Source organism: Pseudotabrizicola sp. (assembly GCF_030656345.1).
Lineage (GTDB): Bacteria > Pseudomonadota > Alphaproteobacteria > Rhodobacterales > Rhodobacteraceae > Pseudotabrizicola.
The window spans coordinates 110,627-165,586 of record NZ_JAUSNR010000019.1; the positions used below are offsets into that span (position 1 = coordinate 110,627).

Consider the following 54,960-nt stretch of genomic DNA (forward strand, 5'->3'; position numbering starts at 1 on the left):
CAGCCGGTAAAGAAAATCATCGTTGTGCCGGGGCGTATCATAAATGTCGTTGCCTGACCGCAGATTTGTGCTTTTTGCGCCACTGGCCCTGATGGCCTGTGGTTTTGCACCTGCCTATGGGCCGGGCGGCGTGGCACAGGGTCTGCAAGGGCGTATCCGGGTGGCGGACCCCAATGACAAACTGGGGTTCGATCTGGTCGAACGGCTGGAAGAACAGCTTGGCCGGCCCGAGGCCCCGCGTTTTGACCTGAATTACACCATCGTGACCGGGGCCGAGACGCTGGGGATCACCCCCGAAAACGCGATCACCCGCTATCACCTGACCGGGCATATCGACTGGACGCTGACCAGCCGCGAGTCCGGCCAGCGCGCCACCGGCGGGCGGGTGCAGGGCTTTACCGCCTATTCCGCCACCGGCAGCACCGTGGCGGGGCTGACGGCAGAACAGGATGCGGGGTTTCGCCTGATGCGGATGCTGGCCGATCAGATCGTCACCCGGCTGATCGCCACATCGGGCACCTGGGCATGATCCTGAAGGGGATCGAGGCCAGCCGCTTTTTCGCCAAGCCCGACCCGACCAAAGCCGGCGTGCTGATCGCCGGGGCCGACCCGATGCGCGTCGCGCTGAAACGGCAAGAGCTGATTGCCGCCCTGATCGGCCCCGAAGGCGAAGGCGAGATGCGGCTGACCCGCATTCAGGCGTCTGAGTTGCGCAAGGATGGTGCCGCGCTTCTGGATGCGGTCAAGGCTGTGGGCTTCTTTCCCGGCCCGCGCGTGGCCTTTGCCGAGGATGCCACTGACACGCTGGCCCCGACCATCGCGGCGGCTCTGAAGGACTGGAAGCCGGGGGATGCGACGATCGTGGTCACGGCGGGCAATCTGACCGCCAAATCGGCGCTGAAGATGCTGTTTGAAAAGCACCCCAACGCATTTTGCGCCATCCTGTATGACGACCCGCCCAGCCGTGAAGAGATTGAGGATGCGCTGAAAAAGGCGGGGCTGACCAGCATCGACCGTGAGGCGATGGCCGATCTGACCACGCTCGCCCGCGCGCTGGACCCGGGCGATTTCCGGCAGACGCTGGAAAAGATCGCGCTGTACAAGCATGGCGACCCCACCGCCCTGACCCCCGCCGATGTGGCCGCGATGGCCCCGGCAACGCTGGAGGCCGAGGTGGATGATCTGCTGCACGCGGTGGCCGATGGCCGCGCGCCTGCCATCGGCCTGTTGATGCGGCGGTTAGAGGGGCAGGGCGTGCTGCCGGTCACCATCTGCATTCAGGCGCTGCGGCATTTCCGGGCGCTGCACATCGCGGCGTCAGACCCGTCGGGCATCGCGAACGGCTTGCAAAAGGCGCGGGTGTTTGGCCCGAGGCGTGACCTGATGCAGCGGCAGGCGCAGGCACTTGGCATGCGCACGCTGGAAAAGGCAGTGTCTGATCTGCTGGAAACCGACCTGACCCTGCGATCAGCCTCACGCGCGCCCGGAATGGCGCTGATGGAGCGGGCGCTCATCCGGTTGGCGATGGCGCGGCGCTAGGGTAAAGGCTACCCTCACCACGGATGCAAGCTGCAGGATTATCGCGATGTCCGATTTCGAAACCGTGCTGGCCCCGCTTGCGCGCATCACCCGCAAGCACAAGACCATCGAGGCCTATGTCTATTGGCACAAGGATGCCGCATGGTCAGAGGCTGCGGGCGAAAGTCTGGATACTGAAGAGATCGTGTTCTACGCCGAGGGCCTGTTGATGGAGGGCTTTGGTCTGGCCTGGGACCATCTGGCCGATCCGGAGCTTGGCGATCATATCCGGCTGTGCTTCTGGCAAGGCGCGCAGCCAGTCTTGCCCGCCCTGCCCCACGGGTCTACCCGGCTGGCGGGCGGAGACAGCAGCGGACACCCGGTTTAACGCCTTCCGCTATGCTCAGACCAACGCCGCATGGTGCCCGGCCCAGCGGCCGGTCGCCCAGCAGCCGGTCAGCAGATAGCCGCCGGTCGGAGCTTCCCAATCCAGCATCTCGCCACAGGCAAAAACCCCCGGCAGGGCGCGCAACTCCAGCCCGTCCGTCAGACTGTCGCGGGTGATCCCCCCAGCGCTGGAAATCGCCTCATCGATCGGGCGCGGTCCGGTCAGCGGGATCGGCAATGCGGTCAGGGCGCGGTCCAGCGGCATCTGGCGGCCAAACTCCATGAGCAACGCGGCAGCGGCAGGGGACAGCCCCAGTTTGCGCAGCCGGTTGGCCAGACTGTCATTCGGCTTCAGCCGCGCGATGCGCGAGGTCAGCGCCAGAGGGGCCAGATCGGGCAGCAGGTTGACGCTCAGCGCCGCCCCCTCGCGCAGCCGACGGCTCAGGGCATAAATCGCACTGCCTTCAACCCCGCGCGCCGACAGCACGAATTCACCCCGCACCGATTGCGGGCCGGCGGTGACCAGCGCGGGCTTGATCGGCTGGCCGAAATGCGGGGTCATATGGGGGGACCAGTCCACGCCAAAGCCCATATTGGCCGGGCGGAACGGGGCCACCGCGACACCCTGCGCCACCAGCCACGGAACCCATGCCGCATCAGACCCCAGCCGCGCCCAACTGGCCCCGCCCAGCGCCAGAACGGTGACCCGGGGGCGCAAAAGCTGTGGCCCGTCGGCGGTGGCAAAGCGCAGCGCATCGCCTTCGCAGCCCTGCCAGTGCCACCGCGTCCGCAGATCCACACCCTGCCCCGCCAGCCGCAGCAGCCAGCCGCGTAGCAGGGGTGAGGCTTTCATCGCGCGGGGAAACACCCGGCCCGAACTTCCGGTAAACACATCCTGCCCCAGATCGCGGCACCATTGCGCCACCTGTTCCGGGCCGAAATTGCTCAGCATCGGGTTCAGCCAATCGCTGTCAAAGGCGGCGGAAAACGCGAAGGGCGGTTCATCCTTGGTCACATTCAACCCGGATTTTCCGGCCATCAGGAATTTGCGGGCCGGGGTTGGCTTGGCCTCGGTCACCACAACGCGGCGACCGGCACGCGCCAGTTCCTCTGCTGCCATCAGCCCGGCCGGGCCGGCCCCGATGACCAGCGCATCAATCATTCAGGCAGCCTTCGGGCGACTGAACCGCCCGGATCTCTCTTTGCGCTATAAACGCAGCCTGCGTTTTCATGCCCTGCCCCTGAAACTCTTGCTTTTCTTTGGCGCCGAACAGACCCCTTGGCAAGTTCCCTCCGAACACTGCAAAGGCCGGTCGGCCGCCACAATCTCCTGGTCATTTTCTGTCTAAAAGCATTCCGGGTTGCTCAGTGGTTGCGCCATTGGTCCGAGAAACCAATGAGTTGGGGGCAGAGCCCCGGGCGGTTTCGCAAGACCAGCGCTGAAGAATAAAAGGCCCCGCCATGCAAACATGGCGGGGCAAGGGACACCGCAGGCGGGCTGCGGTGCTGGCGTAAACGGAATATTTTGGGGGTAGGGCGGGGTTCACCCCGCCACTGGCGTGATCACGATCAGTTCGGGCGCGCGTGATCAGCTTCCATCTCGGCGCGGATCTGCTGGCGCAATATGTCGATGGGGATCATCTTGCCATCGCGTTTGAAGTGCCAGTAGGTCCAGCCATTGCAGCTTGGCGCGCGTTCATAGGCGGCCCCGACCTGATGGATGGACCCTTTGACATCATTGCCCACCAGCGTGCCATCAGCGCGAACCTTGGCCATATAACGGTTGCCCAGCGAATACAGCTCTTCACCCGGGCGCAGCATGCCGCGTTCGACCACCTGACCGAAGGGCACGCGGGGTTCCGACCGTTTCGATCCGGTGATCTCCAGCGCCGAGGCGTCGAATTTGCGCACGCGGGCAAGGCGGGCCTCGGCCACTGTGCGGTAGGCCTCTTCACGCTCGATCCCGATGAAATCGCGGCCCAGCATCTTGGCCACGGCCCCGGTGGTGCCGGTGCCGAAGAACGGGTCCAGCACCACATCGCCGGGGTTGGTGGTGCCGATCAGGATGCGGTGCAGCAGGCTTTCGGGCTTTTGCGTCGGATGGGCCTTGTCGCCATTGGCATCTTTCAGGCGTTCATGCCCCGTACAGATCGGCAGCACCCAGTCTGACCGCATCTGAATGCCATCGTTCAGCGCTTTGAGCGCCTCATAGTTGAAAGTGTATTTCGCGTTCTCATCGCGCGAGGCCCAGATCAGGGTTTCATGCGCGTTGGTCAGGCGTTTGCCCTTGAAATTCGGCATCGGGTTCGATTTGCGCCAAACCACATCATTCAGCAGCCAGTAGCCCTGATTTTGCAGTTCGGCCCCAAGGCGGAACACGTTGTGATAGCTGCCGATCACCCAGATCGCGCCGTTGGGTTTCAGCAAGCGCTTGGTGGCCTTCAGCCAGGCCTTGGTGAACTCATCATAGACGGCGAAGCTGCTGAACTGGTCCCAGTGGTCGTCAACCGCATCGACCTTGGAATTGTCGGGGCGGTGCAGGTCACCTTTAAGCTGCAGGTTATAGGGGGGGTCGGCGAAGATCAGGTCTACCGATCCCGCTGGCAGGCTGTTCATCACGTCGATGCAGTCGCCTGCAAGGATCTGGTTCAGGGGCAGATCTGCCCCTGTTGTTTTGGTCTTTGACGTCATCTTCTGCCTCTGTCCCCGGCGTCATTTGGCGCGCCGTATCTGTGGATAAGAATGAGTCAGAGATGATTCGCCGTCAAATTCTTTATTAAATCAAGGGGTTACGAATTTCTCTTGATACAAGATATTGTGGACAGGTTTGAACGAACGTCTATGAACGGGGGTCACCCCAAGATTTAGCAGCGCTGCCAGATGCGCTTTTGTCGGATAACCTGCGTTCACGTCCCAGCCATAACCGGGGTATTGTTGCGCCAAATCCACCATGAGCCGGTCACGCGTCACTTTCGCGCAGATCGACGCGGCGGCGATCGACAGCGATTTACCATCGCCCTTCACAATCGCCAGCCCCCGGCACGACAGATTGCGCGGGATCAGGTTGCCGTCGATCAGGGCAAAATCGGCACCAAGTGCGGCCACGGCCCGTTCCATCGCCAGATGACTGGCCCGAAGGATGTTCAGCGTGTCGATCTCTTCCACCGTCGCATGGGCGACGGCGATCAGGGCGACCTGCTGCAACTCGGCAAAAAGGTATTCGCGCCGGGCGGCGGTCAGGGTCTTGGAATCGGCAAGACCGGGCGGGATGCGGGTCGGGTCCAGCAGAACGGCGGCGGCAGTCACCGGGCCGCACAGCGGGCCGCGGCCCACTTCGTCAACGCCCACGACAAAAGCCGCCCCTTGCGACCGGGCGGCCTCTTCATGGGTAAAATCCGGGGCGGGGTGTGTCATGCCCCCGCATAGCGCGGCGCGCCGCTGGAAAAAAGGGGTGGAAGCTGCTCACCCTTCCACCCCGGGGCGGATGCGGCTCCGGTGCAGCGGACCGGGCCATATCCGCCAACGCAAGATCAGTAAGAGTGACGCGGACGGCCATAGCCGTTGTCAAACCCACGCCCGTGGTCGCGGCCAAAACCGCGATCTCCGCGGCTGGGTCCCCGGCCATGATCAACGCTGAAGCCGGCATTGCGCAGGCAGTCCTGAGCATAGACCCGGTCAGGCCGACCGAAGACCCGCGCCTGATAGGCGCATTGGCGCGGCAGGCGGTAATCAAAGCCCTCGCGGCGCAGGCAGCGTTCGGGGTAGACGGTGACATCGCGGCGCGTGCCAGAAATCCGCAAGGCACAGACTGCCGGCACACGCGGGCTGCGCACCTCTACCAGTGGTTGGGCCGGGTTCGGGGTTATACGGCCCTTGTCGACGGAAGGCGCGGCGACGAGCGTTGCTACAACAGCCTTACCCAGGGCGTCACCCTGACGGGCGGCGCGGGCGGGCAGGGCGCTGGCGACCAGCAGGGCCAGCACGGTGGCGGCGGTTAGCAGCGCAGCGAAGACCCGCCGCAGGGGCTGTGGTGTCGGGCGCGGCATATAGGATGACATGGTGGCAGGTGATAGGGCGGAAGATGCGGCGAACATGAAAAGCCTCCTGTCTGTAAAGCGTGCACTCTGCCCGGTGCGACCATCGCACCAGATCGGGTACCCGGACGGTGCCGCGCGCCGCGTCAGACAGGCAATATCGGCGGGCTGCTATGCGATAACATCCGCCATCAGCCCTTATTGACCGTGGTTGATATTGAATATCGCAGGTAAGACGCGCAACTGTGCAGGGAGCAGAAGGCCAGAGCCCCCGTGCAGGAGACAGCTATGACATCCCGTTCCATGATCTTCGCGGCCAGCCTTGCCCTGGCGTTTGCCGGGCCTGCGTCGGCGGAATGCTACGCAGATTACAAGGCCAAGCAGGATAACCCCTTGCGCCTGCACTATGGTGTGGCGCAAGTCAGCGACGGCAATTGTTCGCCGGGCGCGGCACAAGGCGAGTTGAAGCCCCGGCTTGCATCGGCGGGCTGGACGTTGTTGAACGTGTTGGCAACATTCGGCCCCGAGGGCCTTGGCGAAAGGCAAGCGAGTGCAGGAGAGTTCTACCTCCGTTACTGAGAGTCTCAAAGCGGGCAACCGGGTTGTCAGCTTTGGCATCGCAGGCATTGTGCTGATCCTGTTCGGGGCGGCGCTGTTCTTGTTCCTCAGCCTGCCGGATGCCAACGCGTTCAACGCGCGGGTCGAACGGTTGTTTGTCGATAACGACAATCTGACCACCAATGCCGAGATCAAACTGCTGGAGATTCTGGCGCAAAGCGGCACCTCGTTTTCCGAGGTGCTGCAAAGCTACCGCATGGTGATCTTCGTGCTGCTGGTGTTCTCCACCGCGCTTCTGGTGGCGGCGCTGGTGTTTCTGGTGATGATCATTGCCCTGAACCGCCGGATTTCCGCGATCCAGCGGTCGGGCATTCAGGTGGCCAGCCTGATGATCAGCCGCGAAGGCCGGGCGGTCTATATCAACGATATGGAATTCGCCCTGACCGAGGCCGCGCTGGAAACCCTGTCGGTGCTGGCCGAGGCGCGGATGGATGATGAAGTGCTGACCGGGGCGCAGATCGAATCGGTGATCTCGGGCCGCAATGAGGTGGATTGCGACGAAGCCGCCGGGGCCACACGGGTGAAACGCCTGCGCGACACCTTGGGCAATCAGCTGGTCAGCGAGCTTCTGGTCAAGACCATCGCCCGGCGCGGCTATGTTCTGGCAGTGGGCAAAGACGTGATCCGCATGGTCTGACTGTCACCCTCCCGTCACAGGGCTTGCATAGAGGGGTGGGGGGTTCTACATAGCGCCCCTCTTGTCCTTTAGGCCGCCCTGAGGGGGATGCGATGATCCAGACGCCATTTTACCTGATCGACCGCAGCAAACTTGCGCGCAACATGGCCATCATGGACGATTTGCGCGCGGCGTCGGGGGCGAAAACCCTGCTGGCGCTGAAGTGTTTTGCCACCTGGGGGGTGTTTGGCCAGATGCGGCAGCATATGGACGGCACCACATCGTCAAGCCTGTACGAGCTGAAGCTGGGCCGGGAACGGTTCGGCAAAGAGACACATGCCTATTCGGTGGCCTGGGCCGACCATGAAATTGCCGAAGCGGTGGGCTATGCCGACAAGATCATCTTCAATTCCATCGGTCAGCTGGAACGGTTCGACAACCAGTCGGCCAGCATCAACCGTGGCCTGCGCCTGAACCCGCGCTTTTCCACCAGCGGGTTCGATCTGGCTGACCCGGCCCGCCCGTTCAGCCGTCTGGGCGAATGGGATGCCAGCCGGATCGAGCGGGTAATGGATCGGATTTCCGGCTTCATGATCCATTACAATTGCGAGAATGACGATTTCGATCTGTTCGACAGCCAGCTGACCCGGATCGAGGATGAATTCGGCACGCTGCTGTCACGTCTGAAATGGGTGAGCCTTGGCGGCGGCATCCATTTCACCGGGGATGGCTATCCGGTGGCCAAACTCGCCGCACGTCTGAAAGCATTTTCTGAACGCTTCGGCGTGCAGGTTTACCTTGAGCCGGGCGAGGCTGCGATCACCGGGGCCGCCAGCCTAGAGGTGACGGTGCTGGACGTGCTGAACAACGGCAAGGATCTGGCGGTCGTCGATTCCTCGGTCGAGGCGCATATGCTTGACCTGCTGATCTACCGCATTTCCGGGAAGATCGAGACGGATGGCGATCACCCGGTCCAAATCTGCGGCAAATCCTGCCTTGCCGGCGATGTGTTCGGGGAATTCAACTTCCCTGCGCCCCTGCAGGTCGGCGACCGGCTGAGCATTGCCGACGCGGCAGGCTATACGATGGTCAAGAAAAACTGGTTCAACGGGGTGAAGATGCCGGGCATCGTCATCAAGGAACTGGACGGCTCGATGACCGTCGCACGTGAGTTCGGCTATGCCGATTTTGAAGGCAACCTTGGGTAATCAAGGTTGCGGCCTTCCCTCTGTCCTTAAAGGAGACGGTTCGAAGTGAAACGGAATGTTCTGATCATCGGCGCGGGCGGTGTGGCCCAGGTGGTGGCGCACAAGGCCGCGCAGCATAATGATCGCCTTGGCGATCTACATATCGCCAGCCGCACTGTGGCCAAGGCCGAAGCGATTATTGAGACTGTGCATGCCAAGGGCGCGATGAAGGTGCCGGGTATGTTTCAGGCCCATGCGCTGGATGCGATGGATACTGCGGCGGTCGTTGCGCTGATCAAGGGCACGGGCTGTCAGATCGTGATCAACGTCGGCTCCCCCTTCGTGAACATGACGGTGCTGGATGCCTGCATTCAGGCCGGTGTGGCCTATATGGACACCGCGATCCACGAAGACCCCGCGCAGATCTGTGAAGCGCCGCCGTGGTATGGCAATTACGAATGGAAACGGCGCGAGGCTTGCAAAGCAGCGGGCGTGACCGCCATTCTGGGCGTCGGGTTCGATCCCGGCGTGGTGAATGCCTATGCCCGTGTGGCCGAAGGGTTGATGGATACGATCGAGTCCATCGACATCGTGGATATCAACGCCGGGTCGCATGGCAAATGGTTTTCCACCAACTTCGACCCGGAAATCAACTTCCGTGAATTCACCGGCACGGTGTATTCCTGGCAGAACGGGGCATGGCAGACAAACACCATGTTCGAGGTTGGCCGGACCTTCGACATGCCGGTGGTGGGCGAACAAAAGGCCTATCTGACCGGCCATGATGAGGTGCATTCGCTGTCGGCGCGCTACCGCCAAGCCGATGTGCGGTTCTGGATGGGCTTTGGCGACCATTACATCAACGTCTTTACCGTGCTGAAAAACCTTGGCCTGCTGTCGGAACAGCCAGTGACCACCGCCGAAGGGCTGGAGGTTATTCCGCTCAAGGTGGTCAAGGCCGTGCTGCCCGACCCGGCCAGCCTTGCGCCCGACTATACCGGCAAGACCTGCATCGGTGACTTTGTGAAGGGCACCAAGGATGGCAAGCCGGTCGAAGTGCTGATCTACAACGTGGCCGACCACAAGGATGCCTATAACGAGGTCGGGTCTCAGGGCATCAGCTACACCGCTGGCGTACCCCCCGTGGCTGCCGCACTGCTGATTGCCGATGGCACATGGGATGTGGGCGGCATGGCGAATGTCGAAGACATGGACCCTGCCCCGTTCATCACGCTGCTGAACCAGATCGGCCTGCCGACGCGGATCAAGGATGCCTCTGGCGACCGTCTGCTGGAACTCTGACCCATAACCCGCCGGAAACGGCGGGTTTTTTCTTGGGTGCACCCGGGACAAGAATCAAAAAACCCGGGCCAGGGCCCGGGTTTTTGGAATCGTGGTGAGCCGGACAGGATTCGAACCTGTGACCCGCTGATTAAAAGTCAGCTGCTCTACCAACTGAGCTACCGGCCCACGACTGGGGCGCTGATTACGGTCAGAGGCCGATGGGGTCAAGGGCAAAAGATGCAGGCCTCTGGCAAATGTGCCGGATCGGGCGTATATGCCCGCGGATGGACCAAGTGACCCAGCCAAACGGCCTGCCCTTCATGAAAATGCACGGTGCCGGCAATGACTTCGTGGTGATCGACTCGCGCGGGCGCGAGAGCGCGGTGGTAACGCCTGCGCTGGCGCGGGCGCTGGGGGATCGCAACCGGGGCGTGGGCTTTGATCAGCTGGCCGAGATCAGGGACGGCACCGCTGATGCCGCGTTTACGCTGGACTTCTGGAACGGCGACGGCACCCGCGCCGAAGCTTGCGGCAATGCCACGCGCTGCGTGTCAGATTACGTGATGCGTGGGTTGGGGCAGGATGCGGTGTCGCTGATCACTGCACGCGGCGGGTTGTCTGCCGTGCGGCTGGCCGATGGCCGGGTATCGGTGAACATGGGGGTGCCGCAGCTGGACTGGCAATCGGTGCCGCTGGCGCATGAGGTTGATCTGCTGCACCTGCCCCTGCCCGGCGATCCGGTGGCGGTGGGGATGGGCAACCCGCATTGCGTGTTGTTTGTCGAAGACGCCGAAGCGGTGGATCTGACGGGCCTCGGGCCGCGCTATGAACATGACCCGATCTTTCCCCAGCGCAGCAATGTCGAATTTGCCAGCCTCATCGCCCCCGACCATCTGCGCATGCGGGTGTGGGAGCGGGGGACCGGCATCACGCTGGCCTGCGGGTCGGGGGCCTGTGCTACCGCCGTTGCGGCGCATCTGCGCGGCCTGACCGGGCGGCGCGTTGTGCTGGACCTTGATGGCGGCGTGCTGGAGGTGGACTGGCGGAGCGATGGCGTCTGGATGACCGGCCCGGTGGCGCATGTGTTTGACGGCTGGCTGACGCCCGCCTTTCTGGCGGCCCATCGATGACCGCGCCGATCTTCGCCACACTGGGCTGCCGCCTGAACGCCTACGAGTCCGAGGCGATGAAGGAACTGGCCGAAGCGGCTGGCTTGCAGGGCGCGGTGATCGTCAACACTTGCGCAGTCACCGCCGAGGCTGTGCGCAAGGCCAAGCAGGAAATCCGCCGCCTGTCGCGCGAAAATCCGGGCGCTGCGGTGATCGTCACCGGCTGCGCCGCGCAGACCGAACCCGAAACCTTTGCCGCGATGGCCGAGGTGACGCGGGTGATCGGCAACACCGAAAAGATGCAGGCCGAAACGTGGCAAGGCATCGCTGGCCCCGATTTCATCGGCCAGACCGAACGGGTGCAGGTCGATGACATCATGTCGGTACGCGAAACCGCAGGCCACCTGATCGACGGCTTTGGCCGCCACCGCGCCTATGTTCAGGTGCAGAACGGCTGTGACCATCGCTGCACCTTCTGCATCATCCCCTACGGCCGCGGCAATTCGCGGTCGGTGCCTGCGGGCGTGGTGATCGAGCAGATCAAGCGGCTTGTGGACAAGGGCTTTAACGAGGTGGTGCTGACCGGGGTCGACCTTACGTCATGGGGCGCGGATCTGCCGGGCGAACCGCGTCTGGGCGATCTGGTGATGCGCATCCTGCGGCTGGTGCCGGATCTGCCGCGTCTGCGCATCTCGTCGATTGATTCGATCGAGGCGGATGACAATCTGATGCTGGCCATCGCCACTGAACCCCGTCTGATGCCGCATCTGCACCTGTCCTTGCAGGCGGGCGATGACATGATCCTGAAACGGATGAAGCGCCGCCATCTGCGCGACGATGCGATCCGGTTTTGCGAAGACGCGCGCCGGTTGCGGCCCGACATGGTCTTCGGGGCCGATATCATCGCAGGCTTCCCGACCGAGACGGAAACCATGTTCGAAAACAGCCTGAAGCTGGTGGATGACTGCGGGCTGACGTTCCTGCACGTCTTTCCGTTCAGCCCGCGCAAGGGCACGCCCGCCGCCCGGATGCCGCAACTGAAAGGGCCGGATATCAAGGCCCGCGCCGCACAACTGCGCGTAAAAGGCGCGGCGGCGCTGTTGCGGCATCTGTCGGCGCAGACGGGCAGCACTCACCGCGTGCTGATGGAAAGCCCCAGCATGGGCCGGACAGAGCAGTTTACCGAGGTTGACGTTTCATCTGACCAACCCGAAGGGCAGATCATCACGGCACGGATCGAGGGCTTTGGCACCTCCCGCCTGACCGCACGGGCGGCTGTAAGCTGAGGCGCGCCCAGTTTCGCAAGCAAGCGGGGTGTCGGCTTTGGTTGCGCAGAGACCTTTGCCTTTAGTGAAAATCCCGACTGGGGAACAGCTTTCTGGCCTGTTCGCGCGGGTGGCGGGCGCTGGATTGGCTGCGGCCCATGACGGGGCGTTTCGTCTCATCCGCCCGCCCGTCGTTGGACGGGATCATCACGGGGCGGCCAAGGGTTGCCAGCAGCGGCGAGACATCTTCGACATGTTCGGCAATCAGGTGGATCACCGGGCCGTCGCGTTCGATCCGCCCACGTACCTGCACAAGTCGCCCCGCGATCACCGCCTTACGAAAAGTCTCGTAGACCTTTTTCCAGACCACGATATTGGCGGTGCCGGTCTCATCCTCCAGCGTCAGGAAGATCACGCCGGAGGCGGTGCCGGGGCGTTGGCGGGTGATGACAAGGCCGGTGACGGTGACACGGCCTTTGGCCTGCGCCAAACGATCATTGGGCAGGCTTTCCGGCAGACGCGGGCGCAAGAGTTCCATCGGGTGGGCGCGTAAGGAAAGGCGCAGCGACAGGTAATCCTCGATCACCTCTTGGCCCAGGGTCATGCGCGGCAGGGTGACTGTCGGTTCCACGCCCCCTTCACCATCCGGCCCAAACAGCGGCAAGGGCGTGGGCGCGCGCAACGCCTTGGCGGCCCAAAGCGCATCATGGCGGGTCAGGCCGAGGGCGGCGAAGGCATCTCCTTCGGCCAGCCGTTCCAGCGTATCGGGTTGCACACCCGCCCGGCGCCACAGGCTTTCGACATCGGGATAACCGTTGCCACGGGCGGCGACGATCCAGTTCGCATCTTCTTCTCGCAGGCCCTTGATCTGGCGAAACCCCAACCGCAGAGCCAATGCGCCATCGGCGCGGTGTTCCAGCGTGCAATCCCACTCTGAGTGATTGACCGAGACCTGTCGCACTTCGACCCCGCAGTCGCGCGCATCGCGCACCAGCTGGGCGGGGGCGTAAAAGCCCATCGGCTGGCTATTCAAGAGCGCGCAGGTAAACACCGCCTGATGATGGCACTTGAGCCAGGCGGAGATATAGACCAGCCGAGCAAAGCTGGCTGCATGGCTTTCCGGGAAACCGTAGCTGCCAAAACCTTCGATCTGCGCGAAACAGCGCGCGGCGAAATCTGCGTCATAGCCGCGTTCCAGCATGCCGGAGACAAAGCGGTCGCGGAAGGAGCCGATTGTGCCCATGCGTTTGAAGGTGGCGAGGCTCCGGCGCAGGCGGTCGGCCTCGGACGGGGTGAACCCCGCCGCCACGACAGCGATCTGCATCGCCTGTTCCTGAAACAGCGGCACGCCGTAGGTGCGGCCCAGCACCTCCATCATCGCAGGGCCAAGGTCTTCGACAGGTTCCAGCCCCATGCGGCGACGGATGAACGGGTTCACCATGCCGCCCTGAATCGGGCCAGGGCGGACGATGGCAACCTCGCAGACCAGATCGTAAGACTGCCGGGGCTGCATCTTGGGCAGGAAGTTCATCTGCGCCCGGCTTTCGACCTGAAACACCCCGATGGCATCGGCGCGGCACAGCATGTCATAGACCTGTTCACGCTGAACACTGTCGGGGCTGGTGCGGGGTTCTTGTCCGTGATCGGGCTTCAGGGTGGCCAGATCCATCCTGATCGCGCGATGATCCTCCAGCAGTTTGAAAGACTTGCGGATGCAGGTCAGCATGCCGAGCGCCAGAATATCGACCTTCAGCAGCCCCAGCGCATCGATGTCATCCTTGTCCCATTCGATGATGGTGCGGTCCTCCATCGCGGCATTCTCAATCGGGCAAAGTTCATCGAGGCGGCCATGGGTGATGACAAAGCCGCCGACATGCTGCGACAGGTGGCGCGGGAAGCCGATGATCTCGGCAATCAGCTGGGTGGTCAGCATCATGCGCCGGTCGGTCGGGTCCAGCCCCGCATCGCGCATCCGGTCCTGACCGGGGGCGGAGGAGGACCAGCCCCAGATCTGGCCGGACAGGCGGGCAACCACATCCTGGCTCAGGCCCATGACCTTGCCGACCTCGCGGATGGCGGCGCGTGAGCGGAAATGGATCACCGTGGCGGTCAGACCGGCGCGTTCACGGCCATAGCGCTCATAGATCCACTGGATCACCTCTTCGCGGCGTTCGTGTTCGAAATCCACGTCGATATCCGGCGGCTCGCCGCGTTCCTTCGAGATGAACCGTTCAAAGATCAGGGTGATGGATTCAGGCGGCACCTCGGTGATGCCCAGAAGATAACACACCACCGAATTGGCCGCCGATCCGCGCCCCTGGCAGAGGATGCCGCGCGAGCGGGCGAAGGCCACGATGTCATGCACGGTCAGGAAATAGGGCGCATACTCCACGTCGCGGATCAGGGCGAGTTCCTTGTCGACGCGGGCGATGATCTTGGGTGAGGCCCCGTCGGGATAGCGCCAGATCAACCCGTTTCGGGTCAACCGCTCCAGCCTTGCCTGTGCGGGTTCGCCATCCTGCGCCTCATCAGGATACTGATACCGCAGTTCATCCAGCCGGAACGCACAGGCATTGGCAATCTCGACGGTGCGGCGGATCGCGCCGGGATAGCGGTGAAACAACCGCGCCATCTCGGCTCCTGACTTCAGCCGGTGCTCACCGTTGGTCAGGCGGTGCTGGCCGATGGTGTCGATGGTGCAGCCAATGCGCAGGCAGGTCAGCACATCGGCCAGCGGGCGGCGCGCGGCGCGGTGCATCAGCACATTGCCGACCGCCACCATGGGCAGCGCTGTGCCTTGGGCGAGGCTGGCCAGCCGGTCCAGCCGGGGCTGGTCGCGGCCATCATAATGCGGTGCGGCACCCAGAAAGCACTGGCCGGGAAAGGCCTTTGCAATGCGGGCCATGTCGGCACGGGTGGCGGAGACTTGGCGTGCATCCGCCTCCATCAGGTCAGGCGGCAGAGCGATCAGGATCAGACCTGCGCCCCAGTCCAGCAAATCAGCGCGTTGCAGGTGGCAGTCGCCCTTGGCCGCGCGGCGTTTGCCCAGAGACAGCAGCCGGGTCAGCCGCGACCATGCCGCGACATCGGTCGGCAGGGCCAGCCATTCGACGCTTGAGTCGGTCAACACCAGCCGCGCGCCGGGGATCAGCCGGGGCAAAGGCGTATCGGGCAGAACCGGGGCGGCGGTGACCCCGCTGAAATGCGGCACGGTCTGGCGGCTGGAGTGATCGGTCACCTGCTGCGAGCGGATGCTCGGCCCGTCCTGCGCGGCCTGATCGGTTGTTTGCGCCTCTTCGCGCTGCCGCGTCAGTTCTTTCAGCGCCGAAAACGCCCGCACGACGCCCGCCACCGAATTGCGATCGGTGATGGCGATGGCGGACAGGCCAAGCTCTGCCGCGCGCGTGACCAGCTCCTCGGGGTGCGAGGCCCCGGTCAGGAAGGTGAAATTGGAGGTGACGCAGAGTTCGGCGTAGGGCGGGGGAGAGTTGTCTCTTGAGTCCTCCGTAACAGATGGGGGGGCTTTGCCCCGCCCGTTTTTTGTTAAGCGCAGGGGGGCTTCGCCCCCCGGACCCCCCAGAGTATTTGGATCAAGATGAAAGGGCGGCATCAGGCAAATTCCCCCTGCACGCACCAATTTTGTGCCCCTGCGGGCACGGGCCAGTTTTGTACCCCCGCAGGCGCGGGCCAGTCCGGGGCTTGTGGGGTGTGGAACAGCCACAGGCGCGGTCCCTCGAGGGTCTCGATCCGCCAGTAGTCGCGCATGCCCGTGCGCCATGCCGGATCGTCGAACCACCATTCCGGGGTGATCCGTTCGGGGCCATGCGCGCGCAGGGTGGTGAATTGCATCCGCCGCCAGCGGAACTGCGCAGGCGGATGGCCCGAGGCATGGCTGACGGGTTCGGGTGGAAACAGCGTAACCGGGCGGGCGGGGCCTTGCCGGGGCGGAGCGGCCACGGGTTCCGACCATGCCCCAGCGACCAGCTGAAAACTGCGCTCGGGGATCTTGCTCTCGGCGGGCTGCATTCGGAGCACCCGGTCAAACCCGATGCGGTTGCCAAGGCGGGAGACCAGATCGGCCAGCGCATCCTCGAACCGCAGGGCGGGGCCGCTGCCGATCTGTTCGGGCGGCATCGGCTCGGTGATCGGGGCCGAAAGGCGCATCGCGTCGATGCCAAAGCCTGCGTCGACCTCATCCACACCTTTGGCGAACAGAGCCGCCATGCGCAGGGGATCACGCATGGCGCGGGCCAGACCGATCTCGACCTGCACCGTGCCATGATCGACCCGGCGCAACTCCAGCCGCAGACGGCGCGCGCCGTGGTGATGCAGCGCCAGCGTGGCACAGAGCCGGTCCAGCAGGCGCGCGAGACCTGCCATCACATCCGATTGCAGGCCGATCGGTTCCGGCAGGGTCATCCGCACCCCGAAATGCGGTGGTTCTGGTTCTGCCGCCACCGGCTCTGTCTGCAGGCCAAGCGCCTGATCCAGCCGCAGCACCAGCCCCGCCCCGAAGCGGCGGGCCAGCGGCGCGCGCGGCAGATGGGCCAGATCGGCAATCCGGGCCAGACCCACCCGCGCCAGCGCCTCAGCCGTGGCGTGGTCGATGCGCAGGGCGGACACCGGCAGGCGGCCAAGGCCCTGCCCCAGCGCGTCCTCGGCAATGATCCCGCCGCCATGGCGTGCCAGCGCATGCGCGGCCCCGCGCGTGCCCGCAATGGCGCTGCTGGCCGACAGCCCGGCACGGTCCAGCCGCGCGTGCAGATCGGCGCGCAGCTCTGCCTCGCCGCCGAACAGATGCGCGACGCCGGTAATGTCGGCCATCAGCCCATCAGTGCCATCACTGGCGACCATCGGCGCATAGCGGCTGGCCCAGCGGCGCAGGCTGGCCAGCGCCGCCACCTCGCGCGCCAGATCGGCGGGGCGGGTGGACAGATCGGGGCAGATCGCGCGGGCATCGGCCAGCGGCATGCCGCGATGCAGCCCGAGCTGGTCTGCCGCGCGGTTCAGGCAATGCAGGTGATCGGCATTGCCTGACCGATGGGTCAAGGCAAACGGCCCTTCAACAGGCCGGTTCCGCAGGCTGACGTCGCTCGCCAGCTTTGGGAAGCAGAGTGAAAGCAGCCGTCGTGCCATCCCAGTTTACAACCCAATCTCCAATTGTTCCTCTTTTGTTCTTTTTAAGACTCCATTCGTGAAGAGTCGAGTCCGCAACCGGACCAGCAACAGCTTCGCACTGCCAGCGGGTCTCGGTCGCCGGGCTTCCCGCATCCTGACGGATCAGCATCAACCCAGTGGTACGACCCGTCTCCGCCGCCAGTTGCAACCGGCGGCCTGCTGTCAGGGACAGCGGTTTTTCCGGCTCGGCGATGACCAGACTGACCGGGGCGGCGCGCAGCGCTTCCTCCATACACCACAAAAGATCAGCCTCACCCACCGGGCGCAGCAGGTACAGCCGTTCGCCCATCCCCTGCGGCAGGCCGCGCAACATTGGCACCTCTGGCACATGGCTGGGCAGGATCCAGACCAGCGGCCCCGGGTGCCGCACCGCCTGCAACAGGGCAAAGGCCCGGCGGCCCCGGCCTTCGGCCTCATGCACGCGGGCGGTGCGCAGATCGAAGGGGTCGGCGGGGGCAGGTTCAGGCCGCATCTTCGCGGCCCCCTTCGGCCACGATGCGCAGCATGCCACCGGGCAAGGGCCGTTGCAGGGTCAGCGCTTGGGCCGCAGGGGCCGTTAGCCAGAGCCGGCACTCTTCGGGCGTGGTCAGAATGACAGGCATGGCTTTGGGGTGCACCGGCTTTACCTCGGCATTGGGGTCGCAGGTGAGGAAGGCGAACAGCTCTGCCGTCACCTCCCCCTCTTTCAGTTTGCGCACCGACGTCCATTCGGTGCGGATCCCGGCGAAAAACCCCAGCGGACGATCCGGGCCAAGGGCGAACCAGACCGGATGGTTGCGGGGTGCGCCCGGCCGGCTGTCAATCTCGGAAAAGCTGGTGAAGGGCACGAGGCACCGATTTGCCGGGGCCAGCCAGCGCCGCCAGTGCGGCGAGGCGGTGTTGCGGATATTGGTTACCCCCGGATCGGTGCGCTTGCCTGCCAGAAACACCTGCGGCGTGGGCATGCCCCAGCGCGCCATTGCGAGGTGCCAGCCGCCGCCCCCCCGATGCCGCAAGATCGGCGCGGCGTAGTCAGGATAGATTCCGGCCAGCGGCGGCAGGTTGCCTGTGGCATCCTCAACCGCCTCATCCCCTTGCAGCATGTCATCGAAGACATGGCGCATGGCATCCTGGCTTTTGGTCTGGGAATACAGGTTGCACATCGGCGTTGCAGACTCTCGGTGAAAGCGGGACACCCGGAACATTGACAGAACATGCCGCGCAAGGAAAGCCTTTGGCCCGGGGCACCCTGACGCAGGGGCGCAATCCGGCCGACCTGGCAGATTTCCACGCCGGTGCAGGCGATTGATTGCCACAAACCTGCAATCCCGGCGATCAAAGCCCCTTTCGCCCTGCGGCAATGTTACGCCAAGGTGAACCATCCCGCTGAGGAGCCGGGGTGAGGAGGGGCAGGCTTGACCTGCCGGATCTAAGGAGGATCATATGACCATTTCCATGACGCGCGGGTTCCGCGCGCTTGTCGCCTGCACGGCGCTGACTGTGGTGCCGATGTCGGCACAGGCCGAGCAGTTCATCAACATCCTGACCGGCGGCACGTCGGGGGTGTATTATCCGATCGGTGTGGGTCTGTCGAAAATCTATGCCGACGGGATCGAAGGCGCACGCACGCAGGTGCAGGCCACCAAGGCCAGCGTGGAAAACCTGAACCTGCTGCAGCAGGGCAAGGGCGAGTTTGCCATCGCTCTGGGGGATTCAGTGAAACTGGCCTGGGAAGGCGACGCCGATGCAGGCTTCAACGCGCCACTGGACAAGTTGCGCGGCATTGCTGCGGCCTATCCGAACTATATCCAGATCGCGGCAAGTGCGGGCAGCGGCATCGTGACCGTCACCGACCTTAAAGGAAAATCGTTGTCGGTGGGTGCTGCAAAGTCGGGCACAGAGCTGAACGCCCGCGCCATCCTTGACGCCTTGGGGATGAGCTATGCCGATCTGAGCAAGACCGAATACCTGCCCTTCGCGGAATCGGTCGAGCTGATGAAGAACCGTCAGCTGGACGCCACGCTGCAATCGGCGGGGCTTGGCGTGTCGTCTTTGAAGGATCTGGCGACATCGGTTTCGACCACCATCGTATCGGTCCCGCCAGAGGTGGCTGAAACGCTGGGCGCGCCCTATCTTTCGGCGATGATTCCGGCCGGCACTTATGAGGGCCAGACCGAAGATATCCCGACCCTTGCCGTCGGCAACTTCTTCCTGACCCATGATGGTGTGGACGATGAAACCGCCTATCTGATGACCAAACTGCTGTTCGAGAACCTGCCAGCACTTGCAGCCGCGCATCAGGCGGCAACGGCGATCAGCCTGGAAACCGCGCTTGACGGCATGCCGGTGCCGCTGCATCCGGGGGCAGAACGCTATTACCGCGAAGCCGGACTGATCCAGTAACCCAGCACGCAAGACGGAAACAGGCGGGCCGCACAGGCCCGCCTGCATCGGGCTTGGGAGGGCCATCATGACCAAAGACAAAGCCGACGCCGTGGTAGAGGCGCACAATCCGCATGACCCGCTTGCCGCCGGTTTCCCCCCGGGTTGGGAAGGGCGCACGCTGTTCTGCATCGCCATTGCCTTTTCGGTGTTTCAGATCCTGACAGCGGCGCATCTGGTGGATTTTGCCAGCCAGATCACCCGCGCATTTCATGTGGGCTTTTTGCTGCTGCTGGGCTTTCCGCTGCTGGCGCTGATGCGTGGGGCGGGGCCGGGGGTGCGGCTGATGGCATGGGGTCTTGCGGGCCTGTCGGTGGCGGTCGCGGTTTACCAATGGTGGGAATATGTGCCGCTGCTGATGCGCGCCGGTGATCCGCTGCCGCTGGATATTGCCGTCGGCGTCATTGCGCTTGCCACCGTGTTCGGGGCGGCCTGGGCCATGATGGGTCTGGCCTTGCCGGTCATCGCGGGCACCTTTCTGGCCTATTGCCTGTTTGGTGAATATCTGCCCGCCCCCCTGAATCATCGCGGCTATGATTTCGCGCAGGTGGTCGAGCATATGGCGTATGGCACCGAAGGCATTTACGGCATTCCGACCTATGTCTCGTCGACCTTCATCTTCCTGTTCATCCTGTTCGGGGCCTTTCTGGAAAAGGCAGGGATGATCAAGCTTTTTACCGATGTCTCGCTGGGTCTTGTCGGGCACAAGATGGGCGGGGCGGCCAAGGTTTCAGTGCTGTCGTCTGGCCTGATGGGCACGATTTCCGGATCGGGCGTGGCCAATGTGGTCACAACCGGCCAGTTCACCATTCCGCTGATGAAACGCTTTGGCTACCGCCCGGCCTTTGCTGGCGGGGTTGAGGCGACAGCCAGCATGGGCGGGCAGATCATGCCGCCGGTGATGGGCGCTGTGGCCTTCATCATGGCCGAAACGCTGGGGGTCGCCTATATCGAGGTGGTCCGCGCCGCCATCATCCCCGCCATCCTGTATTTCGCCGCCGCTTTCTGGATGGTGCATCTGGAGGCAGGCCGACTGGACCTGCGCGGCTTGTCAAAGGCGGAACTGCCGTCGCCCATGAAGGCGCTCAGGGAAGGCTGGCATCTGATCCTGCCGCTGGCCGTGTTGGTCTGGCTGCTGTTTTCCGGCTACACGCCGCTTTTTGCGGGCACCGTCGGGCTTGGCCTGACGCTGATGCTGATCCTTGGGGCCAGCGTGGCGCTTGGCCTGCCTGCCGGGGTGATCCGCGTGATGTTCTGGATCGGGCTTGGCTTTGCCGCCGGGGCCTTCCTGCAATGGGGCATCTGGGTGGTCGCAAGCGTGGTGGCCGCGCTGATCGCGCTCAACGCGCTGTCCAAAGGCGGGCGCGAGACGCTGATCATCTGCCGCGACGCACTGGCCGATGGTGCGAAAACCGCGCTGCCGGTCGGCATCGCCTGTGCGCTGGTCGGCATCATCATCGGCACCATGACCCTGACCGGGGCGGCCAATACCTTTGGCCAGTTCATTGTGGGCGTGGGAGAAAGCAGCCTGTTTCTGAGCCTCGTGCTGACCATGATCACCTGCATCGTACTGGGCATGGGGATTCCGACCATTCCAAACTACATCATCACGTCGTCGATTGCCGGGCCTGCTCTGCTGGAACTGGGCGTGCCGCTGATCGTCAGCCATATGTTCGTGTTCTACTTCGGCATCCTTGCCGATCTGACCCCGCCGGTGGCGCTGGCCTGCTTTGCCGCCGCCCCGATTGCCAAGGAACGCGGGCTGACCATCTCGATCCAGGCGGTGAAGATCGCGGCGGCGGGCTTCGTGATCCCGTTCATGGCGGTTTATACCCCTGCGCTGATGCTGCAGAACGGCGGGCCGTTGTCTGAAGCCATCGGGTTTATCCCGGCGGTCATCTATGTGGTGACAAAAACCGTGCTGGCCATCGGGCTGTGGGGCGTGGCGGTCATCGGCTGGCTTGGCACGCCGCTGACCCTGTGGCAGCGCGGACTTGCCATGGTTGCCGCCGGTGCGCTGGTGGTGGCACTGCCTGCGACGGATGGCATCGGCTTTGTTCTGGTGCTGGCCTTCGTGGCCCAGCATATCCTGCTGCGCCGCAGGGCAGCCGCATGACCTGCCTGATGGCCGGGGCGATGGTGCTTGCCCTGTCCGGCCCCGGCTTTTCGCTGCACTGGACCCATTCGGTTGAGAAAACCGAATGGGTCGAAGAGTGGCGGGTTCTGCCCGATAGATTGCGTCTGGTTCAGGCCCGCATCAAAGGTTCAGGTGCCGGGATGGAGCCCGGGCCGGGGGCGGTGCGGCAGAGCGGCTGGTGGGTCTGGTCGCCGGGAACCGAGGTGGCGGATCTGTACCTTGCCGCCTCTGGTACCACCGGCGCGGGGTGGCGGCTTTGCGACGGAGCCAAGTGCCATGAGATTGGCGCGCAAGCGGGGGGCGCGATACGGATTGCGCCCTGCGCGCCATGAAGACCGCCGATCTGGTCATCATCGGGGGCGGCATCGTCGGCCTTGCCACCGCACTGGAGCTGCAGCGCCGCCAGCCAAAGGCCCGCGTGCTGCTGCTGGAAAAGGAACCCGCCGTCGCCCTGCATCAGACCGGGCGCAATTCGGGGGTGATCCATGCGGGCGTTTACTATGCGCCGGGCAGTCTGAAGGCGCGGTTTTGCCGGGACGGTGCCGCCGCAACCCGCGCCTTTTGCGACGCACACGGCCTGCCCTATGAAGACTGCGGCAAGCTGATCGTCGCCACCGACCCCGCCGAACTGCCCCGGATGGAGGCGCTGTTTCAGCGTGCCACGGCCAATGGCATTCCGATAGAGAGCATATCGGCCACCGAGGCCCGCAGATGGGAGCCGAACATCGCCGCCATCGGCGCGCTGTGGTCACCCGCCACCGGCATCGTCGATTATGCAGTGGTCGCCCGCAAGATGGCCGAGATCTTCATCGCCCAAGGTGGCACGGTGGAAACCGGCACCTGCGTGATAGCGGGCCGCGAGTCCGCCCAAGGCATCCGCCTGACCACCAGCTCCGGCCCCATCACCGCGGGAAAAGCCGTGTTCTGCGCCGGGTTGCACGCTGACCGGATGGCAAAGGCGATGGGCCTTGCACCCGATTTCCGCATCATCCCGTTCCGGGGCGAGTATTTCCGCATCCTCAACCAGCCCGCCGATCTGGTCCGCCGTCTGATTTATCCGGTGCCCGATCCGGAAAGACCTTTCCTTGGCGTCCACCTCACGCGCAAGATGGGCGGGGGGTTTACAGTGGGGCCGAATGCGGTGCTGGCGATGAAACGTGAAGGCTATGCAAGAAGCGACCTGTCGCCGGGCGATCTGGCCGCCACGCTTGGCTGGCCCGGGTTCTGGCGGATGCTGGTCCGCAATGCCGGGCCAGCGGTGGGGGAGCTTGCAGCCTCTGTCAGCACCCGGCTTTACCTGAAGAAGGTGCAGCGCTATGCGCCGCAACTCACGCGGGCAGATCTGGCACCTTACCGTGCCGGAGTGCGGGCGCAGGCCGTTGCGCGCGACGGGCGGCTGATCGACGATTTCCTGTTTCTTGAAAGCCGCCATGCGCTGCATGTCTGCAACGCCCCCTCGCCTGCCGCCACCGCCGCCATTCCGATTGCCAGCCACATTGCCGACCGCCTGCTGGGGGCCGGATGACGCGCCGCAGCACCCTTTTGCCGATTTTGGCCGCGCTGATCGCGGGGCTGCTGGCATGGCTGATTGCCGATCGCTGGGCCACCACCAGCCTGCACGAAGGGCTTGACCGCTCGCTTCTGCTGACAGCCCGCGCGGTGGACGCCGAGATTGACCGCTTCCGCGCCCTGCCCGATGTTGCGTCTGAAGATGCCCGCATTCTGGCGGCCCTGACCGACCCGGGCGCGCTGGATGCCGCCAACCGCTATCTGGAGAACATTGCGGTTCATGCCGGGGCCTCTGATCTGTTTCTGATCAACGCGACGGGTCAGACGATTGCCGCCTCGAACTGGAACCGGCCCGGCAGTTTTGTGGGCGAGGATTACAGCTTCCGGCCCTATTTCACCCAAGCTGCGGAAACCGGGCACGGCCAGTTCTATGCCATCGGTGTCACCACCGGAGTGCCCGGTTATTTCCTGTCCACCCGCGTTACCTCGGGCAACCAGACCGGGGTGCTGGTGGTCAAGGTTGATCTGCGGCCCTTACAGGCGACATGGCGCAGTGCGGGGGTGCAGATGGCGCTTGCCGATGCCGATGGCATGGTCTTTCTGTCAGGGCGTGAAGACTGGCTGTACCGCCCGCTTGCCCCGCTTGGCGCCGATGTGACGGAGCGGCTGATCGCCACCCGCGCCTATGACGGGGTGGATCTGCAAGGGGCGACGCCCCTGCTGCCGCGCGCGCCTTTGGGTGCTGATGCCACCGGGACCGGCTGGATCGGCCGCCTGACAACGGTAGAGCGCACCGGCTGGCGCCTGATCGCCGCCCGCCCGACCGCCGACGTAACCGGGCCGGCCACGGTCTGGGCGCTGATCGCTGCGGTACTGGCTTTGGCGGCGGCGGCGGGGCTGAAGTCATGGGAACAACGCCGCCAGCTGATCGCGCTGCGCCTGTCACAGTCTGAACGGCTGGAGGCCATGGTCACCACCCGCACCGCCGATCTGGCACGCGAGGTGGATGCCCGCCGTCAGGCCGAAACTGACCTGCGCGCGGCACAGGAACACCTGATCCATGCCGAGAAAATGGCCGCGCTTGGCCGCATGTCCACCGCCATCGTGCATGAAATCAGCCAGCCACTTGCCGCGATGGAGGCGACGCTTGCCGCCGCCGAAATCGGCCTGCACACCAGCGATACCACCACCGCCCCCCGGCTTGCCACCGCGCGCGGGTTGATCCGGCGGATGCAGCGCACCACGAAACACCTCAAGAGCTTTGGCCGCAAAGAGGCGGGAGAACTGAAGCTGATCGACCTGTCGCCGGTTATCACCTCGGCGCTTGAACTTATAACGCCGCGCGCCCGCGCAGTGGGGGTGATCCCGGTCGTGCTGCAGGGCGATGGCCCGGTTTTCGTCATGGCCGGGGCGGTGCGGATGGAGCAGGTGGCGGTCAACCTGATCCTCAACGCGCTGGACGCGGCAGAGGGGCATCCGGGGGCGACCATTACCGTCACGCTGGGCACGGCCCGCGGGCAGGCGCAGCTGACGGTCACCGACACCGGCCCGGGCATTGCCGCCGATGTGCTGCCCCGCGTCACCGAGCCGTTCTTTTCCACCAGAACCACCGGCGAAGGGCTGGGGCTTGGTCTGGCGATATCCAAGGCGATCCTGTCGGAATTCGGTGGCCACCTTGGCATCGAGTCGACCCCGGGCCACGGCACCACCGTCGCCGTTACCCTGCCGCTGGCCGAACCCGCACGCGAGGCGGCAGAATGACCGCCCGGCTGTTTGTGGTCGAGGATGATGACGATCACCGTGCAGCCCTGTGCGATCTGATGCAGGCAGCGGGGCATCAGGCACAGGGTTTTGCCGGCGGGGCAGGCGCTATGGCCGCGCTGACCGATCCGCCCGATCTGATCCTGACCGATCTGCGGATGCCCGGGATGGATGGGCTTGCGCTGCTGCGGGCGGTAAGGGGGCACCACCTTGACCTGCCGGTCATTCTGCTGACCGGGCACGGCGATATCGGCCATGCGGTGCAGGCGATCCGGGCCGGAGCGGATGACTTTCTGGAAAAGCCCTATGATGCGGCGCATCTGATCGCTGTGGTCGCCCGCGCCCTTGCCGCGCGCGCCACCCGGGCCGAGGTCACGCGGCTGCAGCAGGTGCTGGCCGAACGGGCCGAGGCGACGATACTGGGCCAAAGCCACGCAATCAGCACATTGCGCGACCGGATCGCAGCACTTGCCCCGCTGGATGTGGATGTGCTGATCACGGGTGAGACCGGCACCGGCAAAGAGCTGGCGGCCCGCGCCCTGCATGCCGGGGGGTCACGCGCCACTGGCCCCTTTGTGGCGATCAACTGCGCCGCCCTGCCCGAGTCGATGGCCGATCTGATCCTGTTCGGCCATGCAGCGGGGGCCTTTCCCGGGGCTGCGGCGGCGCGCGCGGGAAAGCTGGAAGAGGCATCCGGCGGGACGCTGATGCTGGACGAGATCGAAGGCATGGCACCGTCCGTTCAGGCGAAACTGCTGCGCGCCCTGCAGGAACGCAGTGTCGAACGGCTGGGCGAAAGCGGGTTGCGCCCGTTGAATCTGCGCGTCATTGCCACCGCGAAATCCGATCTGCGCGACGCGACGGGCTTTCGCAAAGACCTGTATTACCGCCTTGCCGGAACCGGCCTGCGCACGCCGACCCTGCATGAGGCGGGCGAGGACATTCCGTTGATTTTCCGCCATTATGCGGTTCTTGCGGCCCGCCGTTACGGTCGCGGTGATCCGCCCGTCACCTGGATGTTCGAACAACAACTCAAACGCCGGGCCTGGCCGGGCAATGTGCGTGAGTTGAAAGCCGCCGCCGAAGCCCATGCGCTTGGCCTGTTTGACCTGAACCCGGACAGCTTTCGCCTGCCGGAAGGCACGCTGGCCGAACGCGTCGCGGCCTTCGAGGCGCGCGAAATCGCGGCCGTTCTGGATCGCCACCGCAACAACACGCTGCGGGCCGCAGAAACCCTTGGCCTGCCCCGACGCACGCTGAACGACAAGATGCGCCGCTATGGCTTTACCCTGTCAGGCCTTGCCGATCAGCAGGACAAGACCCTGCCCTGAGCCTGCAACGGGCCGGGAGCGGACCTAGGCAATCATCTCGGCACGGCGGCGCGAAAACTCGTCCTGAGAGGCAGAATAGATCGTCTTCACCTGCGCCAGAGGCAGATCGCTTTCGCCCGCCTCGGCACGGCTTTCAAGCCTTTGACAGATCTGCGCCAGATCGCTGAACCCAAGGTTCAGGGCGCTGCCCTTCATGAAATGCAGTTCGCTTTTCATGGCATCCGCCGTGGTTGCACCCAACAATCGGTTCAGCGTGCTGTCGGTTTCCTGAAAAAAGACCGTCACCACCTCTTCAAACACCTCTGGCCCGATGGCCTGCTTCAGGTCGTTTGCAATTTGCCAGTCAATCATCGCAGCTTCGACCCTTCGATCTTTCAGAACCCGGTCCGCAGGCTGACACAGACCTACCTGCGCAGAGCCAGTTTCCGGGAAGTTCCATCAATTTGAACAAGAATCATGGGGATTGGGGCGATGAGCAAGTGGCTTTTTGTCCGAGAGACAAAACTGTGGTAAAAAACAACCTGAATCTCAAGAGTGTCCTGTGACATATATCGCAGTCATCAGTGCCACGCTTCGGCATCAAAACCCGCTCCGCGGGCTGCCGGTCAGGTTGTCTTAAGGGCAACAGGCCAAGGAGCAGACCGTCGTTCTGGAATTGACGCTTGATCATGGCGTCATTTCAGGTGAACGTGTCTTATGCTAAAGGCCTGTCGGCGCGTGATTTTTCATGCGTGTCATGGGAATGATGCATAATGTGTATTTGCTGCGTTGAAGCTGAAAGCTGCGTAACTTCCTGTATGCGCGTCATATGGATGTTTTTTGCGAGTACAACGTGTTCTGCAACACCTCTTGATTGCCCGCGATCCTGTGCAGCAGCCTTTGGCCGCTGACGTCCGGGCTCAGGCACCGCGACCGGGCCAAGCGTTGGCCTGATAAAGGAAACACATTGAGCGCCACCGTAGAGATCAGCGTCGTTGTCCTGATTGCCGCGACAATGGCCGTGTTTGCATTGCTGATCTGTCTTCTGGAACGCCGCACCCGGTCATTCGATGCTGACCTGAACGCAGGTTCAACCTGGCTCAGCCTGTCCAATGTGGCCATGCTGACGGCAGCGGTCACCTTGCTGTTTCACGAGTCACTGCCCTTCTGGCTGGGCAGCAGCGTCATTATCTGCGGTGCGCATTTCGGCATTCTGTTTGGCTTTTTTGCCATGTATCGCGGCCTCGGCGGGCACCCCCGCTATTGGCTTTTTGCCTCTGTCAGTGTGGTGAATGTCGGGCTGCAATGGGGTTTGGTGCTGAGCGGAACGGCGGCAACGGCGCTGTTTATTACCACCTCTGTCGCCAACGGCACTTATACCCTGATCATGGCATTGATCATTCTGCGGCTTTCAAAGCCTTTTGAACGCGAATTGCGGGTGCTTGTCTGCTTTCCGTTCTTCGTGCTTTTCAGCGGGTATCTGCTGCGTCTGACCTTGCTTGCCTCCGGGGCTCCCTTTACGGTCCATCTGACCAGCACCGCGCTGATTGCCTTTGCCCTGGCCTATTCTGCCCTGCAATGGAGCTTTGGGCTGATCGCGCTGCGCGCCGCGCGGCTGAACCAGTCGCTAAGCCGTGAACAGCAGCGCACCCAGGAACTTGCCGACTCCCGCGCCAGGTTTCTGGCGCATATGAGCCACGAAATCCGCACGCCGCTGAACTCTGTCATCGGGCTGGCGGATGTGTTGCAGGGACTCGTGAAGCAACCGGAGGCGCGCAAACTGATCGGCCATATCCAGCATTCGGGCGATCTGCTGATCCATATCCTGAACGATATTCTGGATGTGTCAAAACTGCAGGCCAATGCCGTCACGCTGGAGACCCGCCCCTTTGATCCGGGCGCGCTGCTTGATCAGATCCGGGCCTGCCACGACCCGAGATGTCAGGCGCGTGGGATCACGCTGACCGTTGACCTTGCGCCCGAAGCCGCCGGCGACTGGCTTGGCGACGGGCATCGTGTGAACCAGATCCTGCAGAATGTGGTCGGAAATGCTGTCAAATTTACCGAAGCGGGGACGATCCGCGCTTCGGTCAGCGGCACCGACCAGCTGCAGATCGTGGTGGAAGACACCGGCATCGGGATGACAGAGGCGCAGGTTTTCACCCTTTTTGATGAATTCAATCAGGCCGATGAAGGCATCACCCGACGTTTTGGCGGCACAGGGCTGGGCATGACGATTGTGCACCAGCTGGTGACGGCCATGGGCGGAACGATTGCCGTTGAAAGTCAGCAGAATATAGGCACCCGGTTTACCATTTCCTTACCGTTGGACCGGGCGGCACCTGCGGTGCAGGTTCCAGCCGATCCGGTTGTGGTGCCGCTGCATGATTTCTCGGCGATGAAGGTGCTGTGCGCAGATGACAGCGCGGTCAATCTGCTTGTCCTGCGCGCGATGCTGCGCCAGCTGGGGATCGAGCCGCAGATCGCCGAAGACGGCCATGCCGCGATCAGGATCTCTGAAGAACAGGCCTTTGACATCTATCTTCTGGATATCTCGATGCCGGGGTTTTCGGGGATCGAAACCTTGCATCGCCTGCGCCAACTGGAAACGGATCAGCGCCGCGCCCCTGGCTATGCAGTGGCCGCGACCGCCAATGCGCTGCCAACGGATCTGGCGCTTTATATTGCCTCGGGGTTTGATGCCCATCTGCCAAAGCCGATCCGGCTGGAGGCGTTGCGCGCCGTGCTTCTGGCCTGTCAGGCCCAACAGCGCAATGCGGTCGGGCCATCGGGCCTGCCGGCTTTTGTGGCGCGCGATCAGGCCGTGTCTCGCGCCTGAAGCCTTGGGCGTTTTCCGGGCGGGCCTAGCGCAGCAGCAGGCGCAGATCTGACTGAACCCGTTGCAGCGGCCCCAGATACAGGGCCACCAGCTGCTCTGCTTCGGCATGAATGGCCGCGACCCCGACATTCAGCGCGGCGACCACCCTGCCATGCGCATCGAACAGCGGAACGGCCAGCGACCGCAGGCCAAGTTCAACCTCCTGATCAATGATGGCATAGCCCTGTGCCCGCACCTGTGCCAGTTCGGCCAGTATCGCCTCGGACCCGGTCCGCGTCAGCGGCGTGCGCGCCAATGGCGGATGCGCTTGCAGAAGGGCCTGCACCTCGGCGACCGGCCGCGCCGCCAGCAGGACACGGCCCATGCTGGTGCAATGCGCGGGCAGGCGGGACCCGGGCATCAGGCCGACCGACATCACCTTTTTCTGCGCGGCGCGGGCAACATAGACAATCTCGGCCCCGTCCAGAATGGATACCGAACTGCTTTGGCCAATGCGGTCAGACAGATCATCCAGCACCGGCTGCACAATCTGCGGCAGTGGCATGGTGGCAAGGCAAGCCGTGCCAAGCCGCAAGACCCGGGGTGTCAGGGTAAAGAATTTGCCATCCCAATCGGCATAGCCGTGATGCGCCAGCGTCAGAAGACAGCGGCGCGCCGTCGCCCGGTCGAGACCCGAGGCCGCCGCCACCTCGGCAATGGATTGGCGTGGGCGGGCTGCGGTGAAGGTTTCAATCACCGCCAACCCTTTGGCAAGGCCACCCATGGTATCGCGTTCAGTTATGGTCACGGCAGGGCCTTTTGTGCGTTATGTCAACAAAAACAGTATATCGCACAAATTGAGTGGACGACAAGCCCTGTTGCCCGCTAGGCCATAGCACAAAGACGGCCCCGCCCCCGGGGCCCGATCTGCCCCGATGGAGGTTCCAGATGGACAAAACCCTTTCCGACCTTGCTGCCGCAGTGGCTGGCATCGACGATGGCATGACCGTGATGATCGGCGGCTTTGGCGGTTCCGGCGCGCCGATCGAGCTGATTCATGCCCTGATCGACCGCTTCCTCGCCACCGGCCACCCCAAAAATCTGGTGGTCGTCAACAACAACGCGGGCAATGGCCATGTCGGTCTGGCCGCGCTGATCGAGGCAGGCATGGTGGCAAAGCTGATCTGCTCTTTCCCGCGCTCGGCCGATCCGGTGGTGTTTACCGAACGCTATCTGGCGGGCCAGATCGAGCTGGAACTGGTGCCGCAGGGCACGCTGGCCGAACGCATCCGCGCCGGTGGCGCAGGCATTCCGGCGTTCTATACCCCCACCAGCTTTGGCACCGATCTGGCCAAGGGCAAGCCGGTCGAGGTGTTTGAGGGCCGGTCCTATGTGCAGGAACGCTGGCTGAAGGCCGATGTCGCCTTGGTCAAGGCGCATCTGGGCGACCGTCTGGGCAACTTGACCTACCGGATGGCGGCGCGCAATTTCAACCCGCTGATGTGCATGGCGGCGACCACAACCATCGTGCAGGTGTCGCAGATTGTAGCCCCCGGCGGCATTGATCCCGAGGCGGTGATCACCCCCGGCATCTTTGTACAGGGCGTGGTGGAAGTGCCCCACCCGCAGCAGGAAGAAGACCTGAACCGCGCCAAAGCGGTCTACCCGGAGGCCGCAGCATGACCCAGAAACTGACCCCCACCCAGATGGCTTGGCGCGCGGCGCAAGACATTGCCAACGGTGCCTATGTCAACCTTGGCATCGGTTTCCCCGAGATGGTGGCCAAGTTCCAGCCCCCCGGGCGCGAGGCGATTTTTCACACCGAAAACGGCATCCTTGGCTTTGGCGAGGCCCCGGCAGCGGGGGCGGAGGACTGGGATCTGATCAACGCCGGCAAAAAAGCGGTGACGATCAAGCCCGGCACAGCGTTTTTCCACCATGCCGACAGCTTTGCCATGGTACGAGGCGGTCATCTGGATGTGGCGATCCTCGGGGCCTATGAGGTGGCAGAAACCGGCGATCTGGCAAACTGGTCCACTGGCCTGCGCGGGGTGCCTGCGGTGGGGGGCGCGATGGATCTGGTGCATGGGGCCAAGACGGTTGCCGTGATCACCGACCACGTGACCAAGGATGGCAAACCGAAACTGGTGCAGCGCTGTTCCTTGCCGCTGACCGGGGTTGGGTGTGTCACCCGGATCTATTCCAGTCTGGCCGTGATCGACATTGTCGATGGTCATTTCGTGCTGCGCGAAAAGCTGGCCGCGCTGTCAGTCGAGGACCTGCAGGCGCTGACCGGGGCCACTCTGCACCTTGAAAGTGCGGTGACCGATCTTGATGTTCCTGCACTGTAAAAGGCTGATGTTATGACCGAAGTGTTCATCTGCGATTATATCCGCACCCCGATTGGCCGCTATGCGGGCAGCCTTGCCACCGTGCGCCCGGATGATCTGGGCGCGGTGCCCCTGCGCGCATTGATGGCGCGCAATGCGGGCGTGGACTGGGAAGCGGTGGATGACGTGATCTTCGGCTGCGCCAATCAGGCGGGTGAAGACAACCGCAACGTCGCGCGCATGTCGCTGCTGCTCGCCGGTCTGCCAGTGGGTGTCAGCGGCACCACGATCAACCGGCTGTGCGGGTCCGGCATGGATGCGGTGCTGGCGGCGGCGCGGGCCATTGCGGCGGGCGAGTCCGATCTAATGATCGCAGGCGGCGTGGAAAGCATGAGCCGCGCGCCGTTTGTGATGCCAAAGGCGGGGTCTGCGTTCAGCCGCGATGCGGCGATTTATGACACCACCATCGGCTGGCGCTTCATCAACCCGGCGATGCAGGCCGCCTATGGCACGGACTCGATGCCGCAGACCGGGCAGAACGTGGCCGATGACTATGGCATCAGCCGCGACGCTCAGGATGCGATGGCGCTTGCCTCGCAAACCAAGGCGGCAGCGGCACAGGAAAACGGGCGGCTGGCGTTGGAGATCACCCCGGTCACCATCCCGCAGCGCAAGGGCGATGCGCTGGTGGTGGACCGGGACGAACACCCGCGCGCCACCACGCCAGAGGCTTTGGCCAAGCTGAAGCCGCTGTTTGCGGGTGGCTCGGTTACCGCAGGAAATGCCAGCGGCGTGAACGATGGGGCGGCTGCGCTGATTTTGGCCAATGCCGCGACGGTCGCAAAGTATGGCCTGACGCCGATTGCGCGCGTTCTGGGCGGGGCAACGGCAGGGGTGCCGCCGCGGGTCATGGGCATCGGCCCTGCCCCGGCCTCGCAGAAACTGCTGGCCCGCCTGAACCTGACCGCCGCCGATCTGGATGTGATCGAGCTGAACGAGGCGTTTGCCGCCCAAGGTCTTGCCACCCTGCGCGCGCTTGGCATTGCCGACGACGATCCGCGCGTGAACCCGAATGGCGGGGCCATAGCACTTGGCCATCCGCTGGGCATGTCGGGGGCCCGCATCACCGGAACCGCCGCCCTGCAACTGGCGCAGACCGGCGGGCGGCGCGCACTTGCCACCATGTGCATCGGTGTGGGTCAGGGCATCGCCATCGCTTTGGAACGAGTCTGAACGCTCAGCGTGGGGCTGGATTCAGCGCCTTGTTATAGGGGTGCCAATCCGTGATGTCGGGATAGTGGAATTTCCGCCACGCCCGCACGCGCGGATTCATCATCCGCCGCCACCATAGCGGGTTCATCGCGATGAAGACCATCAGCGGATAGCCCAGCGGCAGTTGCGGGGCCTGTTCCGGCGTATAGGTCTGCAGCAGTGGGAAGCGGCGGTCGGGCTTGAAATGGTGGTCTGAATGCCGCTGCAGGTTGATCAGCAGCCAATTTGACGCGGTGTGCGAGGCGTTCCAGCTGTGATGCGGTTTGACATGTTCATATTTCCCATCCCCCAGATGCCTGCGCGTCAGGCCATAATGCTCGACATAATTCACCGCCTCCAGCTGCCAGATCGCGACGGCCGCCTGCCAGACAAACAGCCCAAGCCCCAGCCCGCCCCCAAGTCCAAAGGCGAGGCCAAGCATCCCCGCCTGCAACGCGGCATAGCGCCAGAACGGGTTGCTTTGGTGCCACCACGGGAAACCGCGCCGGGCCAGCAGCGCCACCTCGGCCCGCCAGGCGGAAACCGGGCTCTGGCGCAGAACACGCGGGAAGAAGCGGTGGAACCCTTCGTTGTAGCGGGCCGTCACCGGGTCGCGGCAGGTGCCGACATAGGTATGATGCACCCGCAAATGCTCGGACCGGAAATGTGAATACAGCACCGATGCCAACAGGATATCCCCCAGCCAGCGTTCCAGCCGGCTTTTCTGGTGCATCAGCTCGTGGCTGTAGTTGATCCCGACAGTGCCGGTGATGGTGCCGATACCAAAGAACAGAACCCCGAGTTCAAGGCCGGACTGATGATCCATCGCCGTGACATACCAGATCGTTCCAAACAGCACGGTCAGCTGGAGCGGAGTCCAGATCAGGGTCAGCAGCCGATACCAGAGCAGCATGTCATCGGGCGTTTCGGGGTCTGCGTTGCGGTCGTTCAACCCGGTCAGCGCGTCGAGCGTTGAATAGATCAGGATCGAATAGGCGGGCACCAGCGCGGTGAACCACCCCCCCAGCGTGGCCCCGATCACGGCCAACGGCACGACGCCAAGCGTCAGCCAGAAAGGCGCGGCCTGGGCAAATCCGGTTTTCTGGCGGGGTCGGTCTGACATGAAATGCCCTGTGTTGAACGATTTATGATGCGCCAAGGTAAAGGATATCTCAACGGGTCACAGTGTCCCGCCACAGATCATAGGCTTTGCGCATCACGGTCGGCAAATCCGCACCACTGAATTCGTTGCCAGACAGGAAGTGACCATGCGTCACAACCGACCCGACCGGCAATTCAGCCGCGTGCAGGGTCAGATACAGGTGGAAATGAGTGAAGGTGTGGCGGATCTCGCCGATCTCCTGCCAGTCGGCCAAGGCGGGGGCAGACCCGCCCGCACCATCCCAGCCATCGCCGGGAAAGCCCAGCATGCCACCCAGCAGCCCCTTGTCCGGGCGGCGCTGCAGCAGCAGCCGTTGCCCCTGCGTCGCCAGCCATAGATTCCCCCGGCGTACCGGCTTTTCAGGCTTCGCCATCTTGCGGGGAAGCTGCGCCTGAATTCCCTGCTGCCGGGCTTCGCAGGCCTGCATCCAGGGGCAGATCCCGCAAGCCGGGTTGCGGGGGGTGCAGATCGTGGCACCAAGGTCCATCACCGCCTGCGCATAATCGCCGGGCCGCTGATCCGGCGTCAGCGATGCGGCCAGCGTTGTCAGCTCTGCCTTGGCAACGGGCAGCGGGGTCTGCACCGCGAACATCCGTGACATCACCCGTTCGACATTGCCATCCACCACAGTCGCCGGCTCATCATAGGCAATCGCGGCCACGGCACTTGCCGTATAGGGGCCGATGCCGGGCAGGCTCAGCAATCCATCGCGCGAGCCGGGAAACACCCCGCCATGATCGGCGACAACGGCGCGCGCCGCCTTCAACAAATTGCGGGCGCGGGCGTAATAGCCAAGACCGGCCCATTCGGCCATCACATCGGCGTCCTGCGCGGCGGCAAGATCGGTCACGGCGGGCCAGCGCGCGGTGAAGCGGTGGTAATAGTCTTTCACCGCTGCGACGGTGGTTTGCTGCAACATCACCTCGGACAGCCAGATCCGGTAGGGATCGGGCAAGATGCCTGCCTTGCGGTCGTGCGGCGATACCCGCCAGGGCATGACCCGTGCATCACGGTCATACCAGTCCAGCAGAAGGTCGCTCAGGTCAGCGTCACGCAATCTTTATATCCTTTGTCCCGTGTTCCCACTGGCGGTGCGGCCTTGGCAGGATAAGATAGCGGCAGTGTCACAGGATACCAGATGGCCCGCAACGCGACCCCTTATCAGAAACCATCACGCCGGATGCGCGGGTTTGAACCGGCGTTTGGCCTGATGAAAGACCCTGTCCGCGTGGCAGGGGAATCGCGCGGCTTTGCCATCACCCGGCTTCTGACCCACTGGCCAGAGGTTGTGGGCGAAGATCTGGCCAAATGCACCCGGCCAGTCAAGGTGGGCTATGGCCGTGATGGCTTTGGCGGCAGCCTGACGCTTTTGACCACAGGGCCGATGGCACCGATGATTGAAATGCAAAAGGAAATGATCCGCACCAAGGTCAATGCGATCTATGGCTACAACGCGATTTCTCGGGTCTTGCTGACCCAGACCGCCCCCGTCGGCTTTGCCGAAGGTCAGGCCGAATTTACCCCTGCTCCAAAGGCTGCCCCCGTTGTCGATCCGGCCATCCGGGCCGAAGCCTGCAAAACCGCGGCCCCGATCCATGATCCGGGGCTGCGCGCAGCCCTTGAAGCCCTGGCCGAAAACATCCTAAACCGTCGCAAGACGACAGAAGGCGAAAAATGATGTCATTGAAAACCACTCTGGCCGCTTCGGCCCTTATTCTGGCGGGCAGCTTTGGCCTTTGGTCGCTTGTGCCCGCTTCCCCTGCGCAGGCACAGGACACAGCCCCTGCCGCCGAGGCGCCGGCGATGGAAATCAAGGACATGGCCCTTGGCCCGGTCGACGCGCCGGTGACGCTGATCGAATATGCGTCCTATACCTGCCCGCATTGCGCAACGTTTCACAAACAGATCTTCAAGCCGCTGAAGACCGACTATATCGACACCGGCAAGGTCCGCTTTGTGTACCGTGAGGTCTATTTCAACCAGGACCGGCCAGCATTCTGGGCAGCAATGGTCGCCCGCTGCGGCGGCGAGATGCGGTATTTTGCCATTCAGGACTCGATCTTCGCCCGCCAGCAGGAATGGCTGTCGATCAACAATCCTGCCGACATGGTCGAAAGCCTGAAGAAAAGCGGGCTGGTCAACGGGCTGGACAAGACCGCACTTGATGCCTGCATGCAGGATGCGACCCTGGCGCAGGGCATGCTCGATCTGTTCAACGAGAACATGGCCGAATATGACATTCAGGGCACGCCGACCCTGATCATCAACGGCACCAAACATGCGAACATGTCTTACGCCGATCTGAAAACCATTCTTGACGCAGAGCTCGCGAAGGAATGACGGCACCCCTTGCCGGTGTGAAGGTCGTTGAGCTGGCCCGCATCCTTGCGGGCCCGTGGGCTGGTCAGACATTGGCAGATCTTGGGGCAGACGTGATCAAGGTCGAAGCCCCAGAAGGCGATGATACCCGCCGTTGGGGCCCCCCGTTCCTTGAGCGGGAGGGCGAACGATCTGCCGCCTATTTCCACGCGACAAACCGGGGCAAACGGTCCGTCACCTGCGATTTCCGCACGCCCGAAGGGCAAGACATGGTGCGCCGCCTGATCGCGGATGCAGATGTGGTGATCGAGAATTTCAAGGTCGGCGGTCTGGCGAAATACGGGCTGGATTACGCCAGTCTGCAAAAGGTGAACCCGCGTCTGGTCTATTGTTCCATCACCGGGTTCGGGCAGGACGGGCCCTATGCCTATCGCGCGGGGTACGATTTCATCATTCAGGGCATGGCCGGGTTGATGAGCGTGACGGGCGCTGCCGATGGTCAGCCGCAAAAGGTCGGCGTGGCAGTCACCGATATCTTTACCGGCATCTATGCCGCAACTGGTATTCTGGCCGCGCTGCACCAGCGACAGTCTACCGGCCTTGGTCAGCATGTCGACATGGCGCTGCTGGATGTGGCCACCTCGATCATGGCCAATCAGTCGCTGAACTACCTGACCACGGGCGCGGCACCCACCAGAATGGGCAACGCCCACCCTAATCTTGCGCCCTATGCCGTGTTCGACTGCGCCGATGGCTGGCTTATTCTGGCAACCGGAAATGACGGCCAGTACCAACGCCTGTGCAAGATCCTCGGGCTGGAAGATATGGCCACCGCGCCGGCCTTCCTGACCAACGCCGACCGGGTTCAGAACCGCGCCGATCTGACCGACCGGCTGACAGCAGCCACGCGCACATGGACCAAGACCGACCTTTTGGCCGCCTGCGAGGCCGCGGGGGTGCCCGCCGGGCCGATCAATGATCTGGCGGAGGTGTTTGCCGATCCGCAGGTCGTGGCGCGTGGCCTGCAGATCGCGCCGGGCGGCATGCCGGGCGTGCGCTCACCGTTCCGGTTTTCGGGTGCCGAGCTGGCACTGGATCGCCCTGCCCCGACCTTGGGTGAACATCAGGCCGAGATTATCCGAACCCACCGCTGACCGCTATGACAGTGCCCCGATAGCCCTGTCCAGCGCCGACCAATCCGCCACCTCCAGCCGGACCACAAAGCTCAGAACCCTTGGCCGGAACGCTGCGGGCAAGCGCACCTGATCCTTTTCTGTGGTCACCAGTTGGGCGCCCAGAGCACCCGCCTCGGCCTCAAGTCTGCGCAGCAGGGTGTCAGACAGGGTCTGGTGATCATCAAGCGACACCGCGCGCACGATGTCTGCCCCTTCCCCCCGCAAGGTGGCAAAAAACTTCTCCGGGTGGCCGATGCCCGCAAAGGCCAGCACCCGCTGGCCCTGCCAGTCCATGCCCATGGACAGCGGTTTCAGCACGCCCTGCAGGTGCGGCAGGGTTACGTGCCTGCCCCAATCCCGAACAAACTGCGCTTGCGCCTCCGGCCCTCCGATCGACAGCAGAAAATCCGCCCGGGCCAGACCTGCCGCCACCGGCTCGCGCAGCGGCCCTGCGGGCAGGCACAACCCGTTGCCGAACCCACGCGCCGCATCCACGACCACAATCGACAGATCCTTATGGACCGAAGGGTTCTGAAACCCATCATCCATCAGGATGATCCTGGCACCCGCCGCCTCTGCCGCGCGAACGCCTGCGGCACGGTCCCGTGCCACCCAGGTCGGCGCAAAGGCCGCCAGCAGCAAGGGCTCATCCCCGACCTGCGCGGCGGTATGGCGCTGCGGGTCCACCAGAACCGGCCCGGAAAGCGACCCGCCATAGCCGCGCGAGACCACCTGCGCGCCTTGCACACGGGCCAGAAGCGCAATGGCTGTCGGCGTCTTGCCTGTGCCGCCCACGTTCAGGTTGCCGATGCAGATCACTGGCACCGCCGCCTTGTATCCCGGCTTTGCCACACGCCGTGCCGTCACCGCGCCGTAGATCATTCCCAACGGCTGCAACAGACGCGCCGTCAGTCCCGGGGCGTCAACAGGGGTCTGCCAGAACGCGGGCGGTCGCATCATGTGCCGCCTTTGGTGATCTTGCGCACCATTCCGACCGTGGCCTCGGTTACCTCTGCCCCGTCTGACGCCACCATCCATGCCGACTGGGCCAGCCGCGCCGCCCGGTCCGGCGACAGCAGGTCCGACAACGCCTCGCCCAGATCGACCGCACTTCCGACCGCACGCGCCGCGCGCGCGGCCCCCAGCCTGCCAAAGGTCGCACCAAACGGGCCAGGACGCGGGCCGTACAGAATGGCAGACCCAAGCGCCGCCGGTTCCATCGGGTTGCGCACACAGCCCTGCCCGGCAAGACTGCCGCCCATGAAGGTGATCGGTGCCAGCCGGTACCACAATCCAAGCTCTGCCATACCGTCGGCCACGAACACCTCCACCTCCGGATCGGGTTCCTGATCTTCGGCGCGTTCGGCGACGACCCAACCCTCGTCGTCCGCCAGCCGGCGTGCCAGCGGCTCTGCCCGCGCCGGGTCCTGCGGGGCGATGATCAGCAGCAATCTATGGGCAAGGCTTTGTGCCGCACGATGCGCCAGAATGACCGCCGATTCCTCAGCCTCGGGCAGGCCAACCGCCAGCCACACCGGGCGTGTCGCCAGCAGTTTTGCCAGCGCTGCGCGTTCCGCCTCCAGACAGGGCAAGGCCGCGCTGCATTCTTCCATCCGTCCGGTGGCCGCCACCGCAGACAATGCCGCCCCGCCCTTGCGGAACGCCCGCGCTGCCACCTCATCAATCGCCATGATGTGCGAAAACCCCTGCAGCGCCGAACGCATCAGCCCCGGATACCAACCGTCGCGGTCCTTCAGCACATAGGGCGCGCGGCCGTCGACCATCAGCAGCGGCAGGCCACGCTCTGACGCTTCGTGCAGCAGCGCCGGGCGCAATTCGCCGTCGCAGAAAATCGCAATCTCCGGTCGCCAGTGATCCAGAAAGGCGCGCGCATCTCCGGGCCGGTCTTCTGGCGGCGGCAGCCTGATCAGCCCGGGGCGCAAAGGCACCGGATCGACACAGGTGAGCAGAACCGTCACCCCGTCTTCCTCGATCAGCCGCGCGGCCAGTTCCAGCACCCCCCGCGCCGCCTCGGCGGTCGGGGAGTGCATCCAGATCAGCCTTCCGGCCAGTCGCTCTGGCCAGACATGACCCCCCGACGGGTCACGCCGGGGACGCATGTTGTAAAGCGTCAGGCCAAGAGAATGCACCATGTTTACAGTCGGATTACCGAAGCTCTTCGGTGACGGATCCCATCTGCTCTTCATCGCGAAGACGATGAATATGCGCGATGAAATAGCGCATATGGGCGTTGTCGACCGTGCGCTGCGCCTCGGCCTTCCAGGCTTTGTGGGCCGAGGCATAGTCGGGAAACATCCCCACGATGTGGATATCGTTCACATCGGCAAAGGTGGTTTTTGAGGGGTCAACAAGTTCCCCCCCGAACACAAGGTGTAACCGCTGGGTCATTCATCTGCTCCGTCATCTCTGGATCGCCCCCCGGTCGCCAAGGGTAAGCAGGCCAATGCCAAGATCAAGCCTGCATCTGAGGCAAGCTGTTTTCGAATTTGAAAGATTCGCTTCGTAGGGTCTGCATAAGCACCAGAATGGTGTGTGTAAATCAGGCGGGTAGACTCTTATGCGGCAGAACGCGGTTGTTGTGATTGGCTCTGCGCTTGCGTGGCTTGCCGGTCTGCCACAGGTTGACCGGCCGTTCGCCTTTGCGCTTGCGTCGCAGGGGGTGGCGAACCTGTGCGACAGTGCCGCAACCAAAGCGGCAAGGGCAAGCGGCGTTCCGGTCCGGGTACTGATGGCCATCGCGCGCGTGGAATCGGGCCGGTCTGTTGGCGGTGTGCTGTCCCCATGGCCATGGGCGGTCAATCAGGCCGGGGCGGGATCGTACTTTGACACCGCGACAGAGGCGATGAACCATGTCTCCGCCGCAATGGCGCAGGGTCAGGCCAACATTGACGTCGGTTGCTTTCAGATCAACGTCCACTGGCACGGGGCGGAATTCAGGTCTTTGCAGGACATGTTCGACCCGGAGGAAAACGCACTTTACGCCGCGCGCTTCCTGCTGCAGCTTTTTGATGAATTCGGCACGTGGGAAGGGGCGGTCGGGGCCTACCATTCCCGCCATTCGGATGCGGCCAGCGGCTATCTGGCCAAGGTGGCGGCGGTGATGTCCGATCCGCAACGCCCCGAACTGGTGCACACAGCGGAACGCGACAACCGCTATCCGCTGCTGCGGGCGGGGCAGCCCGGCAGCTATGGGTCTCTGGTCAGCACCTCGTCTGAACATTCCGCCCTTCCCTTGCTGCGGTGATCCCGGAATGACCCCCACAGCCCGGCTCGCCCTTTTCTTCCGCCCGACCATCCTGCTTGCCATGGCGTTGATGGCCATCATCGTGATGATGGTCCTGCCGGTTCCGGCATGGATGCTCGACATCGGGCTTGCGCTGTCCTTTGCGCTTGCCATCCTGATGCTGACGGTGACGCTGTTCATCGAGCGCCCGCTTGATTTTTCGGCCTTCCCGACAATCCTGCTCTCCTCGCTGATGCTGCGGCTGTCCTTGAACGTGTCCTCGACCAAACTGATCATCGGTGAAGGCCACACCGGAACCGACGCCGCCGGCGCGGTGATCGAAGGCTTTGCCAACTTCATCATGGGCGGCAACGTCCTTCTGGGGGTGGTCATTTTCTGCGTCCTGCTGATCGTGAACTTCATGGTCATCACCAAAGGCGCGGGCCGGATGGCAGAGGTCGGGGCCCGCTTTGCGCTTGACGGAATGCCGGGCCGCCAGCTGGCCATTGATGCCGACATGGCGGCCGGGGCGATTGATCACACCGAAGCCAAGGAACGGCGCGAACGCGAACTGGCGGAAACCAACTTCTTCGGCTCGCTGGATGGCGCGTCGAAATTCGTGAAGGGCGATGCGGTTGCGGGTCTTCTGATCACCATGCTCAACATCGTCATGGGGTTGGTGATCGGTGTGTTCCTGCACGATATGCCGCTCGGGCGCGCCTTTGAAACCTATGCCATCCTCACCGTTGGTGACGGGCTGGTCAGCCAGATCCCGGCGGTCATCATCTCTGTTGCCGCAGCGCTTCTGCTGGCCCGGGGCGGGGCAAAGGGTGCGGCTGACGTGTCCTTCTTTGCGCAACTCGGCCGCTATCCCGGCGCGCTTGGCACAGTCGCCGTGCTGATGGCGCTGTTTGCGCTGGTGCCGGGTATGCCCTTCACGCCCTTTATCCTTGGGGCCGGGGCGCTGGCCGGCACCGCACTGATGGTCCACCGCCGCAACGGAACCCCGGTGGATGAAACGATCACCATCGCAGAGCCGGCAAAGCGGCAACCCTTGGGCGATGTGCTTGATTTTGATGAGCTTCATCTTGAGTTCGCACCCGATCTGGTGGCCATGGTGCTGGACCCTGCAACGGGGCTGGATGGTCGCATCGGCAACATGCGCAACCATATTGCAGCCAGTTTCGGCCTGATTCTACCCGAAATCCGGCTGACGGATGAACCGTCCTTGCCCCCCGGCACCTATCGCATCCGCATTCAGGGGGTGGAGCGGGTGACCAACCGGCTGATGCCCGACCGCTGCCTTGTCCTGCTGAATGATGACGCCCCGGCACCGGATGGCGTTGATGTCAGCGAACCCGTCTATGGTACCGCAGCCCGCTGGATTTTGCCCGACAAACAGGAAGACGCCGTGATCGCCGGGATGACCGTCGTTTCACCGCCCGAGGTTCTGGCCACTCACCTGCTGGAGGTGATCCGCTCCAATCTCGCACGGCTGCTGTCTCTGCGCGGGTTGCGGCGGTTGCTGGACGAATTCATCAACGTCTCTGATCCGGCCCGCGCCGGAGCCAACCGCAAACTTCTGGACGAGATGATTCCGGAAAAGGTGCCGGCCGATCTGCTGCTCTCGGTCCTGCGCCTGCTGCTGGATGAGCGGGTGTCGATCCGCAACCTGCCGCTGATCCTTGAAGCCATCGCCGAAGCGCGCGGCCTGCCCTCGCCCGAGGCGATCTGCGAACATGTCCGTCAGAAAATCGGTTTTCAGCTGGTGTCAGAGCTGAAGCGCAAGGATGGCACGATTCCCCTGATCCAGATCGCGCCCGAATGGGAAAAGATCTTCTCGACCTATCAGATAGAAGGGGACCGCGGGCATCAGGACATTGCCCTGCCACCCGATCAGTTCGCGCGCCTGTCAACTCTGCTGGCCGAAAAGCTGAACCGGGCGGCGGAGACCGGGGTTTCGGCCGCCGTCGTCACATCGACCCTGCGGCGGCGGTTCATCCGGACCATCCTTGCCGCAAAGGGCCTCAGTGCGCCGGTCCTGTCTTATGAGGAAATCGGGCTGGAGGCGCGGCCCGCCATTGTCGGACTCGTCCCGCAATGACCGATCTGAACGCGATGCTGCTGACCTATCACGGGGCGCTGGCACCCTATGCAGAGGGTGCCGCGCTGATTTTCCTGCGGGTCGGGGCCGTGATGGCGACGCTGCCCGCCTTTGGCGAAACCAGCATTCCCGCCCGGATCAGGCTGGTGCTGGCACTGGCATTCTCAGCGGCCATCGGCCCTGCGGCCTTTCCGTTCGTATCCGATACGCCGCTCGCCGCCGGTTTCGCGCCCGAGGTTGCGATCGGCCTGATCCTGGGGCTGATGGTGCGCCTGTTCGTACTGTGCCTGCTGACCGCAGGGTCCATTGCCGCAAACGCCACCTCGCTCTCACAGCTGTTTCCCGCCGGGGCAGAGGCGCAGCCGGCGATTTCCAAACTGCTGGTCATGACCGGGTTGACGCTTGCTGTCGGGTCAGGGCTGCATATACGGGTTCTTCACTATCTGCTGCTTGGCTATGAGCTTTTTCCGGCTGGTCACTGGCCGCCGTCGGGTTTGGTTGCGCAATGGGGTGTTGCCCAGACCGGGCGCGCCTTCGCCCTGGCCTTCATGATCGCCGTGCCCTTTGTCATTGCCTCGCTGATCTACAATGTGGCGCTTGGTGTTATCAACCGCGCCATGCCGCAACTGATGGTCACCTTCATCGGTGCCCCTGCGCTCAGCCTTGGCGGGCTGATCCTGTTGCTGATGGTTGCACCTCTCGCCCTGACAGTCTGGCTTCAGGCCTTGAACGGCTTTCTCGCGGCACCAGCCGCGCCGTTGCCATAGCCCATGGCACAGTCAGACGATCAGAGCCCGGGCGAGAAGGAACACGCCCCGACCGAAAAGAAGCTTTCCGAGGCACGCAAAAAGGGCGACATCGCGAAATCGACTGAACTGCAGGCCACAGCGGCCTATGCAGGGTTGCTTCTCGCCGGTCTGATCGGCGGGCCCGCGATAGACAGGGCTGCCACCGCAGGCCGTGTACTTCTGGACCAGGCCCCCGAGATCGCGCATCTTGCGGCCCGGTCTGCGCTCACGGTGACGGGCGGTCTTTTGCAAGCGGCTGTGCTGCCCTTTGTGCTGCTCTTGTCTCTTCCGGCCGGGGCTGTGGTTCTTGCCCTGCTGTCGCAGCAGGCCATTGTCTTTGCGCCCGACAAGCTGGCGCCGAAGCTGTCGCGCATCTCTGTGCTGGCGACAGCCAAGAAGAAGTTCGGGGCGGAAGGGCTGTTCGAATTCGCAAAAAGCTTTCTCAAGCTGATGGTCGTCTCGCTTGTGCTTGCCTGGTTTCTGATCGGCCATGCCGACAGCATTCTGAGCACCGCCGCACTCGATCCGCGTCAGGGGCTTTTGCATCTGATGGCCCTGTTGGGGCAGTTTCTGGGCTGTGTCGTGATCGTCACCGCTGTGATCGGTGCGATTGACCTGCTGTGGCAACGCCATGCCCTTGCGCAGCGAAATCGCATGTCGCGCAAAGAGGTCATGGATGAGATGAAGGACAGCGAGGGCGATCCGCACACCAAGGCGCTGCGACGCCAGCGCGGTCAGGACATCGCGATGAACCAGATGCTGGCCGAAGTTGCGACGGCCAATGTGGTGATCGTCAACCCCAGCCATTATGCCGTCGCCCTGCGCTGGACAAAGGGCGCGCGCACAGCGCCGGTTGTGGTGGCGAAAGGGGTGGACGAGGTTGCCCGCCGTATCCGCGAGGCGGCGGAAACGCATGGCGTGCCGCTGCACTCTGATCCGCCGACAGCGCGGCTGCTGTTTGCGACGGTCGATATCGGCAAACCTGTCGAGCGCGACCACTATCGCGCAGTTGCCGCCGCGATCCGTTTTGCCGACGCCATGCGACAGCGCGCGCGGGAGAGGGGCAGATGACGGCGGCGGACCGGCTTGCCCAGTTGCAGCGCATCGCCCAGCTTTTGCGGGACCGTGATCTGATGCGGCTGAATGCGGTCTCTGCGCGCAAGCGTCAGACAGAGGCGTTGCTGGGCGCGCTCGATAAAACCCAGACCGGCGCCGTGCTGGATCCGATCGTTGCCGCGCAGGTGGTTGACCGCTTCGGGCTTTGGACGACGAACCGCCGCATCCTGCTCAATCAGCAGCTGGCACGCGACACAGTGGAGTGGATCGCGCTGCGGTCTGCCGCGCAAAGGTCGTTCGGGCAGGCAGAGGTTCTGGGCAAGCTGTCCCTGAAGCGCTGACCCCGGCGGAGGGGCATCTCTTCTGATCCTGCTACCGGGGGCCCTGAGTTATAAGACATGATATACTTTGGAATCATAGGGCTGGGCTTCAAATTTTTACGAAGTCTTAATCTTTGCCCGCCACAGGCACCCCTTCGGGCCGCGCAATGTGGCCATCCCATGCGGGGCCGGACGCAAGCAAAGATCGGGGGGCAGAGGGGGCAAGTCCGGCGCTCCGGCACGCCCCTGAGCGGACACCGCACCCCAACAGAACCACGCGCCCCTTTCGGGGCGCGTCTGCGCGTCAGTCCTGGGGCGGCGGGTCAGCGATCCTGCCGGATGATGTCTGTAATCAGAACCGTCTTGACCATATCGCCCAACACACCCCGCGCCACTTCCGTCAGACCCTTGCGCAGAATCAGAAGATTGTCGGCATCCGTAAAGGTGCCCCGGAACCCGCCGGTGTTTGCGTGATCAAACAGACGCTGCAGCATTTCATCGCGCAGTTTCGGTTCTTGCGCAAAGACCTTTTCAGTTCCGCCCGCCGTCACCTCCAGGCTGAGCGACAGGATGATCAGCGAGGCAATCTGGTTCTTTTCCACCAAAGGCACGATGAACTGATTGTTCAGTTTCACGAATTCCGGCAATTGCTCCGTGCTGTGGGCGGTACCTGCGGCATGGGTATCGCCTGCGGCAGCAGGGTCACCTTCGCCTTCAGCAGCCGGGGCGGGACGCAGGTGCCATCCGGCACCCAGCCCGGCACCCGCACCAATCAGAATCAGCAGAAGGGGGAGGAGTTTGCGCATTCTGACCTCAGAACGGGAGGAGGATGTCAGTGATCTGCTGACCGTAGCGGGGCTGCTGAAAATCGGTGATCTGCCCCCGCCCGCCATAAGAAATGCGGGCCCCGGCAACCTTGTCATAGGTCACCTCATTGGTGCGGGACACATCGGCCGGGCGCACATACCCGGTAACGATCAGCTCACGCAGTTCAAAATTGACCCTGACCTCCTGCTGGCCCTCGATCCGCAGCACCCCATTCGGCAGTTCTTCCACAATGGTGGCGGCGACCCGAAGGGTCAGCTTTTCCTTGCGCGACACCGAGCCATCGCCGGAGAAGGTCGAGGACGAGCCGGTATTCACCGCCTCTGCCATCGTGGCACCTTCCGGAAGCACGCGGTTGATCCGCTGTGGAATGCCCATAAGCTGCGGCACTGCCATGGTCTGATTGCCTTTGCGGGCGCGGCCCGATGAATTCGACATCTCGGCGCTGTCATCAATCTCGATCACCACCGTCAGGATATCGCCCCGCTTGCCAGCGCGCCGGTCACCCAGCAGCGAGGCGCGACCCGCCGTCCACAGCGAGGACGCCTCTGTCGGGCCGGTCATATCCGCAGACTGGGGCAGGCCGCCTGAATACATGGCGTGATGCTGATAGCTGCCTTCCAGCGGGGAAAACCCGGGCGCACGACCCACCTCGTCCAGCGAGCTGCAGGCGGCCAGACCGAGCAGTAAAAACAGTGCGATGCGCATGAAAACTATCCTTCAGACGGGCTGACGCGCACGGTTCCGTCGGGCATTACCCGGCCATGCACAGTGTTGCGGGAAGACAGGTTCACGACCCGGATCACATCGCCGGCGGCACCCCGGTCCAGCGCGCGGCCATCCGTTGAAATGGCCAGCGTTCCCGAGATGTAGGACAGCGATACCACCTGATTTCGGGCGATAACGGTCGGCGGCCCCACCTGATCGTCGCGGATGGGCCGACCGGGATACAGCATAACCCGCGCCTCTTGCCCGGCGACGCGCGCCGGATCGGACGCGGTGCCCGGGATGTTGGCCTGAATCACCGAAAGATCCGTTATTTCAATCACCTCACCCGCCTTTATGACGCGGTTGGTGATCAGGGCATCGGCGCAAGCCGGAACAGGAAGCAGGCAGAAGATCACCCGCCACATCAACGCACCTGCGTGGTTGCGGCCATCATCTGGTCGGCGGCAGTGATGACCTTTGCGTTCAACTCATAGGCCCGCTGCGCCTTGATCAACTCGGTCACTTCGCGCACGGCGTCGACGGAGCTTTCCTCAAGATAGCCCTGGCGCAAGGTGCCCAGACCGTCTTCGCCCGGGGCACCGGGCAGCGCCGGGCCCGACGCCTCGGTCTCGACAAACAGGTTGGACCCGATCGCCTCAAGCCCCTTTTCATTGGTGAACCCCACCAGTGACAGCGCGCCCAGAAGCTCTGGTTCAACCCGGTCGGCGAAATAGGCGTAGACCTCGCCGTCGGCATTGATGGCAAGCGACCGCGCATCGGCGGGGATGGTGAGGCCGGGAGCCACCTGATGACCTTCGGAATTGACGATCAGGCCATCGCCCGTGCGTTTGAGCGCGCCGTCGCGGGTATACGCGGCATTGCCGCCGGGCAGAGTCACCTCCAGATAGCCGGCACCTTCGATGGCGAGATCCAGATCGCCGTTGGTCTGGGCAAGCGGCCCCTGCGCGAGGACAACCGAGACAGCGGCGGGGCGCACGCCGAGGCCAAGCTGCACACCAGTGGGCAGCAAGGTGCCGTCACTGGCCGTCACCGAACCGGGGCGGGCCAGTTGCTGATAATGCAGGTCGGCAAAATCTGCGCGACGGGCGTTGTAGCCGGTGGTCGACATGTTTGCGAGGTTGTTGGACACGACATCGACCCGCATCTGTTGTGCGGCCATCCCGGTCGCGGCGATCTGCAGTGCTTTCATCATGGTCTCCTATCGGCCAAGGGTCTGGATCACAGCGCGCTGGCGCTGATCTTCGGCATCGAGGAACTTTTGCCCCGCTTCATAGGCGCGCTGAACGGTGATCATCCGGGCGATTTCAGATATCGGCTGCACATTGCTGTCTTCCAGAAATCCCTGGCGGATGATGGCGGTTTCTGCCGGCTCCAGCTCTGTGGCCGAGAACAGGGTTCCGGTCTGGTGTTGCAGTGACAAGGGATCGACAGGCTGCCAGAGCCCGATCTGGGCCACCGGCTGACCATCCGCCGACAGCGTGCCGTCTGATGCGATGGACACACTGCGGGCACCGGGCGGGACCGGCACCGGCGCGCCGCCCGCATCCAGCAGGGCGTGGCCATCGGGGGTGACGAGCGTGCCTTCGCCCGAGGGGGTGAAGGCACCGGCCCGGGTCAGGCGTTCGCCGTCCGGGGTGTCGATCAGGAAGAAGCCTTCGCCCTGCAATCCCAGATCATAGGTGCCGCCGGTGGGCGTCAATCCGGCCTGACCAAGATCTATATGACGGGCATTGCCATGCGCCATCGACAGCGAGGGTTCATCCTTCAACCGGCTGATATACTCCGAGAACACCACGCCCTCCCGCCGGAAACCGGTGGTAGAGACATTGGCAATGTTGTTGGCGATCACCTGCATCTCGCGCATCAGGCCGGATTGTCGGGTCAGGGTGGTGTAGCCGGGGGTTTCCATATCAGCCGCCTTCTATCTGTGGGATGATCGTATCGGTGAAGAAGGACACGAGGGTGGATGTCATGAAGCTCATGGAGACCCAGAACACGATGAGCATGGCACCGACCTTCGGGACGAAAGTCAGCGTCATCTCCTGGATCGAGGTCAGGGCCTGAAACAGGCCAACCACGACCCCAGCCACCAGTGCGACGCCAAGCAGCGGGGCCGAAAGGGTGACGGCGATCCAGAGGGCCTGGCGCAGAATGTCGAAGATTGCGCCTTCGGTCATGGCCGGGTCACACCGGCATTCTCAGGATTTCCTGATAAGCCTCGACCACGCGATCCCGGACGGTGATCACGGTTTCCACCGCCGTCTGCGACGAGGCCAGCGCCGCGACCAGCGCGTGGGGGTCTGCGCCGCCGGTCATTGCCGCACGGGCGGTGTCTTCGCCGCGCTGCAGGGTTTCGGCGAATGTGCCGAGAAACTGCGCGGCGCTGTTTTCGGCAGAGTTCGGCGGCGGCTCGGGGGTCGCCGCCGAACGAGTCTGTGCATAGGCCTGTGCGGCCAGAGACTTCTTGATATCCATTCTGGATCTCCTATCGGATGAGATCGAACAGGCTCTGCGTCATTTGACGCGCCTGATCGAAGAGTCTGAGGTTCGCCTCATAACTGCGCTGCGCTTCGCGCGCGTCAGCAATTTCGATCACCAGATCGACGTTCGATCCATCATAGTGACCAGTCGTATCTGCCAGCGGGTGATGCGGTGCATAGACCTTTGCCAATGGGCTTTGGTCCAGCCGGACAGGCCCGACAGTGACAGTTCCCGTCTCCTTTTCGGAGCGGAAGGAAATCACCTTGCGGTGAAAACCGGGGGTATCCGCGTTGGCGATGTTTTCGGAAACATGGCGCAGGCGTCTGGCCTGTGCCTCCATCCCGGATGCGGACAGGGAAAGGGAATTCAAGAGATCTGACATCGGTGCCCCTTACGATTTGCGGCCAAGCGACGTGCGCAGGATTTCGGACGTGTTGCGATAAACCGCCAGCGCCATTTCATGGCTTTGGCGTGCGGCGACGGCCTTCATCATCTGCTGATCGAGCGAGACGTTGTTGCCATTTGGTGCCATTCCGCTGCCGGAGGGCACGGGCTGATGCAAATGTGACTCTTCATTCATAATATGCCCGGCGCGGGTGCGCCTTGGCGTGAAACTGGCCGGATCGCCATATAGCGTGCGAAAATCCGGCATATCCATGGCGCGGAATCCGGGCGTATCGGCGTTGGCGATATTGCGTGCCACCACCGCGACCCTTTCGCCGGAATGCGCTGCAAGTGCCTGTGCCATTCTGGTCAGTCCCAGTTTTTCAAACATCGGGGCTTCTCCCTCGACCTACTTCACCAGTTCTTAGGGCTGATTCCTTTAGAAACGGTAATTGCCGAACAAAGGGAGAATCCCATGACCGACTTATTTGCCCAGCTGACCCAACACATCGCCCGGATTGACCTGTCGCGCCCGATCGGGCGGGTCCGGTCGGTGGGGGGTGGCACAATCTGTGTCAACGGCCTGCAGACCGCTGCCGCGCTGGGCGACCGGATCGAAATCGGCACCCGCGAACCGGGCAAAGGTGCGCAAGGCCGGCCAGACCACAGCGGCGGTGAAGTCATTGGGCTGGGGGCGGAAACTGTGACGGTTCTGCCAGATCACGGCTTGACCGGACTGGCGATCGGGACAGAAATCGCACTGTCCGGCCCGACCCATATTGCACCCGATGACAGCTGGATCGGACGGGTGATCGACCCGCTCGGCCAGCCGCTGGACGGCAGGCCGCTGTTTGCGGGGACGCAATACCGCAGCCTGACGGCACCACCCCCACCCCCGGCCCAGCGCCGACGGCTGGGTGCGCGGCTTGCCACCGGCAAAGCGGCGTTTGACACGTTGCTGCCCCTCGTGCGCGGGCAGAGAATCGGGTTGTTTGCAGGCTCGGGCGTTGGCAAATCCAGCCTGCTTGGCACCTTTGCCCGCGCTTTGCAGGCCGATGTCGTGGTCATCGGCCTTGTCGGCGAACGGGGAAGGGAGCTCAGGGAGTTCACCGAAAGCGTTCTTGGTCCTGACGGGATGAAGCGCAGCGTGGTGATCGCGGCGACATCCGACCGGTCACCCCTGTTGCGGCGGCGCTGTGCGCTTGCTGCGATGACAGTGGCAGAACATTTTCGCGACAAGGGGCTGAATGTGCTGCTGCTGGTCGACAGCGTGACGCGTTTTGCCGATGCCCACCGGGAAATAGCCCTATCGGCCGGCGAACCGGCAAGCCTGCGGGGCCATCCACCCTCACTTCAGTACATGATCATGGCGCTGGCAGAACGGGCGGGACCGGGGGCCGAGGGTCAGGGCGATATTACGGCAGTTTTTACCGTTTTGGTCCCCGGATCGGATATGGAAGAGCCGGTGGCCGATATCCTGCGCGGTGTGCTGGACGGGCATGTGATTCTGGACCGGCGCATTGCAGAACGCGGGCGCTTTCCGGCGGTTGACCTGCTGCGCTCGGTCTCGCGCAGCCTGCCTGCTGCGGCAAGCGACGCTGAACTTGCGCTGATTGCGCAGGCGAGAGGGGTGATTGCGGCCTGGGAACGGGTGGAAATGATGGTGCAGGCCGGGCTGTACCAGAAGGGCAGCGACCCGCTGGTCGATCAGGCCATCCGGCTGTGGCCGGCGGTAGACCAGTTCCTTGCCGAAGATGCGCCGGAAGACGGGATCGATGGCAGCTTTGCCCGGCTGACAGCTTGCCTTCAGGGCTGACCCCCGGAGTCAGCGGGTCAACCGGAACCGGGACGCGCTTTGCTGCAGCAGGGTCAGCGCCACCTGACCGGCACCAAGAGAGGATGCGTTTTCATCAAGCTCTGACCGGACCAGAAACTGCCGCACCAGTTTGTCGACCTTTTCAGGATCTTTGAACTGCGCCAGATCGCTGCTGCCAAACATCGCCTTTGTGCGGCTTTGCAGCGTTTCGACCTGCCGGTCCAGATCAATCGCCCCGAACGAGAGCGGCAGGCCAAAGGCCTTTTCAAACACTTTGCGCAAGGGCGGGTTGCCCAGCAGCGTATACCATTGGGTCAGGGACGAGCCCGTTGACTTGCCCAGTTCAGGCAATGCGGTTTCGACGTTCAGGGCAAGACGCATATCATCGTTCTGGGTGCCCACCGCCACCGCAAACTGCTGGGCTTTATAAGGGGTCAGGATCTTGTCGGCGAAATCGGAAAGCACAGTGTTCGGAGTGTCAAAGTTGCCAAAGCCAAAGGCTTCCGCGAATTTCTGATACTGCTTGTTGGACAGCTTGTTGGCCAGCGCATCGGGTTGAAGGGTGCCACCCTCAAGGATTTTCCGGATGAAGAACTTATTGGGCATATCCCCCTCCAGCCCGAAGGCCCCCAGCGCCACGCGCAGCAAGCGGGGATCTTTCACAAGCTGCTCGGCCGTTTTGATGCTGCCGATCTTTTCGCGAAAATACGCCTCATCGCGCTTGACAGAGGGTTGCGCATTGAATGCTGTCATCTGCTTGTCCATCGTCCGTTTCAGGAAGGACCAGCCAGCATAGCCGGCAACGGGGAGAACGGGGGAAAAGCTCATTGTGGGCCTACTGCCATAAGACGCTCTTCCCGCGGAAGCAGGCTGCGCAAGTATTTGAGCACCTGATAATGCTGATCATCAAGAACCGATTTACTGGCAAGGGACAGTTGCAGGCGGCTGTCCGGGTCGGTCAGCACCTGGCTGAGCTGTTCGATGCCGCGCAGCAGTTGCATCTGCGCCTCGGCAGGCGGCACATCGCCGGACAGGACCAGCTGCGCAATGTAGCAGACCCGGCGGACCGGCGTGTTCACCTCCTCCGGGTGGATGGCATCGCGCAACCTTAGGATATGGGCGTTCGGCGTCATGATGGCCAGACGCGAGCGCCGGTCGCCGTTTTCGATCACCGCACCGTTGATCAAGACCCGCTCATGCGGGCCCAGTTTGATGACAAGACCGCTCATCGCAGGCTTTCCTGTCCACGCAGGCCGCGCATGATGGCCGTGTTCACGTCGATCAGCACTTCGACCGAGGCCGCACCATTCAGCACGTTTCTGGTGTGAACCTCGGAAAATTCATACAGATAGAACAGCTGTGCGCGCAGGGGGGCAGGCAGTGCGTTGCCGGGCGATGCGACATCGGCAGCCAGCGTGGACCAGAGGCCAAGATTCTCCCACAGCGCCTGCACGAGCGCGGGATAGTCGCTTTTATGCTGCTTCCAGGCCGCCGAAAGCTTTTGCGTCACGCGCGCCAAAGCATCGTACTCGATGCTGCGCATGGGGCGCAGCGTAGCATCCGGGCGGGAATAGCCCAGTTTCGGGTGAATAAGCGCGTTCACGGCGAATCCTTCGCGTTGTATCTTCATGTTTCAGGGGAATGGGCCGGGGTTACCCCCGGCCCGAGCCATCAACGGAACAGCGCCAGGATGTTCTGCGGTGCCTGGTTTGCGATCGACAACGACTGGGTCGCCAGCTGCTGCTGAACCTGCAAGGCCTGCAAGCGGGCCGATGCCTCTTCCATGTTCGCATCGACCAATGACCCGATGCCGGACTTGAGCGAGTCGACCAGATTGCCCACAAAGGTCTGCTGAATTTCGATCCGTTTTTGTGCGGTACCAAAGTCAGAGGCGGCCTGAATTGCGGTTTGCGTCAGGCCTTCGATGACTGCCAGCGCCGATTCAGCACCCGCACTGGTCGACACATCAACTGTGGACAGCTTTTCAAGGCCACCGCCAATCGTGTTGCCAGCTGGTGCGTAGGCAAGCAACTGTGCCGTTACGTTGTTGCCAACGGTGGTGGAGCCGGTGAGTGTAAGCACGTTGGCAGTGGCACCGGTGCCAACCGCAGCCGACATCTGGGTATCAAGCCCCTGCTTCTTTGCATAGTCATTGAAGGCGGACGCCAGCCCCTTTGCAACATCGGCAGCGGTGTCGCCATCACGTGCCACATAGCGAATGTCCTGGATGCTCGCGGTATTGGCTGTTGCAAGCCCCGCCGCACCCGCCGTCAGCGTGATGTTATAGCCATCACCCGCGACGACCGCACCGGCGACAATGGTGATTGCGGTGGTCGGTGCGGATGCCGCGCCGGTCAGCGCCGTTGCTGCAGTGGTCGCGGCGCCGGTTGCCTTGGCGGTCAGCGCGGCACCGACGGCCAGAGCCGTACCACCGACAACCGAGGTTGTGGTGCTCAGGTCTGACTTGCCGACGTTGATGTTGGAAGCGGCCACTGTTCCGTCTGATGCGCGGTCAAGCGACGAAAGCACATTGACGGTGCCGGTGCCCACGGTCTTGGACTTGTTCGACAGCATGTTCAGGCCGTTGAACTGGGCCGCGCCGACGATCGAGCTGATCTGATCGCGCAGCGCGCCGATGTCAGCCTGAATTTTGCTGCGGTCAACGTTCTCTTCCTGAGAGTTGACGATCTTGCCCTTCACCTCTTCCAGCAGTTTGGTGATCTGTTCCGAAGCCGAGCGGGCCAGGGAGATGGTCGAGTTACCAAGCGAAAGGCTGTCAGAGATCGACTTGAAGCCGGCAACGTCCGATTCCATGGTTTTTGCAATCGCCCAGACGGCAGCATTGTCCTTTGCGCTGCCCACGGCCATACCTGTCGAAATCTCGGCCTGGACCTGACCCATATTCTTGCTGATGGACTTCATGGTTTGCAGGGCAACCATCGCGCCGTTGTTCGTCAGAATTGAAGACATGTTCGTTTCCTTCGCAAATGCCGCGCTTTTCGCGGCCAGAGTTACCGTCGGCCGACGGCTGGAAGGGCATTCTTGCCGTTGCCCCGGGGTACAGCCCGCGGCGCCACCCCGACCTCGGGGCGCAAGACCGATACAAACCTCCAACTCCTAATCAACGGTGAATTGCCTCCCGCCAATCACCGATGATTTGAAACAATTCAGACCCGCCGCGATGTCGGCAAGGCCGTGGGCACTGTCGCCTTGAGCCCGCCACGGTCATAGGTGGTGAGTCCCTTGGCGGCTTCCGACACCTCGGCCACGCGGCGCCGGGCGGCGCGCACACCGGCAAGCGCAGAGACCAGACAGGATTCTGTCCGCTCCGCCTCGGCCTGCAGGGATTGCAATGTGCGCAGGTCGCCGCTTTGCAACGCCTCTTCGGTTTCTCGCAAGGCGGGCAGCAGGGCGGCAAGCTGCGCATACTCCCCCTCCATCACGGCGCGGCGGACCTCTTGCAGAATGGATTCAGGGCTTTGCGACATGGCGCGCCTCCTCTGCCCGGATCAGGGACGAAAAGATGGTCTGGGCCAGACCAAGCCCGCCCTTTTCAACGATGCTGCGGGCCTGCGCGTTGCGCAGAAACGACGCGAACTGGTCTTCGCCCGGGCCACCCCCGAAGGTGCCGGATGATTCGCCAAGTCCGGCATGGGACAGCATTTCGGACAGAAACACCGCCTCCATCTCTTTTGCCTTGTTCAGCAAGTGGTTGCGCTCCGGCGTAAGCGCGGCGGGGCCGGGTAGGACAGGATCAGGATTCATCGCACATCTCCGGTTCAGTTGAATTGTTCTGAATATCTGCGGGTTGGGTAAACAGTCGG

59 protein-coding genes and 1 tRNA gene (1 of these 60 running past the window's edge) are annotated in these 54,960 nt (G+C 63.4%); 29 read left to right on the forward strand and 31 right to left on the reverse strand.

The features are described from left to right. The 4 genes in view from leuS to Q7J44_RS10840 are tightly spaced (at most 46 nt apart) and all read left to right on the forward strand, a layout consistent with a single transcriptional unit that may run on beyond the window. Positions 1-57, forward strand: partial view of a leucine--tRNA ligase gene (gene leuS, locus Q7J44_RS10825; RefSeq protein ID WP_304879734.1) — the 3' end only. Its footprint begins 2,499 nt before the window's first position; the window shows 57 of its 2,556 coding nt (coding positions 2,500-2,556); its start codon lies beyond the left edge, outside the window; it ends in the stop codon at positions 55-57. Beyond that, positions 44-529, forward strand: coding sequence for an LPS assembly lipoprotein LptE (gene lptE, locus Q7J44_RS10830; protein ID WP_304879736.1), 486 nt, complete (start codon positions 44-46; stop codon positions 527-529). Before leuS ends, lptE begins: the two co-directional genes overlap by 14 nt. Further along, positions 526-1,539: a DNA polymerase III subunit delta gene (gene holA / locus Q7J44_RS10835; RefSeq protein ID WP_304879738.1), complete on the forward strand. Its 1,014-nt coding sequence runs from the start codon at positions 526-528 to the stop codon at positions 1,537-1,539. The genes lptE and holA overlap by 4 nt, the downstream gene beginning before the upstream one ends. Positions 1,540-1,585: 46 nt before the next feature. Then, positions 1,586-1,906: a hypothetical protein gene (locus Q7J44_RS10840; RefSeq protein WP_304879740.1), complete on the forward strand. Its 321-nt coding sequence runs from the start codon at positions 1,586-1,588 to the stop codon at positions 1,904-1,906. A 15-nt stretch (positions 1,907-1,921) separates the two neighbouring features. Here Q7J44_RS10840 and Q7J44_RS10845 read toward each other — a convergent pair whose 3' ends face one another. From Q7J44_RS10845 to Q7J44_RS10860, 4 genes are all read right to left on the reverse strand, one after another. Next, the gene (locus tag Q7J44_RS10845; RefSeq protein ID WP_304880362.1) at positions 1,922-3,064 is read right to left on the reverse strand and encodes a TIGR03862 family flavoprotein; all 1,143 of its coding nucleotides are present in this window, start codon (positions 3,062-3,064) and stop codon (positions 1,922-1,924) included. Positions 3,065-3,474: 410 nt separating this feature from the next. Further along, complete coding sequence (locus Q7J44_RS10850; RefSeq protein ID WP_304879742.1) at positions 3,475-4,596, reverse strand: site-specific DNA-methyltransferase; 1,122 nt, start codon at positions 4,594-4,596, stop codon at positions 3,475-3,477. Positions 4,597-4,686: 90 nt separating this feature from the next. Then, positions 4,687-5,319, reverse strand: coding sequence for a ribonuclease HII (locus tag Q7J44_RS10855; protein WP_304879744.1), 633 nt, complete (start codon positions 5,317-5,319; stop codon positions 4,687-4,689). Positions 5,320-5,435: 116 nt separating this feature from the next. Continuing rightward, positions 5,436-5,999, reverse strand: coding sequence for a hypothetical protein (locus tag Q7J44_RS10860; protein WP_304879745.1), 564 nt, complete (start codon positions 5,997-5,999; stop codon positions 5,436-5,438). A 228-nt stretch (positions 6,000-6,227) separates the two neighbouring features. On the opposite strand from Q7J44_RS10860, the gene Q7J44_RS10865 reads away from it, so the two are divergent. The 4 genes from Q7J44_RS10865 to Q7J44_RS10880 all read left to right on the forward strand — a co-directional run bounded on the left by Q7J44_RS10865 (position 6,228) and on the right by Q7J44_RS10880 (position 9,662). Next, a complete protein-coding gene (locus Q7J44_RS10865) occupies positions 6,228-6,518 on the forward strand; it encodes a hypothetical protein (RefSeq protein ID WP_304879748.1) in 291 nt (96 codons plus the stop codon). Beyond that, positions 6,490-7,194, forward strand: a complete 705-nt coding sequence (locus Q7J44_RS10870) for a hypothetical protein (protein WP_304879750.1) — start codon at positions 6,490-6,492, stop codon at positions 7,192-7,194. Before Q7J44_RS10865 ends, Q7J44_RS10870 begins: the two co-directional genes overlap by 29 nt. A 92-nt stretch (positions 7,195-7,286) precedes the next feature. After that, positions 7,287-8,381: a carboxynorspermidine decarboxylase gene (locus tag Q7J44_RS10875; RefSeq protein ID WP_304879751.1), complete on the forward strand. Its 1,095-nt coding sequence runs from the start codon at positions 7,287-7,289 to the stop codon at positions 8,379-8,381. Between the two features lie 45 nt (positions 8,382-8,426). Beyond that, positions 8,427-9,662 carry a saccharopine dehydrogenase family protein gene (locus Q7J44_RS10880; protein WP_304879753.1) on the forward strand — a complete coding sequence of 412 codons (1,236 nt, stop codon included), beginning with the start codon at positions 8,427-8,429 and terminating at the stop codon, positions 9,660-9,662. Positions 9,663-9,754: 92 nt separating this feature from the next. Here the strand turns inward: Q7J44_RS10880 and Q7J44_RS10885 are convergent. Next, positions 9,755-9,830 (reverse strand) — tRNA-Lys (locus tag Q7J44_RS10885). 98 nt (positions 9,831-9,928) lie between these two features. Between Q7J44_RS10885 and dapF the strand changes: the two genes are divergently transcribed. Both dapF and mtaB read left to right on the forward strand, forming a co-directional pair. Then, positions 9,929-10,774, forward strand: coding sequence for a diaminopimelate epimerase (gene dapF / locus Q7J44_RS10890; protein ID WP_304879755.1), 846 nt, complete (start codon positions 9,929-9,931; stop codon positions 10,772-10,774). Continuing rightward, a complete protein-coding gene (mtaB, locus tag Q7J44_RS10895) occupies positions 10,771-12,039 on the forward strand; it encodes a tRNA (N(6)-L-threonylcarbamoyladenosine(37)-C(2))-methylthiotransferase MtaB (RefSeq protein ID WP_304879757.1) in 1,269 nt (422 codons plus the stop codon). The genes dapF and mtaB overlap by 4 nt, the downstream gene beginning before the upstream one ends. Positions 12,040-12,100: 61 nt before the next feature. Here mtaB and Q7J44_RS10900 read toward each other — a convergent pair whose 3' ends face one another. Genes Q7J44_RS10900 through Q7J44_RS10915 form a run of 4 tightly spaced genes read right to left on the reverse strand, consistent with a single transcriptional unit; the run spans position 12,101 to position 18,380 of the window. Further along, positions 12,101-15,628: an error-prone DNA polymerase gene (locus Q7J44_RS10900; RefSeq protein WP_304879759.1), complete on the reverse strand. Its 3,528-nt coding sequence runs from the start codon at positions 15,626-15,628 to the stop codon at positions 12,101-12,103. Then, positions 15,628-17,067, reverse strand: coding sequence for a DNA polymerase Y family protein (locus Q7J44_RS10905; protein ID WP_370692997.1), 1,440 nt, complete (start codon positions 17,065-17,067; stop codon positions 15,628-15,630). Before Q7J44_RS10905 ends, Q7J44_RS10900 begins: the two co-directional genes overlap by 1 nt. Before the next feature lie 13 nt (positions 17,068-17,080). Further along, on the reverse strand, positions 17,081-17,668 hold the full coding sequence (locus Q7J44_RS10910; protein ID WP_304879762.1) for an ImuA family protein: 588 nt from the start codon (positions 17,666-17,668) through the stop codon (positions 17,081-17,083). Continuing rightward, entirely contained in the window at positions 17,658-18,380 is a 723-nt protein-coding gene (locus tag Q7J44_RS10915) for an SOS response-associated peptidase (RefSeq protein WP_370692998.1), read from the reverse strand. The genes Q7J44_RS10910 and Q7J44_RS10915 overlap by 11 nt, the downstream gene beginning before the upstream one ends. Before the next feature lie 238 nt (positions 18,381-18,618). Here Q7J44_RS10915 and Q7J44_RS10920 point away from each other — a divergent pair, with 238 nt between their 5' ends. The 6 genes from Q7J44_RS10920 to Q7J44_RS10945 all read left to right on the forward strand — a co-directional run bounded on the left by Q7J44_RS10920 (position 18,619) and on the right by Q7J44_RS10945 (position 26,355). Continuing rightward, positions 18,619-19,578, forward strand: coding sequence for a TAXI family TRAP transporter solute-binding subunit (locus tag Q7J44_RS10920; protein ID WP_304879764.1), 960 nt, complete (start codon positions 18,619-18,621; stop codon positions 19,576-19,578). A 67-nt stretch (positions 19,579-19,645) separates the two neighbouring features. Further along, a complete protein-coding gene (locus Q7J44_RS10925; RefSeq protein WP_304879766.1) occupies positions 19,646-21,733 on the forward strand; it encodes a TRAP transporter permease in 2,088 nt (695 codons plus the stop codon). Continuing rightward, on the forward strand, positions 21,730-22,086 hold the full coding sequence (locus tag Q7J44_RS10930; RefSeq protein WP_304879767.1) for a DUF1850 domain-containing protein: 357 nt from the start codon (positions 21,730-21,732) through the stop codon (positions 22,084-22,086). The genes Q7J44_RS10925 and Q7J44_RS10930 overlap by 4 nt, the downstream gene beginning before the upstream one ends. Continuing rightward, positions 22,083-23,279 carry an L-2-hydroxyglutarate oxidase gene (gene lhgO, locus Q7J44_RS10935; RefSeq protein ID WP_304879769.1) on the forward strand — a complete coding sequence of 399 codons (1,197 nt, stop codon included), beginning with the start codon at positions 22,083-22,085 and terminating at the stop codon, positions 23,277-23,279. Before Q7J44_RS10930 ends, lhgO begins: the two co-directional genes overlap by 4 nt. Further along, positions 23,276-25,024: an ATP-binding protein gene (locus Q7J44_RS10940; RefSeq protein WP_304879771.1), complete on the forward strand. Its 1,749-nt coding sequence runs from the start codon at positions 23,276-23,278 to the stop codon at positions 25,022-25,024. The genes lhgO and Q7J44_RS10940 overlap by 4 nt, the downstream gene beginning before the upstream one ends. After that, entirely contained in the window at positions 25,021-26,355 is a 1,335-nt protein-coding gene (locus Q7J44_RS10945) for a sigma-54 dependent transcriptional regulator (protein WP_304879772.1), read from the forward strand. Before Q7J44_RS10940 ends, Q7J44_RS10945 begins: the two co-directional genes overlap by 4 nt. Positions 26,356-26,379: 24 nt before the next feature. On the opposite strand, the gene Q7J44_RS10950 is transcribed toward Q7J44_RS10945, so the two are convergent. Then, a complete protein-coding gene (locus Q7J44_RS10950; protein WP_304879774.1) occupies positions 26,380-26,706 on the reverse strand; it encodes an Hpt domain-containing protein in 327 nt (108 codons plus the stop codon). Between the two features lie 595 nt (positions 26,707-27,301). On the opposite strand from Q7J44_RS10950, the gene Q7J44_RS10955 reads away from it, so the two are divergent. After that, complete coding sequence (locus Q7J44_RS10955; protein WP_304879776.1) at positions 27,302-29,173, forward strand: ATP-binding protein; 1,872 nt, start codon at positions 27,302-27,304, stop codon at positions 29,171-29,173. A 25-nt stretch (positions 29,174-29,198) separates the two neighbouring features. Here Q7J44_RS10955 and Q7J44_RS10960 read toward each other — a convergent pair whose 3' ends face one another. After that, complete coding sequence (locus tag Q7J44_RS10960; protein WP_304880366.1) at positions 29,199-29,936, reverse strand: IclR family transcriptional regulator C-terminal domain-containing protein; 738 nt, start codon at positions 29,934-29,936, stop codon at positions 29,199-29,201. 164 nt (positions 29,937-30,100) lie between these two features. On the opposite strand from Q7J44_RS10960, the gene Q7J44_RS10965 reads away from it, so the two are divergent. The 3 genes from Q7J44_RS10965 to pcaF are packed head-to-tail and all read left to right on the forward strand — an operon-like array spanning position 30,101 to position 32,715. Continuing rightward, on the forward strand, positions 30,101-30,835 hold the full coding sequence (locus tag Q7J44_RS10965; protein WP_304879778.1) for a 3-oxoacid CoA-transferase subunit A: 735 nt from the start codon (positions 30,101-30,103) through the stop codon (positions 30,833-30,835). Beyond that, the gene (locus tag Q7J44_RS10970) at positions 30,832-31,503 is read left to right on the forward strand and encodes a 3-oxoacid CoA-transferase subunit B (RefSeq protein WP_304879780.1); all 672 of its coding nucleotides are present in this window, start codon (positions 30,832-30,834) and stop codon (positions 31,501-31,503) included. The genes Q7J44_RS10965 and Q7J44_RS10970 overlap by 4 nt, the downstream gene beginning before the upstream one ends. Positions 31,504-31,515: 12 nt before the next feature. Beyond that, positions 31,516-32,715 (forward strand): 3-oxoadipyl-CoA thiolase, encoded by a 1,200-nt coding sequence (gene pcaF, locus Q7J44_RS10975; RefSeq protein WP_304879782.1) that lies wholly within the window; start codon positions 31,516-31,518, stop codon positions 32,713-32,715. Between the two features lie 4 nt (positions 32,716-32,719). Here pcaF and Q7J44_RS10980 read toward each other — a convergent pair whose 3' ends face one another. Together Q7J44_RS10980 and mutY are read right to left on the reverse strand one after the other, a co-directional pair. After that, on the reverse strand, positions 32,720-33,856 hold the full coding sequence (locus Q7J44_RS10980; RefSeq protein ID WP_304879784.1) for an alkane 1-monooxygenase: 1,137 nt from the start codon (positions 33,854-33,856) through the stop codon (positions 32,720-32,722). A 49-nt stretch (positions 33,857-33,905) separates the two neighbouring features. Then, positions 33,906-34,952, reverse strand: a complete 1,047-nt coding sequence (gene mutY / locus Q7J44_RS10985; protein WP_304879786.1) for an A/G-specific adenine glycosylase — start codon at positions 34,950-34,952, stop codon at positions 33,906-33,908. A gap of 81 nt (positions 34,953-35,033) precedes the next feature. On the opposite strand from mutY, the gene Q7J44_RS10990 reads away from it, so the two are divergent. From Q7J44_RS10990 to Q7J44_RS11000, 3 genes are read left to right on the forward strand one after another with little or no spacing between them, the layout of a single operon-like run. Further along, entirely contained in the window at positions 35,034-35,573 is a 540-nt protein-coding gene (locus tag Q7J44_RS10990) for a DUF721 domain-containing protein (protein ID WP_304879788.1), read from the forward strand. Continuing rightward, positions 35,573-36,235: a DsbA family protein gene (locus Q7J44_RS10995; protein WP_304879791.1), complete on the forward strand. Its 663-nt coding sequence runs from the start codon at positions 35,573-35,575 to the stop codon at positions 36,233-36,235. Before Q7J44_RS10990 ends, Q7J44_RS10995 begins: the two co-directional genes overlap by 1 nt. Continuing rightward, positions 36,232-37,368, forward strand: coding sequence for a CaiB/BaiF CoA-transferase family protein (locus Q7J44_RS11000; RefSeq protein WP_304879793.1), 1,137 nt, complete (start codon positions 36,232-36,234; stop codon positions 37,366-37,368). Before Q7J44_RS10995 ends, Q7J44_RS11000 begins: the two co-directional genes overlap by 4 nt. Before the next feature lie 3 nt (positions 37,369-37,371). Here Q7J44_RS11000 and lpxK read toward each other — a convergent pair whose 3' ends face one another. The 3 genes from lpxK to Q7J44_RS11015 are packed head-to-tail and all read right to left on the reverse strand — an operon-like array spanning position 37,372 to position 39,798. Beyond that, positions 37,372-38,346, reverse strand: a complete 975-nt coding sequence (lpxK, locus tag Q7J44_RS11005; protein ID WP_304879795.1) for a tetraacyldisaccharide 4'-kinase — start codon at positions 38,344-38,346, stop codon at positions 37,372-37,374. After that, a complete protein-coding gene (locus tag Q7J44_RS11010) occupies positions 38,346-39,596 on the reverse strand; it encodes a 3-deoxy-D-manno-octulosonic acid transferase (RefSeq protein WP_370692999.1) in 1,251 nt (416 codons plus the stop codon). Before Q7J44_RS11010 ends, lpxK begins: the two co-directional genes overlap by 1 nt. Then, positions 39,556-39,798, reverse strand: coding sequence for a DUF4170 domain-containing protein (locus Q7J44_RS11015; RefSeq protein ID WP_304879799.1), 243 nt, complete (start codon positions 39,796-39,798; stop codon positions 39,556-39,558). The genes Q7J44_RS11010 and Q7J44_RS11015 overlap by 41 nt, the downstream gene beginning before the upstream one ends. Positions 39,799-39,967: 169 nt before the next feature. Between Q7J44_RS11015 and Q7J44_RS11020 the strand changes: the two genes are divergently transcribed. From Q7J44_RS11020 to Q7J44_RS11040, 5 genes are read left to right on the forward strand one after another with little or no spacing between them, the layout of a single operon-like run. Further along, complete coding sequence (locus Q7J44_RS11020; protein WP_304879800.1) at positions 39,968-40,654, forward strand: lytic transglycosylase domain-containing protein; 687 nt, start codon at positions 39,968-39,970, stop codon at positions 40,652-40,654. Positions 40,655-40,661: 7 nt separating this feature from the next. Next, on the forward strand, positions 40,662-42,737 hold the full coding sequence (gene flhA, locus Q7J44_RS11025; RefSeq protein WP_304879801.1) for a flagellar biosynthesis protein FlhA: 2,076 nt from the start codon (positions 40,662-40,664) through the stop codon (positions 42,735-42,737). Further along, on the forward strand, positions 42,734-43,504 hold the full coding sequence (locus Q7J44_RS11030) for a flagellar biosynthetic protein FliR (protein WP_304879802.1): 771 nt from the start codon (positions 42,734-42,736) through the stop codon (positions 43,502-43,504). Before flhA ends, Q7J44_RS11030 begins: the two co-directional genes overlap by 4 nt. Positions 43,505-43,507: 3 nt before the next feature. Further along, a complete protein-coding gene (flhB, locus tag Q7J44_RS11035) occupies positions 43,508-44,596 on the forward strand; it encodes a flagellar type III secretion system protein FlhB (protein WP_304879804.1) in 1,089 nt (362 codons plus the stop codon). Further along, on the forward strand, positions 44,593-44,922 hold the full coding sequence (locus tag Q7J44_RS11040) for a hypothetical protein (RefSeq protein ID WP_304879807.1): 330 nt from the start codon (positions 44,593-44,595) through the stop codon (positions 44,920-44,922). Before flhB ends, Q7J44_RS11040 begins: the two co-directional genes overlap by 4 nt. Positions 44,923-45,224: 302 nt before the next feature. Here the strand turns inward: Q7J44_RS11040 and Q7J44_RS11045 are convergent, their stop codons facing one another. The 9 genes from Q7J44_RS11045 to Q7J44_RS11085 are packed head-to-tail and all read right to left on the reverse strand — an operon-like array spanning position 45,225 to position 49,711. After that, on the reverse strand, positions 45,225-45,707 hold the full coding sequence (locus Q7J44_RS11045) for a flagellar basal body-associated FliL family protein (protein ID WP_304879809.1): 483 nt from the start codon (positions 45,705-45,707) through the stop codon (positions 45,225-45,227). A 7-nt stretch (positions 45,708-45,714) separates the two neighbouring features. Further along, complete coding sequence (flgH, locus tag Q7J44_RS11050) at positions 45,715-46,434, reverse strand: flagellar basal body L-ring protein FlgH (RefSeq protein ID WP_304879810.1); 720 nt, start codon at positions 46,432-46,434, stop codon at positions 45,715-45,717. 5 nt (positions 46,435-46,439) lie between these two features. After that, positions 46,440-46,859, reverse strand: coding sequence for a flagellar basal body P-ring formation chaperone FlgA (gene flgA / locus Q7J44_RS11055; RefSeq protein ID WP_304879811.1), 420 nt, complete (start codon positions 46,857-46,859; stop codon positions 46,440-46,442). Continuing rightward, positions 46,859-47,644: a flagellar basal-body rod protein FlgG gene (gene flgG, locus Q7J44_RS11060; RefSeq protein ID WP_304879812.1), complete on the reverse strand. Its 786-nt coding sequence runs from the start codon at positions 47,642-47,644 to the stop codon at positions 46,859-46,861. The genes flgA and flgG overlap by 1 nt, the downstream gene beginning before the upstream one ends. A gap of 9 nt (positions 47,645-47,653) precedes the next feature. Next, positions 47,654-48,364, reverse strand: a complete 711-nt coding sequence (locus Q7J44_RS11065) for a flagellar hook-basal body complex protein (protein ID WP_304879813.1) — start codon at positions 48,362-48,364, stop codon at positions 47,654-47,656. Position 48,365: 1 nt separating this feature from the next. Next, a complete protein-coding gene (gene fliQ, locus Q7J44_RS11070) occupies positions 48,366-48,632 on the reverse strand; it encodes a flagellar biosynthesis protein FliQ (RefSeq protein ID WP_304879814.1) in 267 nt (88 codons plus the stop codon). 7 nt (positions 48,633-48,639) lie between these two features. Further along, positions 48,640-48,930, reverse strand: coding sequence for a flagellar hook-basal body complex protein FliE (gene fliE / locus Q7J44_RS11075; RefSeq protein ID WP_304879815.1), 291 nt, complete (start codon positions 48,928-48,930; stop codon positions 48,640-48,642). A gap of 10 nt (positions 48,931-48,940) precedes the next feature. Then, a complete protein-coding gene (gene flgC / locus Q7J44_RS11080) occupies positions 48,941-49,318 on the reverse strand; it encodes a flagellar basal body rod protein FlgC (RefSeq protein WP_304879817.1) in 378 nt (125 codons plus the stop codon). 9 nt (positions 49,319-49,327) lie between these two features. After that, positions 49,328-49,711, reverse strand: a complete 384-nt coding sequence (locus Q7J44_RS11085) for a FlgB family protein (protein WP_304879819.1) — start codon at positions 49,709-49,711, stop codon at positions 49,328-49,330. A gap of 84 nt (positions 49,712-49,795) precedes the next feature. Between Q7J44_RS11085 and Q7J44_RS11090 the strand changes: the two genes are divergently transcribed. Continuing rightward, the gene (locus Q7J44_RS11090) at positions 49,796-51,136 is read left to right on the forward strand and encodes a FliI/YscN family ATPase (RefSeq protein WP_304879821.1); all 1,341 of its coding nucleotides are present in this window, start codon (positions 49,796-49,798) and stop codon (positions 51,134-51,136) included. Between the two features lie 9 nt (positions 51,137-51,145). On the opposite strand, the gene Q7J44_RS11095 is transcribed toward Q7J44_RS11090, so the two are convergent. The 6 genes from Q7J44_RS11095 to Q7J44_RS11120 all read right to left on the reverse strand — a co-directional run bounded on the left by Q7J44_RS11095 (position 51,146) and on the right by Q7J44_RS11120 (position 54,901). Further along, positions 51,146-51,889 (reverse strand): DUF1217 domain-containing protein, encoded by a 744-nt coding sequence (locus tag Q7J44_RS11095; protein WP_304879823.1) that lies wholly within the window; start codon positions 51,887-51,889, stop codon positions 51,146-51,148. Between the two features lie 71 nt (positions 51,890-51,960). Next, positions 51,961-52,365, reverse strand: coding sequence for a flagellar biosynthesis repressor FlbT (gene flbT / locus Q7J44_RS11100; protein WP_304879825.1), 405 nt, complete (start codon positions 52,363-52,365; stop codon positions 51,961-51,963). Further along, positions 52,362-52,739: a flagellar biosynthesis regulator FlaF gene (flaF, locus tag Q7J44_RS11105; RefSeq protein WP_304879827.1), complete on the reverse strand. Its 378-nt coding sequence runs from the start codon at positions 52,737-52,739 to the stop codon at positions 52,362-52,364. The genes flbT and flaF overlap by 4 nt, the downstream gene beginning before the upstream one ends. Before the next feature lie 68 nt (positions 52,740-52,807). After that, on the reverse strand, positions 52,808-54,106 hold the full coding sequence (locus Q7J44_RS11110) for a flagellin (RefSeq protein ID WP_304879829.1): 1,299 nt from the start codon (positions 54,104-54,106) through the stop codon (positions 52,808-52,810). Between the two features lie 197 nt (positions 54,107-54,303). Further along, positions 54,304-54,624, reverse strand: coding sequence for a hypothetical protein (locus Q7J44_RS11115; protein ID WP_304879830.1), 321 nt, complete (start codon positions 54,622-54,624; stop codon positions 54,304-54,306). Continuing rightward, a complete protein-coding gene (locus Q7J44_RS11120) occupies positions 54,608-54,901 on the reverse strand; it encodes a rod-binding protein (RefSeq protein WP_304879832.1) in 294 nt (97 codons plus the stop codon). The genes Q7J44_RS11115 and Q7J44_RS11120 overlap by 17 nt, the downstream gene beginning before the upstream one ends. Positions 54,902-54,960: the final 59 nt, after the last annotated feature.

Coding starts and splice junctions, on each gene's coding strand:
- lptE (WP_304879736.1), top strand. CDS start 44: ATGTCGTTGCCTGACCGCAGATTTGTGCTTTTTGCGCCACTGGCCCTG.
- holA (WP_304879738.1), top strand. CDS start 526: ATGATCCTGAAGGGGATCGAGGCCAGCCGCTTTTTCGCCAAGCCCGAC.
- Q7J44_RS10840 (WP_304879740.1), top strand. CDS start 1,586: ATGTCCGATTTCGAAACCGTGCTGGCCCCGCTTGCGCGCATCACCCGC.
- Q7J44_RS10850 (WP_304879742.1), bottom strand. CDS start 4,596: ATGACGTCAAAGACCAAAACAACAGGGGCAGATCTGCCCCTGAACCAG.
- Q7J44_RS10855 (WP_304879744.1), bottom strand. CDS start 5,319: ATGACACACCCCGCCCCGGATTTTACCCATGAAGAGGCCGCCCGGTCG.
- Q7J44_RS10860 (WP_304879745.1), bottom strand. CDS start 5,999: ATGTTCGCCGCATCTTCCGCCCTATCACCTGCCACCATGTCATCCTAT.
- Q7J44_RS10865 (WP_304879748.1), top strand. CDS start 6,228: ATGACATCCCGTTCCATGATCTTCGCGGCCAGCCTTGCCCTGGCGTTT.
- Q7J44_RS10875 (WP_304879751.1), top strand. CDS start 7,287: ATGATCCAGACGCCATTTTACCTGATCGACCGCAGCAAACTTGCGCGC.
- dapF (WP_304879755.1), top strand. CDS start 9,929: ATGGACCAAGTGACCCAGCCAAACGGCCTGCCCTTCATGAAAATGCAC.
- mtaB (WP_304879757.1), top strand. CDS start 10,771: ATGACCGCGCCGATCTTCGCCACACTGGGCTGCCGCCTGAACGCCTAC.
- Q7J44_RS10900 (WP_304879759.1), bottom strand. CDS start 15,628: ATGCCGCCCTTTCATCTTGATCCAAATACTCTGGGGGGTCCGGGGGGC.
- Q7J44_RS10910 (WP_304879762.1), bottom strand. CDS start 17,668: ATGCGGCCTGAACCTGCCCCCGCCGACCCCTTCGATCTGCGCACCGCC.
- Q7J44_RS10915 (WP_370692998.1), bottom strand. CDS start 18,380: ATGTTCCGGGTGTCCCGCTTTCACCGAGAGTCTGCAACGCCGATGTGC.
- Q7J44_RS10920 (WP_304879764.1), top strand. CDS start 18,619: ATGACCATTTCCATGACGCGCGGGTTCCGCGCGCTTGTCGCCTGCACG.
- Q7J44_RS10925 (WP_304879766.1), top strand. CDS start 19,646: ATGACCAAAGACAAAGCCGACGCCGTGGTAGAGGCGCACAATCCGCAT.
- Q7J44_RS10930 (WP_304879767.1), top strand. CDS start 21,730: ATGACCTGCCTGATGGCCGGGGCGATGGTGCTTGCCCTGTCCGGCCCC.
- lhgO (WP_304879769.1), top strand. CDS start 22,083: ATGAAGACCGCCGATCTGGTCATCATCGGGGGCGGCATCGTCGGCCTT.
- Q7J44_RS10940 (WP_304879771.1), top strand. CDS start 23,276: ATGACGCGCCGCAGCACCCTTTTGCCGATTTTGGCCGCGCTGATCGCG.
- Q7J44_RS10945 (WP_304879772.1), top strand. CDS start 25,021: ATGACCGCCCGGCTGTTTGTGGTCGAGGATGATGACGATCACCGTGCA.
- Q7J44_RS10950 (WP_304879774.1), bottom strand. CDS start 26,706: ATGATTGACTGGCAAATTGCAAACGACCTGAAGCAGGCCATCGGGCCA.
- Q7J44_RS10960 (WP_304880366.1), bottom strand. CDS start 29,936: ATGGGTGGCCTTGCCAAAGGGTTGGCGGTGATTGAAACCTTCACCGCA.
- Q7J44_RS10965 (WP_304879778.1), top strand. CDS start 30,101: ATGGACAAAACCCTTTCCGACCTTGCTGCCGCAGTGGCTGGCATCGAC.
- Q7J44_RS10970 (WP_304879780.1), top strand. CDS start 30,832: ATGACCCAGAAACTGACCCCCACCCAGATGGCTTGGCGCGCGGCGCAA.
- pcaF (WP_304879782.1), top strand. CDS start 31,516: ATGACCGAAGTGTTCATCTGCGATTATATCCGCACCCCGATTGGCCGC.
- Q7J44_RS10980 (WP_304879784.1), bottom strand. CDS start 33,856: ATGTCAGACCGACCCCGCCAGAAAACCGGATTTGCCCAGGCCGCGCCT.
- Q7J44_RS10990 (WP_304879788.1), top strand. CDS start 35,034: ATGGCCCGCAACGCGACCCCTTATCAGAAACCATCACGCCGGATGCGC.
- Q7J44_RS10995 (WP_304879791.1), top strand. CDS start 35,573: ATGTCATTGAAAACCACTCTGGCCGCTTCGGCCCTTATTCTGGCGGGC.
- Q7J44_RS11000 (WP_304879793.1), top strand. CDS start 36,232: ATGACGGCACCCCTTGCCGGTGTGAAGGTCGTTGAGCTGGCCCGCATC.
- lpxK (WP_304879795.1), bottom strand. CDS start 38,346: ATGCGACCGCCCGCGTTCTGGCAGACCCCTGTTGACGCCCCGGGACTG.
- Q7J44_RS11010 (WP_370692999.1), bottom strand. CDS start 39,596: ATGAAGAGCAGATGGGATCCGTCACCGAAGAGCTTCGGTAATCCGACT.
- Q7J44_RS11015 (WP_304879799.1), bottom strand. CDS start 39,798: ATGACCCAGCGGTTACACCTTGTGTTCGGGGGGGAACTTGTTGACCCC.
- Q7J44_RS11020 (WP_304879800.1), top strand. CDS start 39,968: ATGCGGCAGAACGCGGTTGTTGTGATTGGCTCTGCGCTTGCGTGGCTT.
- flhA (WP_304879801.1), top strand. CDS start 40,662: ATGACCCCCACAGCCCGGCTCGCCCTTTTCTTCCGCCCGACCATCCTG.
- Q7J44_RS11030 (WP_304879802.1), top strand. CDS start 42,734: ATGACCGATCTGAACGCGATGCTGCTGACCTATCACGGGGCGCTGGCA.
- flhB (WP_304879804.1), top strand. CDS start 43,508: ATGGCACAGTCAGACGATCAGAGCCCGGGCGAGAAGGAACACGCCCCG.
- Q7J44_RS11040 (WP_304879807.1), top strand. CDS start 44,593: ATGACGGCGGCGGACCGGCTTGCCCAGTTGCAGCGCATCGCCCAGCTT.
- Q7J44_RS11045 (WP_304879809.1), bottom strand. CDS start 45,707: ATGCGCAAACTCCTCCCCCTTCTGCTGATTCTGATTGGTGCGGGTGCC.
- flgH (WP_304879810.1), bottom strand. CDS start 46,434: ATGCGCATCGCACTGTTTTTACTGCTCGGTCTGGCCGCCTGCAGCTCG.
- flgA (WP_304879811.1), bottom strand. CDS start 46,859: ATGTGGCGGGTGATCTTCTGCCTGCTTCCTGTTCCGGCTTGCGCCGAT.
- flgG (WP_304879812.1), bottom strand. CDS start 47,644: ATGAAAGCACTGCAGATCGCCGCGACCGGGATGGCCGCACAACAGATG.
- Q7J44_RS11065 (WP_304879813.1), bottom strand. CDS start 48,364: ATGGAAACCCCCGGCTACACCACCCTGACCCGACAATCCGGCCTGATG.
- fliQ (WP_304879814.1), bottom strand. CDS start 48,632: ATGACCGAAGGCGCAATCTTCGACATTCTGCGCCAGGCCCTCTGGATC.
- fliE (WP_304879815.1), bottom strand. CDS start 48,930: ATGGATATCAAGAAGTCTCTGGCCGCACAGGCCTATGCACAGACTCGT.
- flgC (WP_304879817.1), bottom strand. CDS start 49,318: ATGTCAGATCTCTTGAATTCCCTTTCCCTGTCCGCATCCGGGATGGAG.
- Q7J44_RS11085 (WP_304879819.1), bottom strand. CDS start 49,711: ATGTTTGAAAAACTGGGACTGACCAGAATGGCACAGGCACTTGCAGCG.
- Q7J44_RS11090 (WP_304879821.1), top strand. CDS start 49,796: ATGACCGACTTATTTGCCCAGCTGACCCAACACATCGCCCGGATTGAC.
- Q7J44_RS11095 (WP_304879823.1), bottom strand. CDS start 51,889: ATGACAGCATTCAATGCGCAACCCTCTGTCAAGCGCGATGAGGCGTAT.
- flbT (WP_304879825.1), bottom strand. CDS start 52,365: ATGAGCGGTCTTGTCATCAAACTGGGCCCGCATGAGCGGGTCTTGATC.
- Q7J44_RS11110 (WP_304879829.1), bottom strand. CDS start 54,106: ATGTCTTCAATTCTGACGAACAACGGCGCGATGGTTGCCCTGCAAACC.
- Q7J44_RS11115 (WP_304879830.1), bottom strand. CDS start 54,624: ATGTCGCAAAGCCCTGAATCCATTCTGCAAGAGGTCCGCCGCGCCGTG.
- Q7J44_RS11120 (WP_304879832.1), bottom strand. CDS start 54,901: ATGAATCCTGATCCTGTCCTACCCGGCCCCGCCGCGCTTACGCCGGAG.